The organism is Bacillota bacterium (assembly GCA_029961055.1).
Lineage (GTDB): Bacteria > Bacillota > Sulfobacillia > JAIMAT01 > JAIMAT01 > JAIMAT01.
The window spans coordinates 1-48,847 of sequence record JASBVM010000027.1 but is presented as its reverse complement, the minus strand read 5'-3'; the positions used below and the strand labels follow the sequence as shown (position 1 = coordinate 48,847).

39 protein-coding genes and 1 pseudogene are annotated in these 48,847 nt (G+C 70.8%); 32 read left to right on the top strand and 8 right to left on the bottom strand.

What is annotated here, in order from left to right; translation table 11 throughout:
- The first annotated feature begins 174 nt into the window (after nt 1–174).
- The 3 genes from speE to argS are packed head-to-tail and all read left to right on the top strand — an operon-like array spanning nt 175 to nt 3,654.
- The gene (gene speE / locus QJR14_07920) at nt 175–1,038 is read left to right on the top strand and encodes a polyamine aminopropyltransferase (protein ID MDI3317525.1); all 864 of its coding nucleotides are present in this window, start codon (nt 175–177) and stop codon (nt 1,036–1,038) included.
- Nucleotides 1,035–1,895, top strand: coding sequence for an agmatinase (gene speB, locus QJR14_07915; GenBank protein ID MDI3317524.1), 861 nt, complete (start codon nt 1,035–1,037; stop codon nt 1,893–1,895). Before speE ends, speB begins: the two co-directional genes overlap by 4 nt.
- 43 nt (nt 1,896–1,938) lie before the next feature.
- Complete coding sequence (gene argS / locus QJR14_07910) at nt 1,939–3,654, top strand: arginine--tRNA ligase (protein ID MDI3317523.1); 1,716 nt, start codon at nt 1,939–1,941, stop codon at nt 3,652–3,654.
- Nucleotides 3,655–3,717: 63 nt separating this feature from the next.
- On the opposite strand, the gene QJR14_07905 is transcribed toward argS, so the two are convergent.
- Both QJR14_07905 and QJR14_07900 read right to left on the bottom strand, forming a co-directional pair.
- A complete protein-coding gene (locus QJR14_07905) occupies nt 3,718–4,431 on the bottom strand; it encodes a response regulator transcription factor (GenBank protein ID MDI3317522.1) in 714 nt (237 codons plus the stop codon).
- Nucleotides 4,412–6,745 (bottom strand): DUF4118 domain-containing protein, encoded by a 2,334-nt coding sequence (locus QJR14_07900; GenBank protein ID MDI3317521.1) that lies wholly within the window; start codon nt 6,743–6,745, stop codon nt 4,412–4,414. Before QJR14_07900 ends, QJR14_07905 begins: the two co-directional genes overlap by 20 nt.
- 20 nt (nt 6,746–6,765) lie before the next feature.
- On the opposite strand from QJR14_07900, the gene QJR14_07895 reads away from it, so the two are divergent.
- The 11 genes from QJR14_07895 (at nt 6,766) to gatB (ending at nt 20,483) form a co-directional block, all read left to right on the top strand.
- A complete protein-coding gene (locus QJR14_07895; GenBank protein MDI3317520.1) occupies nt 6,766–8,829 on the top strand; it encodes an energy-coupling factor transporter ATPase in 2,064 nt (687 codons plus the stop codon).
- Nucleotides 8,830–8,968: 139 nt separating this feature from the next.
- Nucleotides 8,969–10,687 (top strand): ABC transporter substrate-binding protein, encoded by a 1,719-nt coding sequence (locus tag QJR14_07890; GenBank protein MDI3317519.1) that lies wholly within the window; start codon nt 8,969–8,971, stop codon nt 10,685–10,687.
- 155 nt (nt 10,688–10,842) lie between these two features.
- Complete coding sequence (locus tag QJR14_07885) at nt 10,843–11,811, top strand: ABC transporter permease (GenBank protein MDI3317518.1); 969 nt, start codon at nt 10,843–10,845, stop codon at nt 11,809–11,811.
- Nucleotides 11,808–12,791 (top strand): ABC transporter permease, encoded by a 984-nt coding sequence (locus QJR14_07880; protein MDI3317517.1) that lies wholly within the window; start codon nt 11,808–11,810, stop codon nt 12,789–12,791. Before QJR14_07885 ends, QJR14_07880 begins: the two co-directional genes overlap by 4 nt.
- On the top strand, nt 12,758–13,864 hold the full coding sequence (locus tag QJR14_07875; protein ID MDI3317516.1) for an ABC transporter ATP-binding protein: 1,107 nt from the start codon (nt 12,758–12,760) through the stop codon (nt 13,862–13,864). The genes QJR14_07880 and QJR14_07875 overlap by 34 nt, the downstream gene beginning before the upstream one ends.
- The gene (locus tag QJR14_07870; GenBank protein MDI3317515.1) at nt 13,861–14,880 is read left to right on the top strand and encodes an ABC transporter ATP-binding protein; all 1,020 of its coding nucleotides are present in this window, start codon (nt 13,861–13,863) and stop codon (nt 14,878–14,880) included. The genes QJR14_07875 and QJR14_07870 overlap by 4 nt, the downstream gene beginning before the upstream one ends.
- A gap of 60 nt (nt 14,881–14,940) precedes the next feature.
- The gene (locus QJR14_07865) at nt 14,941–15,933 is read left to right on the top strand and encodes an ABC transporter ATP-binding protein (GenBank protein ID MDI3317514.1); all 993 of its coding nucleotides are present in this window, start codon (nt 14,941–14,943) and stop codon (nt 15,931–15,933) included.
- A 6-nt stretch (nt 15,934–15,939) separates the two neighbouring features.
- Nucleotides 15,940–17,034 carry a dipeptide ABC transporter ATP-binding protein gene (locus QJR14_07860; protein MDI3317513.1) on the top strand — a complete coding sequence of 365 codons (1,095 nt, stop codon included), beginning with the start codon at nt 15,940–15,942 and terminating at the stop codon, nt 17,032–17,034.
- 145 nt (nt 17,035–17,179) lie between these two features.
- Nucleotides 17,180–17,503: an Asp-tRNA(Asn)/Glu-tRNA(Gln) amidotransferase subunit GatC gene (gene gatC / locus QJR14_07855; GenBank protein MDI3317512.1), complete on the top strand. Its 324-nt coding sequence runs from the start codon at nt 17,180–17,182 to the stop codon at nt 17,501–17,503.
- The gene (gene gatA, locus QJR14_07850) at nt 17,500–18,957 is read left to right on the top strand and encodes an Asp-tRNA(Asn)/Glu-tRNA(Gln) amidotransferase subunit GatA (protein MDI3317511.1); all 1,458 of its coding nucleotides are present in this window, start codon (nt 17,500–17,502) and stop codon (nt 18,955–18,957) included. Before gatC ends, gatA begins: the two co-directional genes overlap by 4 nt.
- A 62-nt stretch (nt 18,958–19,019) precedes the next feature.
- Complete coding sequence (gene gatB / locus QJR14_07845) at nt 19,020–20,483, top strand: Asp-tRNA(Asn)/Glu-tRNA(Gln) amidotransferase subunit GatB (GenBank protein ID MDI3317510.1); 1,464 nt, start codon at nt 19,020–19,022, stop codon at nt 20,481–20,483.
- 73 nt (nt 20,484–20,556) lie between these two features.
- Here gatB and QJR14_07840 read toward each other — a convergent pair whose 3' ends face one another.
- Complete coding sequence (locus QJR14_07840) at nt 20,557–20,856, bottom strand: acylphosphatase (GenBank protein MDI3317509.1); 300 nt, start codon at nt 20,854–20,856, stop codon at nt 20,557–20,559.
- A 45-nt stretch (nt 20,857–20,901) separates the two neighbouring features.
- On the opposite strand from QJR14_07840, the gene rlmD reads away from it, so the two are divergent.
- Complete coding sequence (rlmD, locus tag QJR14_07835) at nt 20,902–22,296, top strand: 23S rRNA (uracil(1939)-C(5))-methyltransferase RlmD (GenBank protein MDI3317508.1); 1,395 nt, start codon at nt 20,902–20,904, stop codon at nt 22,294–22,296.
- A gap of 3 nt (nt 22,297–22,299) precedes the next feature.
- Here rlmD and QJR14_07830 read toward each other — a convergent pair whose 3' ends face one another.
- Complete coding sequence (locus QJR14_07830) at nt 22,300–24,045, bottom strand: stalk domain-containing protein (protein ID MDI3317507.1); 1,746 nt, start codon at nt 24,043–24,045, stop codon at nt 22,300–22,302.
- A 40-nt stretch (nt 24,046–24,085) separates the two neighbouring features.
- On the opposite strand from QJR14_07830, the gene queG reads away from it, so the two are divergent.
- The 13 genes from queG to QJR14_07765 all read left to right on the top strand — a co-directional run bounded on the left by queG (nt 24,086) and on the right by QJR14_07765 (nt 37,123).
- The gene (queG, locus tag QJR14_07825; protein MDI3317506.1) at nt 24,086–25,768 is read left to right on the top strand and encodes a tRNA epoxyqueuosine(34) reductase QueG; all 1,683 of its coding nucleotides are present in this window, start codon (nt 24,086–24,088) and stop codon (nt 25,766–25,768) included.
- A gap of 48 nt (nt 25,769–25,816) precedes the next feature.
- A complete protein-coding gene (gene ndhC / locus QJR14_07820) occupies nt 25,817–26,179 on the top strand; it encodes an NADH-quinone oxidoreductase subunit A (protein ID MDI3317505.1) in 363 nt (120 codons plus the stop codon).
- Nucleotides 26,170–26,997, top strand: a complete 828-nt coding sequence (locus QJR14_07815) for an NADH-quinone oxidoreductase subunit B family protein (protein ID MDI3317504.1) — start codon at nt 26,170–26,172, stop codon at nt 26,995–26,997. The genes ndhC and QJR14_07815 overlap by 10 nt, the downstream gene beginning before the upstream one ends.
- Before the next feature lie 12 nt (nt 26,998–27,009).
- The gene (locus QJR14_07810) at nt 27,010–27,486 is read left to right on the top strand and encodes an NADH-quinone oxidoreductase subunit C (protein ID MDI3317503.1); all 477 of its coding nucleotides are present in this window, start codon (nt 27,010–27,012) and stop codon (nt 27,484–27,486) included.
- A gap of 34 nt (nt 27,487–27,520) precedes the next feature.
- Nucleotides 27,521–28,681, top strand: a complete 1,161-nt coding sequence (locus QJR14_07805) for an NADH-quinone oxidoreductase subunit D (GenBank protein MDI3317502.1) — start codon at nt 27,521–27,523, stop codon at nt 28,679–28,681.
- Entirely contained in the window at nt 28,681–29,646 is a 966-nt protein-coding gene (gene nuoH / locus QJR14_07800) for an NADH-quinone oxidoreductase subunit NuoH (GenBank protein MDI3317501.1), read from the top strand. The genes QJR14_07805 and nuoH overlap by 1 nt, the downstream gene beginning before the upstream one ends.
- A gap of 29 nt (nt 29,647–29,675) precedes the next feature.
- Entirely contained in the window at nt 29,676–30,155 is a 480-nt protein-coding gene (locus tag QJR14_07795) for a 4Fe-4S binding protein (protein MDI3317500.1), read from the top strand.
- The gene (locus tag QJR14_07790; protein ID MDI3317499.1) at nt 30,152–30,685 is read left to right on the top strand and encodes an NADH-quinone oxidoreductase subunit J; all 534 of its coding nucleotides are present in this window, start codon (nt 30,152–30,154) and stop codon (nt 30,683–30,685) included. The genes QJR14_07795 and QJR14_07790 overlap by 4 nt, the downstream gene beginning before the upstream one ends.
- The gene (gene nuoK, locus QJR14_07785; GenBank protein ID MDI3317498.1) at nt 30,682–30,990 is read left to right on the top strand and encodes an NADH-quinone oxidoreductase subunit NuoK; all 309 of its coding nucleotides are present in this window, start codon (nt 30,682–30,684) and stop codon (nt 30,988–30,990) included. Before QJR14_07790 ends, nuoK begins: the two co-directional genes overlap by 4 nt.
- Before the next feature lie 23 nt (nt 30,991–31,013).
- Entirely contained in the window at nt 31,014–32,849 is a 1,836-nt protein-coding gene (gene nuoL / locus QJR14_07780) for an NADH-quinone oxidoreductase subunit L (GenBank protein MDI3317497.1), read from the top strand.
- Nucleotides 32,850–32,852: 3 nt separating this feature from the next.
- A complete protein-coding gene (locus tag QJR14_07775; GenBank protein MDI3317496.1) occupies nt 32,853–34,340 on the top strand; it encodes an NADH-quinone oxidoreductase subunit M in 1,488 nt (495 codons plus the stop codon).
- Between the two features lies 1 nt (nt 34,341).
- Nucleotides 34,342–35,781: an NADH-quinone oxidoreductase subunit N gene (locus QJR14_07770; protein MDI3317495.1), complete on the top strand. Its 1,440-nt coding sequence runs from the start codon at nt 34,342–34,344 to the stop codon at nt 35,779–35,781.
- A 1,132-nt stretch (nt 35,782–36,913) separates the two neighbouring features.
- Nucleotides 36,914–37,123 carry a hypothetical protein gene (locus QJR14_07765; protein MDI3317494.1) on the top strand — a complete coding sequence of 70 codons (210 nt, stop codon included), beginning with the start codon at nt 36,914–36,916 and terminating at the stop codon, nt 37,121–37,123.
- A gap of 267 nt (nt 37,124–37,390) precedes the next feature.
- On the opposite strand, the gene QJR14_07760 is transcribed toward QJR14_07765, so the two are convergent.
- Nucleotides 37,391–38,335 carry a hypothetical protein gene (locus QJR14_07760; protein ID MDI3317493.1) on the bottom strand — a complete coding sequence of 315 codons (945 nt, stop codon included), beginning with the start codon at nt 38,333–38,335 and terminating at the stop codon, nt 37,391–37,393.
- 1,520 nt (nt 38,336–39,855) lie between these two features.
- Here QJR14_07760 and QJR14_07755 point away from each other — a divergent pair.
- Both QJR14_07755 and QJR14_07750 read left to right on the top strand, forming a co-directional pair.
- Nucleotides 39,856–43,020, top strand: coding sequence for an Ig-like domain-containing protein (locus QJR14_07755; protein MDI3317492.1), 3,165 nt, complete (start codon nt 39,856–39,858; stop codon nt 43,018–43,020).
- A gap of 199 nt (nt 43,021–43,219) precedes the next feature.
- The gene (locus QJR14_07750) at nt 43,220–43,945 is read left to right on the top strand and encodes a hypothetical protein (GenBank protein MDI3317491.1); all 726 of its coding nucleotides are present in this window, start codon (nt 43,220–43,222) and stop codon (nt 43,943–43,945) included.
- Nucleotides 43,946–44,176: 231 nt separating this feature from the next.
- On the opposite strand, the pseudogene QJR14_07745 reads toward QJR14_07750, so the two are convergent.
- From QJR14_07745 to QJR14_07735, 3 genes and pseudogenes are all read right to left on the bottom strand, one after another.
- Nucleotides 44,177–44,524: pseudogene (locus tag QJR14_07745) on the bottom strand (transposase).
- A gap of 21 nt (nt 44,525–44,545) precedes the next feature.
- Complete coding sequence (locus QJR14_07740; GenBank protein ID MDI3317490.1) at nt 44,546–44,719, bottom strand: transposase; 174 nt, start codon at nt 44,717–44,719, stop codon at nt 44,546–44,548.
- A gap of 476 nt (nt 44,720–45,195) precedes the next feature.
- Entirely contained in the window at nt 45,196–45,387 is a 192-nt protein-coding gene (locus QJR14_07735) for a hypothetical protein (GenBank protein ID MDI3317489.1), read from the bottom strand.
- A gap of 424 nt (nt 45,388–45,811) precedes the next feature.
- Between QJR14_07735 and fliD the strand changes: the two genes are divergently transcribed.
- Both fliD and QJR14_07725 read left to right on the top strand, forming a co-directional pair.
- Complete coding sequence (gene fliD, locus QJR14_07730) at nt 45,812–46,636, top strand: flagellar filament capping protein FliD (GenBank protein ID MDI3317488.1); 825 nt, start codon at nt 45,812–45,814, stop codon at nt 46,634–46,636.
- 210 nt (nt 46,637–46,846) lie between these two features.
- Nucleotides 46,847–48,028: a peptidoglycan DD-metalloendopeptidase family protein gene (locus QJR14_07725; GenBank protein ID MDI3317487.1), complete on the top strand. Its 1,182-nt coding sequence runs from the start codon at nt 46,847–46,849 to the stop codon at nt 48,026–48,028.
- Nucleotides 48,029–48,847 lie beyond the last annotated feature (819 nt).

The following is a 48,847-nucleotide window of genomic DNA, read 5'->3' as shown; positions in this document are numbered from 1 at the left end:
GGTGCGCCCGTGTGATCGGCCGCGATGCGGAGGATTCCCCTGGGCGACCCGGCGCTCCAGGCTCTGCGGCGGCAACGGCACCGCGTTCGTGCAGCGGTCCCCGATTGGGTCCCCAATCGCCGGGGGAAGCGACCGCAACGTGGCTCAGGGCAAGGGCTTCTGGAGGTGGGTACTGTGAACACCTGGTTCACCGAGGAGCAGACACGCGACATGCGCCTCTCGCTGCGCGTCCGCTCCCTGCTGCACCGCGAGCGGAGCGGCTACCAGGAGATCGCCGTCTACGAGACCGCGGAGGTGGGGAAGCTCCTGGTCCTCGATGACGTGATCATGACGAGCGAGAACGACGAGTTCGGCTACCACGAGATGATCAGCCACGTCGCCCTCTGTACCCACCCGGCGCCGCGGAGGGTCCTGATCGTCGGCGGCGGCGACGGCGGCACCCTGCGCGAGGTGGCCCGCCACCGCGAGGTGGAAGAGATCCACATGGTGGAGATCGACGAGCGGGTGATCGAGGTCTCCCGGCGGTTCCTTCCTGCGATTGCGGCGGCCTTCGACGACCCCCGGCTGAAGGTCCACATCGACGACGGCATCGAGTACGTCCGCTCGGCGGCGGAGAGGGGAGACCGCTACGACGTGATCCTCTGCGACTCCACCGACCCGGTCGGGCCGGCGGTGGGCCTCTTCAGCGCCGACTTCTACCGCGACGCCGCGGCCGCGCTGGGCGAGCAGGGGCTCTTCGCGGCGCAGACGGAGTCGCCCTATTACAACCGCGAGCTCCTGCGCGGGATCCAGCGCGACCTGCGCGAGGCCTTCGGGCGGAGCTGGCTCTATCTCAGCGCGGTGCCCACCTACCCGGGCGGGCTCTGGACCTTCTCCCTGGGATCGAAGGGGCCGGACCCGCTGGGGCCGGAGGTCCACTTCGAGCGGGTGGAGGGGATGCCGCTCCGCTTCTACTCGCCCGAGGTGCACCGGGCGGCCTTCGCCCTTCCTCCCTTTGTGCGGGAGCTGCTGCCGGGGGAGGGGAAGGCGGCACGGTGAAGGGGAGGTTCCGGCGCGGGGGCCGCTTCCTGGGTGCGGTCCCCCTGGAGGAGGCGCGCGCGGTGCTGGTGGGGATGCCGCTCGACGCCACCACCAGCTTCCGCGGCGGGACGCGAGAGGCACCGGCGCGCGTGCGCGAGGTCTCCGACGTACTGGAAGCGTATAGCCTGGAGCTGGACCGGGGGCTTGACCGGCACCCGCTGGCCGACGCCGGCGACGTCGAGCTGGTCCCCGGCAACGTGGCGCTCTCGCTGGAGCGGATCGAGGAGGCGGTGGACGGGCTGCTGGAAGCGGGGAAGCTCCCCCTGGGTGTGGGAGGCGAGCACCTGGCCAGCCTGGGGACCTTCCGGGCGCTGGCACGCCGGTACCCCGAGCTCCACGTGATCCACCTGGACGCCCACGCCGACCTGCGCGACCGCTACGAGGGGGAGGCGCTCTCCCACGCCACGGTGCTCCGGCGGATCGCCGAGGCGCTCCCGCCGGGCCGCGTCCACCAGTTCGGCATCCGCTCGGCCGTGCCCGAGGAGATGGAGTTCGCCCGGGAGCGGACGGAGCTGGTGCCGGTGGAGGTGCTGGAGCCGGTGCGGCGGCTGGTCGGCTCGGGGCGGCTGGCCGGCGCGCCGGTCTTCCTCACCGTGGACATCGACGTCGTCGACCCGGCCTACGCGCCCGGGACGGGGGCGCCGGAGCCGGGCGGGATCGGCTCGCGGGAGCTCCTCCAGGCGCTCTACGCCCTCGCGCCGCTGCAGGTGGTGGCCTTCGACGTGATGGAGATCTCGCCTCCCCGCGACCTCTCGGAGCGGACCTCGATCCTGGGAGCCAAGCTGATCCGCGAGGCGGCGCTGCTCTGGGGTTAGCCGAACCGGAGCCGGCGGAAGCACGGAAGGAAGGGTGCGAACGATGGGTGTGATCGAGCGGACGGTGGAGGACCTGCGCGCACGGCTCGCCCGCGCCTGGCGGGAGGCCGTGGAGGCGGGCGAACTGCCGGAGGGGGAGCTGCCGGAGTTCGTGGTGGAGCGGCCCAGCGAGGCCGGCCACGGGGAGTACACCTCCAACCTGGCCATGGTGCTCGCCCGGACCGCCAGGAAGCCCCCCCGCGCCATCGGCGAGGCGCTGCTCCGCCGCTTCCCCGCGGGTCCGACGCCGGTGCGCCGCGTGGAGGTGGCGGGGCCGGGCTTCCTCAACTTCTACCTCGAGCCGGGCTGGATCCAGCCCGTGGTGGAGGAGGTGCTGGCCGCCGGCGACCGCTTCGGGCAGGCGCCCGCCAGGGCGATCCGGGTCAACATCGAGTTCGTCTCGGCCAACCCCACCGGCCCGCTCAACGTCGTCAACGCGCGCGCCGCCGCCTTCGGCGACTCGCTGGCCGCGGTGATGCAGGCCGCCGGGTACGACGCCTACCGCGAGTTCTACGTCAACGACGCCGGCGGCCAGTTCGAGAAGCTGGGCCTGGCCATGGAGTTCCGTGCCCGCCAGGAGCTGGGCGAGGAGGTGGAGCTGCCCGAGGGAGCCTATCCGGGCGAGTACGTCCGCGACCTGGCCCGCCTCTGGCTGGAGCGGTGGGACGCGCCCGCCGACCCGGCGCGGCGGCTGGAACTCCTCCGCCGGGAGGACCCGGAGCTCCGCGACGCCATGGGCCGCTTCGCCGTGGAGCGGATCGTGGCGGGGCAGAAGAGCGTGCTGGAGCGGTACGGCGTCCGCTTCGACCGCTGGTCGCGGGAGTCGGAGATCCGCGCCCGCGGGCTGGAGGGAGGGCCGGAGTGGGTGGTGCAGGAGCTCCAGCGCCGGGGCGCGGTGGAGGAGCAGGACGGCGCGCTCTGGTTCCACTCCGAGCGCTACGGCGACGAGAAGCCGCGGGTGCTCCGGCGCTCCAACGGCGAGCTGACGTACTTCGTGCCCGACATCGCCTACCACGTGGACAAGTTCCGCCGCGGCTTCGACCGGGTCATCGACATCTGGGGGCAGGACCACCACGGCTACGTGGCGCGGATGCGCGCCGCGCTGGTGGCGCTGGGCTACGAGGCGGACCGCTTCGAGGTGCTGCTCAACCAGATCGTCCGGCTGATCCGCGGCGGCGAGGTCGTCCGCATGTCCAAGCGCCGCGGCGAGTACGTCACCATGGAGGAGCTGCTGGACGAGGTGGGGACCGACGCGGCCCGGTTCTTCTTCCTGATGCGGACGGTCTCGAGCCACATGGACTTCGACCTCGACCTGGCCAAGCTGGAGGGCGAGGCCAACCCCGTCTACTACGTCCAGTACGCCCACGCGCGCATCGCCAGCATCCTGCGGCAGGGACGGGCCGAGGGCCTGACGCCGCCCGGGCCGGGGGAGGTGCCGGCGGCACGCCTGACCGATCCGGCCGAGCTGGAGCTGATGAGGAAGCTGGGCGAGCTCCCGGGTGAGATCCGGCTGGCGGCGGAGGAGCGGGCGCCGCACCGCATCACGGTCTACGTCCGCGAGCTGGCGACGCTCTTCCACTCGTTCTACACGCGCTGCCGCGTCCTCGATCCGGCGGAGCCGGAGCTGACGCGGGCGCGCCTCGGGCTGACCGAGGCGACCCGGATCGTGCTGGCCAGGGCGCTGGGGCTCCTGGGGGTGAGCGCGCCGGAGCGGATGTAGGCGGAGGCCCGGGGCCCGCGCGGTCCCCCCTCCCCCTGGCCGTGGCGGGCGACGGCGGGGAGGTCAGCCCCCATCGACCAGCCGGTAGCCCACGCCCGGCTCGTTCAGGATGCGCCGCGGCCGCTCCGGGTACGGCTCCAGCTTCCGGCGGAGCTGGGCGACGTAGACGCGGAGGTAGTGGGTTTCGCGCTCGTAGCCGGGTCCCCAGACGGCCCGGAGCAGCTGGCGGTGGGTGACCACCTGGCCGGCGTGGAGCGCGAGCAGCTTGAGGAGCTCGTACTCGATGGGCGTCAGGTGGACCGGCCGGCCGGCCACCTCCACCGCCCGGGCCTGCAGGTCGACGACCAGGTCGCCCACCTCCAGGCGTCCCTGGCGCGCGGCGGGGGAGAGGCGGCGCAGCGCCGCCCGGATGCGCGCCAGCAGCTCGCCGCTGGCGAAGGGCTTGGTCAGGTAGTCGTCGGCGCCGGCGTCCAGCGCCTCGATCTTCTCCGCTTCCTGGGTGCGGACGGAGAGGATCAGCACCGGCGCGGGGCACCAGGTGCGCAGGCGCCGGAGCACCTCCACGCCGTCCATGTCCGGCAGCGCCAGGTCCAGAAGGACCAGATCCGGGTGGAGCGCCGACAGGAGCGTCAGCGCCTGGCCTCCGGTGGAGGCGGTGGCCGCCCGGTAGCCGTGCGCCTCCAGGGTGAGGCGGAGCAGGTCGCGGATCGCTTCCTCGTCGTCCACCACCAGGATCAGCGGCCCCGAGCAGGGCTGCTCAGCCGCGGTCGGGTTCACGGGCCGTCGCTCCCCCCTCGCCCGCGGGCTCCCGCGGCGGCAGATCGGCTGGCCCCTTCTCCACGGGGAGGGTGATCCGGATCAGCCCGCCGCCACCCGGGCGGTTGCCCGCCTCGATCTTCCCCCCGTGCGCCTCCACCAGCTGGCGCGCCACCGAGAGCCCCAGGCCGATGCCCCGCTCGTGGTGCGGCTCCTGAAGGCGGTAGAAGCGCTCGAAGATGCGCTCGGTCAGCTCGGCGGGGATGCCCGGGCCTCGGTCGGTGACGCGGATCTCCACCTGGTCGTCCACCTGGCGGGCGTCGATCTCGATCTCGCCGTCCGCCGGCGAGTACTTGGCCGCGTTGTCCAGCACGTTGACCAGCACCTGCTGCATCAGGGCGAAGTCGAGGCGCAGGAGCGGCAGCCCCTCCGCCACCCGGACGCGCACGGGCCGGCCGGCCAGCGCCTCCGACATGTGCGCGAGGGCGGAGCCCACCAGCTCGCCCACGTCCGTCCAGTCCAGGCGGAGGTGGAGGGCGCCGCCCTCCAGGCGCGCCATGCTCAGCAGGTTGCCGATCACCCGGTTCATCCGCTCCGCGCTCCGCTTGATGCCGGCCAGGAGCTGCCGCCGCGCCTCGTCGCCGTAGCGGCCCTCGTCGCTGAGGAGCTCGTCGGAGGCGCTGAGCACCGAGCTGAGCGGGGTGCGCAGCTCGTGCGCGATGGCGTCGAAGAGCGCGGTGTGGAGCCGGGCCGAGGCCTCCAGCGCGCGGGCGGCCTGGGCTTCCTCCGCCAGCTTCTCGCGCTCGATGGCCACCGCCGCCAGCCCGGCGAAGGCCTCCAGCAGCCGGCGCGACTCGGGCATGGCGGCCGGGCCCGGCGAGGCGGGGGCTCCCTGTCGCCGGAACCAGGCAGCGGCGGAGCCGGGGTCGGGGCTCGCCGCCGACTCGGGCGCCGGGCGGGGCGTCAGGGCCATGACGCCGACGGCCCCGTGGCGGGTCAGGAGCGGGACGTAGAGGGCGCTGGCGCCGGAGAGCGTCTCCGTGCCCAGCCCGGCCATCTGCCTGTGCTCGAGAGACCAGCTGGCGACCGCCAGCTCGCGCCCCTCTGGCTGGAAGCCGCTGGGATGGCTGGCGGTGAGGCGGAGGTGCCCGTCGTCGCCCGGTGTGAGGATGGCCACCCAGCTGTCGAAGGTCTCGCCCACCCTGCGCGCGACCACCGCCGTCACCTGCTCCAGGCCGAAGGCGGAGCTGATCTCGCGGCCCAGGCTGTAGAGCATCCGGTTCCGCTCCTCGCGCTGGCGGGCCGCCCGGGCTCGCCAGCGGAGGCGCGAGGCCATGCTCGAGGTGACGGCGGCCACGGCCAGGAAGACCACCAGCGTGAAGACATAGCGCGAGTCGGCCACGGTCAGCCGGCCCACCGGCGCCACGAAGAAGAGGTCGTAGGCGACGACGCCGAGGAGCGCGCCGGCGATGGCAGGCGCCAGGCCCCAGCGCGAGGCGATCAGCAGGACGGGCAGCAGGTAGAGCAGGGCGGCGTTGACCGGGTCGACCCAGGCGCGCGCCGCCTCGACCGCGCCGGTGACGACCGCGGCGCCGAGGAGCGCCGCCGCGTAACCGGCCGCCCGCTCGCCCGGCGACCCCAGGCGGAGGCGGAAGGAGCGGCGTTGGACGGTGGCGGTCGGGGCGGGCGGCCGGACCACATAGACGCCCATCCCTTCGCAGCCCACCAGCACCCGGTCCGTGATCGTGGGACGGAAGAGGCGGACAAGCAGCGGCCGCAGGCTCCTCCCCAGGACCAGGGTGGTGGCGTTCCGGCCGCGGGCGAAGGCGACCAGCTCCTGGGCGGGGTCCTCCCCCTCCAGTCGCACCACCTCGGCGCCCAGGTCCGCCGCCAGCTTCAGCGTCCGGCGCAGCGCCTCCCGCTCCTCGGGGCTCTGCTCGGAGCCCGGGACGTCCACCGTCGCCACGATCCAGTCCGCCCGCAGGGCGCTGGCCAGCTGGCGCCCCGTGCGCACCAGGTAGGGCGAGGAGGGGCTGGAGCTGACGCCGACCACGATCCGCTCGCGGGCCGGCCAGGGGCCGCTGATCATATGGCGGCGCATGTACTCCCGCAGCTCGCGGTCGACCCGGTCGGCGGCGCGGCGCAGCGCCAGCTCGCGCAGGGCGTTCAGGTTGCCGGGCCGGAAGAAGTGGCGGATCGCCTGCTCGGCCTGCTCCGGGACGTAGACCTTCCCTTCGCGCAGCCGCCGCAGGAGGTCTTCGGGCGGCAGGTCGACCAGCTCCACCTGCGCCGCCTCGTCCAGGATCTGGTCGGGCACCGTCTCCCGCACGCGCACGCCCGTGATCGGCCGTCCGGGTGGAGGAGCTCGCCTTCCAGTACCAGGGGGGCGGGGAGATCCTCCGGGGGATCTCCTTCACCCTGGAACCGGGCGACTTCCTGGTCGTCCTGGGGGCCAACGGCGCCGGCAAGTCCACCCTCTGCTACCTGCTGACCGGGATCGTGCCCAACATCTACGCCGGGCGGCGCTCGGGCACGGTGGAGGTGGTGGGCGTCGACCCCTGGGAGTACCGGCTGGCCGAGCTGACCGACCGGGTCGGGCTGGTGATGCAGAACCCCGAGAGCCAGATCTCCATGCCCATCGTGGAGATGGAGATGGGGCTGGCGCTGGCCAACCGGGCGGTGCCGGCGGAGGAGATCCGACGGCGCGTGGAGTGGGCGCTGGAGGTGGTGGACCTGGCCGGCTACCGCCGGCGCCCCACCAAGGCGCTCTCCGGAGGGCAGAAGCAGCGGCTCGTCCTGGGTGCCGCGCTCACCTCGCTGCCGCCGCTCCTCGTCCTGGACGAGCCCACCGCCCAGCTGGACCCGCTGGGCAGCCGCGAGCTGCTCCGGGCCATCAGCAAGCTCCGCCAGGAGCGTCGCGTGACCATCGTCATGACCACCCACAAGACCGAGGAAGTCCTCGGCCTGGCCACCCACGCGCTGGTGCTGGAGGAGGGGAGAGCCGTCGCCTACGGCCCGTATGCCGAGGTGATGCGCCAGGTCGACCTCCTGGAGACGGCCGGCGTGCAGGCCCCGCCGGCCGAGCACGTCGCCTGGCGCGTGCGCCGGCGGGGCGTCGCGCTGCCCCCGGGACCCGCGGAGGAGGCGGTGGTGGAGGCGCTGCGGAGCCGGGCGCGGGCGCCGGTGCCGGTGCCCCGGCGGGAGCGGCCGGCCGCGACGCGTCCGCCCGTGCTGGAGCTGGAGCACGTCACCTTCCGCTACCCCGGCCAGGAGCGCCCCGCCCTCGAGGACGTCTCGCTGCGCGCGGGGGAGGGCGAGTTCGTCGGCGTCGTCGGCCAGAACGGCTCCGGCAAGAGCACGCTCCTCAAGCTCCTCGCCGGCCTGATCCGCCCCCAGGAGGGGAGCTACCGCCTGGCCGGGCGCGAGACCGCGCCGCTCTCGGTGGCCGCGATCGCGCGCCAGCTGGGGCTGGTCCTGCAGGATCCCGACTACCAGCTCTTCAACCCTTCGGTGCTGGAGGAGGTCGCCTTCGGCCTGCGGAACCAGGGCCTGCCCGAGGAGGAGGTGCTGGCGCGGAGCCGGGCGGCGCTGGCCGCCGTCCGCCTGGAGGCGCAGACCGAGCTCTTCCCCTTCCGGATGAGCTTCGGCGACCGCAGGAAGCTGGCCGTGGCCGCCGTCCTGGCGCTGGAGCCGAAGGTGCTGGTGCTCGACGAGCCGACCACCGCCCAGGACTACCGCGGCCGCTACCTGCTGGCCGACCTGGCGGCCGAGCTCAGGGCGCGCCGCGGCCCGCCGGCGCCCCCTCCGGCAGCTGCTCTACGCCTTCGGCATCGAGCTGGTGGGCGAGCGGGCGGCGCGGGAGCTGGCGCGCGCCTTCGGCGAGATCGGCCGTCTCGCCGAGGCGGAGGAAGCGACCCTCGCCGCCGTCCCCGGCATCGGCCCCAAGATCGCGCGGAGCGTCCGCGCCTTCTTCGCGCAGCCGCAGAACCGCGAGATGATCGCGCGGCTGGCCGAGCGGGGCGTGGTGGCCGCGCGGGCCGGCGTGGTGACCGAGCCCGGGGCGGGCGGGCGCCCCGCCGGCGCGGAGGCGCCGCTGGCGGGCAAGAGCTTCGTCCTGACGGGGACGCTGGAGCGGTTCACCCGCCGGGAGGCGCAGGAGCTGATCGAGCGGCTGGGCGGTCGCGTCACCGACTCGGTCAGCCGGAAGACGGACTACGTGGTGGCCGGCCGGGATCCGGGCTCCAAGCTGGCGCGGGCGCAGGAGCTGGGAGTGACCGTCCTGGACGAGGAGGGCTTCGTCCGCCTGACCGGCGCGAGAAGCGGGCGATGAAGAGGCATGGACCCGGCGGAAGGCGCGTCAACTGGAAGGAGTTATTGCCAACGATCGAGAACCCACCGGACGGCGTAAACTTGCCTTAACATTGGGACGAGGCCGACCAGCCTGGGGGAGGTGTTGCACGCGCCCGGAAGCCCAAGGGTCCGGGGACGGTCAGAGCACTCCACGGGTAGCGGCGCGCGAGCGCGCCTCAGGAGTCCGAAGCGCAGAGGAGGGAGTTTCTTGTCGCACTGGCGTGCAAAACCCTGGGCGGGGTTCTTCGCCGTCATCGCCGTCTTCGCACTGGTTCTGTCCGCCTGCGGCGGCGGCGGTGCGAAGACGACGGAGCAGCCGAAGACCACGGCGCCCACCGCCGAGAACAAGCCGGTCAAGGGCGGGACGTTCACCTTTGCGGAAACGTCGGACATCATCACCCTCAACCCCGCGTTCATCAACGACGTCCCGTCGGCTGACGCCGCCTTTTTCATCAACGCGCCTCTCTATGACATGGACAACAAGGGCCAGCCGATCGTCAGCCAGTGGTCGCTGGCAGCCGAGCCCTTCCAGGTGCAGAACGGCGGCACCACCTACATCGTCAAGCTCAAGCCGAACCTGAAGTGGTCGGACGGCCAGCCGCTGACGGCCGACGACGTGGCCTGGAGCGCCAACGTCATCGCCAACAAGGACCTCGGCTCGCCGCTGGTCTCGTACTTCGACCAGGTCAAGCAGGCGAAGGCGCTGGATCCCACCACGGTGGAGTTCGACCTGAAGAAGGTCTACGCGCCCTTCGTGGCCAACGTGCTGATGGGCGCCTGGGTGATGCCCAAGCACCTGCTGGAGAACGTTCCGGTCAAGGACCTGCAGAAGAACCCGTACGGGACGGATCCCGCCAAGACGCTCTCCAGCGGTCCGTGGGTCTGGACCAAGTGGGTCCAGAAGCAGTACCTGGAGTTCGAAGTCAACCCCAACTACTGGGGTCCGCAGCCGAACATCCAGAAGATCGTCTACAAGATCTATGCCGACCAGAACACGGCGGTCCAGGCGCTCCTCAAGGGCGACGTGGACATGTTCAACGGCATACCGGTGCCGAGCCTGCCCGCAGTCGAGAGCAACAAGAACATCACCCTGGTCAACCAGCCCGGCCCGTCGTGGGATTACTTGGGCTTGAACTTCAAGGGCTCCAACTTCCCCCAGTTCGGGAACCAGAGCCCGTTCGCGGGGATCAAGACGCGGCAGGCGATCGCCTACGCCATCAACCGCGACGAGATCATCAAGCAGGTCATCAAGGGATACGCCCAGCCCATCGACTCGCCTTTCCTGCCCACCAACTGGGCGTACAAGGCGGGCGCGGCCGTGACCTACAGCTATGATCCCGAGAAGGCGAAGCAGCTCCTGGCCGAGGACGGCTGGAAGATGGGCCCGGACGGCTACCTCTACAAGAACGGGCACCGCTTCGAGTTCACGCTCCAGTACAACACCGGCAACCTGCGTCGCCAGCAGGTGTCCGCGATCATCCAGCAGGAGCTGAAGGACGTCGGGATCAAGGTCAACATCCAGGCGTTGGACTTCTCCACCTGGATCGACCAGTGGATCAACCCGGGCAAGGGCCAGGCGATCCTGCTCGGCTGGTACGGCGGGCTCGACCCGGACAACGAGCAGATCTTCAGCTCCAAGTACTTCCCGCCCAACGGGCAGAACTGGGGCTGGTACACGGACAAGGAGATCGACGCGCTCTGGGAGCAGGGCAACTCCACCACGGACATCACGCAGCGCAAGGAGATCTACGCCCAGATCGCCCAGAAGATCTCGACGGATCTGCCGTACATCTTCCTGTGGCAGTTGAACATCATCGGCGGATACAACAAGCGCGTGCACTGGCAGCCGGAGGATGCGCCGTTCCAGGCTCTGCCGTACGCCTACTTCTGGCACATCCAGAACTGGTGGGTGTCGCCGCAGTCGTGAGCGGGCCGGCAGACCGAGGGTCGACGCGGTGACGGGAAGGGGCCCGGCCGGGCCCCTTCCCTGGTGTTTCCAATCTTGGAGCCGGGGCAGGAGCGAGTAAACTCGGCTTAACCGGTTCCAGAGGCGTCCACTCGTGCGGAAAGGAGGGGATGGGTGTGGGAGAGTACCTGGTTCGCCGCATCTTACAGAGCCTCTTGGTCCTCTTCCTGGTGTCGGTGGTCAGCTTCGCTCTCATCCACGCCGCACCCGGCGGGCCGACGGCCATCTTCCTGCGGCCGGGCGTCTCGCCGGAGGTGCAGCGGATCCAGGCGCACAACCTCGGCCTGGATCGGCCCGTACCCATCCAGTACCTGAACTGGCTCGGTCTGATGCTGCGGGGCAACTTCGGCTACACGTTCAAGAACCACCTGCCGGTGGCCCAGATCGTCTGGCCGACCCTCGGCAACACCCTGATCCTGATGACCACGTCCTGGGTGCTGGCGCTCCTCATCGCCATCCCCTGGGGGATCTACAGCAGCACGCGGCAGTACGGCCTGGCCGACAACGCCGGCTCGGTGGTGGGATACATCGGCTTCTCCATGCCCGCCTTCTGGTTCGGCATCCTGCTCCAGATGTTCTTCGCCCTCAAGCTGGGCTGGTTTCCGCTTTCGGACATGCACAGCATGGGCCGGAGCGACCTGGGCGATCTCGTCTGGCACATGGTGCTGCCGGTGACGGTGCTGGTCCTGATCAACCTGGCGGGTTACCTCAAGTACTCGCGGGCCAGCATGCTGGAGGTGCTCAACCAGGACTACGTCCGCACGGCGCGGGCCAAGGGTGTCCCCGAGCGGCGGGTGGTCTTCCGGCACGCGCTGCGCAACGCGCTCATCCCCGTGGTCACCGTCCTGGGCCTCGACCTGCCCATCGTGGTGGCCGGCGCGGCCCTGACCGAGGCGGTCTTCAACTGGCCGGGCATGGGCCAGCTCTTCGTCCAGATGGCCTTCGCCCGCGAATACTCGGTGCTCATGGCCATCACCATGATCATCGCGGCCATGGTGGTGCTGGGGAACCTGCTGGCGGACATCCTCTACGCCATCATCGACCCGCGGGTGCAGCTGGGCGCCGGGGGGGCTGAGGCGCGATGAGCCAGGTGCTGCCCACGCCGCCCCAGGAGCTGCCTCCCGTCGCCGAGCCGGGCTTCGAGACCATCCAGCTCTCGGAGAAGCCGGAGTCTCCCTGGCGTTCGGCTGTCCGGCGCTTCCGGCAGAACCCCCTGGCGATGGCGGCGCTCGCCTTCGTCCTGCTGGAAGTGGTCGTGGCCATCCTGGCGCCCTGGATCAGCCCGTACGATCCGGCGAAGCCGGACTTGACCGCCATCATGCAGCCGCCGAGCCTCCAGCACTGGTTCGGCACCGACGACCTGGGACGGGACATCTTCTCCCGGGTGCTCAACGCCGGCCGGGTCTCGCTCCTGATCGGCTTCACCGTGGCGGCCGGCTCGGTCTTCATCGGCTCGCTGCTCGGGGGGATCGCGGGGTACTTCGGCGGCTGGATCGACACGGTGCTGATGCGCTTCGTCGACGTGATGCTCTCCTTCCCCGCGCTCTTCCTGAACATCCTGGTGCTGGCGATCTTCGGGACCAAGTTCCAGTACCTGATCCTGGTCCTGGTCTTCACCAGCTGGATGGGCGTCGCGCGGCTGGTGCGCGGCGAGTTCCTCCAGTTGCGGGAGATGCAGTACGTCGAGGCCGCGCGGGCCATCGGGGTCTCCAGCTGGAAGATCATGTTCAGCCACCTGATCCGGAACGCCGTGGCGCCCATCATCGTCAACGCGACGCTGATGGTGGGCGGCGCCATCCTGTCGGAGTCGGGCCTCTCCTTCCTCGGGCTGGGCGTGCAGCCGCCGCAGACCAGCTGGGGCCAGATGCTGAACGACGCGCAGAACTTCATGCTGACCGAGCCGTGGATGGCGGTCTTCCCCGGTCTCGCCATCTTTCTGACGGTGCTGGCGGTCAACTTCGTGGGCGACGGGATCCGGGACGCCATGGACCCCCGCCAGAAGGCTCGCGTGCCGAAAGGGAGGATCGAAGCATGGCGCGCCCGCTACTCCAAATCGAAGGCCTGACGGTCGGCTTCTTCACCGACCGCGGCTACCTGAAAGTGCTCGACGGCATCTCGCTGGAGGTGAACGAGGGCGAGACGCTCTGCGTGGTGGGCGAGTCCGGCAGCGGCAAGAGCGTCACCGCCCTGAGCGTGATGCGGCTGATCGAGCACGACAACGGAGCCATCCTGGGCGGGCGGATCCTCTTCGGCGGCGAGGACCTGGCGACCAAGAGCCAGGACCAGATGCGCCGCATCCGCGGCAGTGAGATCGCGATGATCTTCCAGGAGCCGATGACCGCCCTCAACCCCGTCTTCACCGTCGGCGACCAGATCGCCGAGGCGGTCATGCTCCACCAGGGGAAGTCGAAGGAGCAGGCGTGGGCGCGGGCGGTGGAGATGCTCCGCCTGGTGGGCATCCCCGAGCCCGAGGTCCGGGTCCAGCAGTACCCGCACGAGTTCTCCGGCGGCATGCGGCAGCGGGCCATGATCGCCATGGCGCTGGCCTGCAACCCGCGGCTCCTGATCGCCGACGAGCCGACCACGGCGCTGGACGTCACCATCCAGGCGCAGATCCTCGACCTGCTCCGCCAGCTGAAGTCCGAGTTCGGGATGTCGATCCTCCTCATCACCCACGACATGGGCATCGCGGCGGAGATGGCCGACCGGGTGGCGGTCATGTACGCCGGCCGGGTGATGGAGACGGGGACGGTCTTCGAGCTCTTCGACGCGCCGAGCCACCCGTACACCCAGGGGCTGCTGGCCTCCATCCCGGGGATGGAGGGGGAGCGGGGCGGCCGGCTCCACACCATCAAAGGAAGCATTCCCAACCTGGCCAACCTGCCGTCGGGCTGCAGGTTCAACCCCCGCTGCCCGTGGGCGGAGGAGCGCTGCCGGCGGGAGGAGCCGCCCCTCCGCCGCATCAACGGACACCAGGTGGCCTGCTGGCGCGCCGAAGAGGTGGCCGCCGCCGGCCAGGGCGCCGGCGCGACCGCCGTCGCTCCCGCGGCCGGCGAGGCCGGGTCGCCGGACGGCGGCGTGACGGCGGGCGGCGCCGGGCTGGGCAGCTCGACGCGGGAAGGGGTGAGCCGGGCATGAGCGCGGGGACCGCCAAGGCGCTCGAAGGCTCGCTGCAGGCGGAGGCCGCCGAGCCGCTCGTTCGCGTCGTCCACCTGAAGAAGTACTTCCCCATCCGCCGCGGCCTCCTGGGCCACGTGGTGGGCCAGGTGCGCGCGGTCGACGACGTGAGCCTGGAGATCCAGGCGGGGGAGACCTTCGGCCTGGTGGGCGAGTCCGGCTGCGGCAAGACCACGCTGGGCCGCGTCATCCTCCGGCTCCAGCCGGCCACGTCCGGCTCCGTCTTCTTCGAGGGCCAGGAGATCCTCCATCTCCCCGCCTCGCGGCTCCGGCCGATGCGCAAGGAGATGCAGGTCATCTTCCAGGACCCCTACGGCTCGCTCAACCCGCGCTTCACCGTCGGCGACATCATCGCCGAGCCCCTGCGCGTCCACCGTTACGGCTCGCCCCAGCAGATCGACGAGCGCGTACGCGAGCTGATGCGCATGGTCGGCCTCGACCCGGCCTGGCGGAACCGCTTCCCGCACGAGTTCTCGGGCGGCCAGCGGCAGCGGGTGGGCATCGCCCGGGCGATCGCGCTCAACCCCAAGTTCATCGTCGCCGACGAGGCCGTCTCGGCGCTGGACGTCTCCGTCCAGTCGCAGATCCTCAACCTGCTCAGCGACCTGCAGGACCAGCTGGGCCTCACCTATCTCTTCATCGCCCACGGCCTCAACGTGGTCCGGCACATCTCCGACCATGTGGGCGTCATGTACCTGGGCCAGCTGGTGGAGGTGGCGGAGACCGGGGAACTCTTCGATCACCCGGCCCACCCGTACACCGCCGCGCTCCTGTCGGCCGTACCCCTGCCCAATCCCCACCGCAGGCGGCAGCGGATGATCCTGCAGGGCGAGGTGCCGTCGCCGGCCCATCCACCCTCGGGTTGCCGGTTCCATCCGCGTTGTCCTTTCGCACAGCCCGTCTGCGCCGAGCAGGCGCCGCAGCTGCGCGAGGTGGCGGCCGGCCATCAGGTGGCCTGCCACTTTCCGCTGAGCTAGACATCCCGGCCGGGTCGGCCGGAGAACCGGGGAGGGCTCTCCGGGAAGGGAGGGAGACCGTTGACGGAGCGACTCCTGCAAGTGGACGACCTGAAGACCATCTTCCGCACCGAGGACGGGGTGGCGCGCGCCGTCGACGGCGTCAGCTTCGACCTGGGGCGGGGCGAGACGCTGGGCATCGTCGGCGAGTCGGGCAGCGGCAAGAGCGTCACGTCGCTCTCCATCATGCGGCTGATCTCCGACCCGCCAGGCCGGATCGCGGGCGGTCGGATCCTCTTCGAGGGCCGCGACCTGCTGCGGCTGAGCGAGCGGGAGATGCGGAAGATCCGGGGCAACGAGATCTCGATGATCTTCCAGGAACCCATGACCTCGCTCAACCCGGTCTTCACCGTCGGCTACCAGATCGAGGAGAGCATCCGGCTCCACCAGAAGGTGGACGCCCGCGAGAGCCGGGCACGGGCGATCGAGATGCTCCGCCGGGTGGGCATCCCCTCCCCGGAGGTGCGCGTGGACCAGTACCCGCACCAGATGTCGGGCGGCATGCGCCAGCGGGTCATGATCGCCATGGCGCTGGCCTGCAACCCCAAGCTCCTCATCGCCGACGAGCCGACCACGGCGCTGGACGTCACCATCCAGGCGCAGATCCTGGAGCTGATCAAGGAGCTGAAGAAAGAGTTCGGGACGGCGGTCCTCCTGATCACCCACGACATGGGCGTGGTCGCCGACATGTGCGACCGGGTGATCGTCATGTACGCCGGCAAGGTGGTGGAGGAGGCGCCGGTGGACGACCTCTTCGAGCGGCCGCTCCACCCCTACACCGAGGGGCTGCTCCACTCCATTCCCAGCATGGAGCGGCGCCGCGAGAAGCTCCACGTGATCGAGGGGAACGTGCCCAACCCGCTGGCGCTCCCCAAGGGGTGCGCCTTCGCCCCGCGCTGCCCGTACGCCGTCGACCGCTGCCGGCAGGAAGAGCCGCCCCTGGAGACGGCGGCGGCGGGCCGCCGGGTCGCCTGCTGGCGGCACGGCGAGATCGAGACCCGGGGGGTGGCCTGAGTGGCGCTGGCTCAGCCGAGGAGCGAGCGGGCGGCCGGCGGGGCGCCGGCCGCCCGCCCCGAGGAGGTCCTCCTGGACGTCCGCGACCTGAAGAAGCACTTCCCCATCACCGGCGGGCTCCTGGGCCGGGTGACCGGCTGGGTGCGGGCGGTGGACGGCGTCAGCTTCCACATCCGCCGCGGCGAGACCATGGGGCTGGTGGGCGAGTCGGGCTGCGGCAAGTCGACCACCGGCCGCCTGGTCCTGCGCCTGATCGAGCCCACCTCCGGCCAGGTCCTCTTCGAGGGGCGCGACATCTACAGGCTCGGCCGGGAGGAGATGCGGAAGCTCCGGCGCGAGATGCAGATCGTCTTCCAGGATCCCTACGGCTCGCTCAACCCGCGCATGACGGTGGGCGACATCGTGGGGGAGCCGCTGGAGATCCACGGCCTCGCCAGGGGTCGCGCCAAGGAGGAGCGGGTGCGGGAGCTGCTGGAGGTGGTGGGCCTCAGCGCCGCCCACGTCCGGCGCTACCCGCACGAGTTCTCCGGCGGTCAGCGGCAGCGGATCGGCGTCGCGCGAGCGCTGGCGCTCAACCCGAAGCTGCTGGTGCTCGACGAGCCGGTCTCGGCGCTGGACGTCTCCGTCCAGTCGCAGGTGATCAACCTGCTGGAGCGGCTCCAGGAAGAGTTCCACCTCACCTACCTGTTCATCGCCCATGACCTGGCCGTGGTCCGGCACATCTCCGAACGGGTGACGGTGATGTACCTGGGCCAGGTGGTGGAGTCGGCGGAGACGGACGAGCTCTACGCCAACCCGCTCCACCCGTACACCCAGGCGCTCCTCTCGGCGGTCCCGCTGCCCAACCCCAAGGTGCAGAAGTACCGGCAGCGGATCGTCCTCCAGGGCGACGTCCCCTCGCCCGCCCACCCGCCCTCGGGCTGCCGCTTCCACACGCGCTGCCCCTTCGCCATGGACGTCTGCCGCGAGGTGGAGCCGCCCATGGTCGAGGTGGCCGCCGGCCACCGCGTGGCCTGCCACCTTCACCCCGGCAGGGCCGCGGGCCAGCCGGAGACGGCGGTGCCGTCGCCGGCGCCGGGGCAGGGCGGGCCGGCCGCCTGACGGGATCGCCGGCGACCGGTCTCCGGCTTCTCCGGCCGGGGAGGGGGCGACTCGCCTCCGCCCCGGCCGTCGTGGTAGAACGAGCTTTGACGGGCGGAAGAGGGCTTCCCGGCACCCTTCCGCCGGAGGGGAGGTTTCCGGCGAGATGGCCATCACCCCCGAGGAGGTGCGCCACGTGGCGCGCCTGGCGCGGATGGCCCTGGACGAGGAGGAGGTCCGGGCGCTGGCGGGGGAGCTGGGCGCGATCCTCTCCTACGTCGCCCAGCTTCAGGAAGTGGACACCTCCGACCTGGCGCCCACCGCCCACGTGCTCGACCAGGTCAACGCGCTGCGGGAGGACGAGCCGCGCCCGGGCCTCGGGCGCGAGCAGCTGCTGGAGCAGGCACCGGACCGGGAGGGCCCCTTCTGGCGGGTGCCCCGGGTGATCGGCGAGGAAGGCGAGAACTCCGGCGGGGAGGCGGAACCGTGATCCCGGCGCTGCGGCCGGTCCACCAGTGGCTCGCCTCGGGCGCGAGCCGCCGGGAGATCGCGGAGTTCTACGTGGAGCGGATGGCGAGGCTGGACGGGCGGGTCCACGCCTTCCTGGCGCAGACGCCGGAGCGGGCGCTGGAGGCGGCGATCCGGGCCGACCGGGAGGGGGGGCGCGGGCCCGGCCCCTGGGCCGGCCTGCCCATCGCGCTGAAGGACAACCTGGTCACCGCCGGGCTCCGCACCACCTGCGCCTCGCGCATGCTGGCGGACTGGGTGCCGCCCTACACGGCGACCGCGGTGGAGCGGCTGGAGGCGGCGGGACTCGGCTGGCTGGGCAAGACCAACATGGACGAGTTCGCCATGGGCTCCTCCACCGAACACTCGGCCTTCGAGCCGACGCGCAACCCGCTGGACCTGGAGCGGGTCCCCGGCGGCTCCAGCGGAGGCTCGGCGGCGGCGGTGGCGGCGGGCATGGCACCCTGGGCGCTGGGCTCGGACACCGGCGGGTCGATCCGCCAACCGGCCGCCTACTGCGGCCTGGTCGGCCTGAAGCCCAGCTACGGGCGGGTCTCGCGCTACGGGCTGGTCGCCTTTGCCAGCTCGCTGGACCAGATCGGGCCGATCACGCGCGACGTCCGCGACGCCGCCGTGCTGCTCGGGCTGATCGCCGGTCACGACCCGCGCGACGCCACCTCGGCCGACCGGCCGGTGCCCGACTACCTGGAGGGGCTGGAGGAGGGCGCCCGGGGGCTCCGCGTCGGCCTGCCGCGGGAGTACTTCGGCGAGGGGATCGCGCCCGCGGTGCGCGAGGCGGTGCTGGGAGCGGCGAGGAAGCTGGAGCGGGAGGGGGCGCGGGTGGAGGAGATGGAGCTTCCTTCCACCCGGTACGCGCTGGCCACCTACTACGTGATCGCGCCGGCGGAGGCCTCGGCCAACCTGGCGCGCTACGACGGCGTCCGCTACGGCTACCGCGCGGCGGGGGCCAAGAGCTACGGCGAGCTGTACGACCGGACGCGGCAGAAGGGTTTCGGGGCGGAGGTGCGGCGGCGGATCATGCTGGGCACCTACGCGCTCAGCGCCGGCTACTACGACCAGTACTACCTGAAGGCGCAGAAGGTGCGGACGCGGATCCGGCAGGAGTTCCGGGAGGCCTTCCAGCGCTACGACCTGCTCCTGACGCCGACGGCGCCCACCGTCGCCTTCCGGCTGGGGGAGGTCTCCGACCCGCTCACGATGTACATGAACGACATCTGCACCATCCCGGCCAACCTGGCGGGGCTGCCGGCGATCTCGCTCCCCTGCGGGAGCGCGGAGGGGCTGCCCGTGGGCGTCCAGCTGATGGCGGCTCCCTTCGAGGAGGCGCTCCTGCTCCGCGCGGCCCGGGCGCTGGAGGCGGCGCTGGGGCTGGAGCCCTGGCCGCCGGCGGCCGAGCTGGAGGAGGTGGCGCCGTGAGCCGCCTGCTGGAGCGGCCCGAGGCCGGGCGGGGAGCGCCCGGGGCGACGGACGCCTACGAGATGGTGATCGGGCTGGAGGTCCACGTCGAGCTCTCCACGCGGACCAAGATGTTCTGCTCCTGCCCCGCCGACTTCGGCGACGAGCCCAACACCCACGTCTGCCCGGTCTGCATGGCGCTGCCGGGCGCGCTCCCGGTCCCCAACCGGCGCGCCGTCGAGTTCGCCATCCGGGCGGCGCGGGCGCTCCACTGCGAGATCGCCCGCGAGACCAAGTTCGACCGGAAGAACTACCACTACCCGGACCTCCCCAAGGGCTACCAGATCTCCCAGTACGACCAGCCGCTGGCGCGGAACGGCTGGCTGACCGTCGACGTGGGCGAGGGTCCGCGGCGGATCCGCATCCGCCGCCTGCACATGGAGGAAGACGCGGGCAAGTCGCTCCACGGCGGCGAGAACGGCGCCGGGGGCGCGGGGGAGACGAAGGGGGAGACGACGCTCCTCGACTTCAACCGCGCCGGCGTGCCGCTGGTGGAGATCGTCTCCGAGCCCGACATCCGCTCGCCCGAGGAGGCCCGCGCCTATCTCGAGATGCTGCGGGCGACCGTCCTCTACACCGGCGTCTCCGACGTCAAGATGGAGGAAGGCTCGCTCCGCTGCGACGCCAACATCTCCATCCGCCCCCGCGGTTCGAAGGAGCTGGGGGTGCTGGTGGAGGTCAAGAACATGAACTCCTTCCGCGCCGTCCAGCGCGCCCTGGCCTACGAGGCCGAGCGGCAGGCGGAGGCGCTGGCGCGGGGCGAGCGGATCGAGCGCGAGACGCGCCACTGGGACGAGAACCGCGGCGTCACCCTGCCCGGCCGCTCCAAGGAGGAAGTGAACGACTACCGCTACTTCCCCGAACCCGACCTGGTGCCGCTGATGATCGACCCCGCCTGGGTGGCGGAGATCGAACGCTCGCTGCCGGAGCTGCCCGAGCAGCGCCTCGCCCGCTACCAGGAGGCCGGCCTGGCCTACAAGGAAGCCTGGACCCTGGTCACCCAGCGGGAGCTGGGCGACTTCCTGGACGCGGCGGTGGCGGCCGGGGCGCCGTTCCGCCAAGCGGCCAACTGGCTCCTGGGCGAGGTGAGCGCCCGCCTGAACGAGACGGGCGAGCCGCTCGCCTCGCTGCGCCTGACGCCCCAGGGGCTGGCCGAGCTGATCGGCCTGGTGGAGGAGGGGACGGTCACCGCCACGCTGGCCAAGCAGGTCTTCGCGCGGATGCTGGAGACCGGCGACGACCCGCGCCAGATCGTGGAGCGCGAGGGTCTGGTCCAGATCCGCGACGAGTCGGCGCTGGAGGCGGTGGCCGACAAGGTGATCGAGGCCAACCCCAAGGTGGTGGCCGACATCCTGGGCGGCAAGGAGAAGGCCGTGGCCGTGCTGGTCGGCCAGGTGATGCGCGAGACGCGGGGCAAGGCCAACGCGGCCAAGGTGAACGAGGTGCTCCGCCGCCGTCTGGAGCGCCTGCGCGAGCGGGAGGAGTAGCTGCCGGAGACGGGAGGGCGGCAGCGGGAGAGGCGGGGCCGCCGCGGTACCCTGCCCGCGGGCGGTCCCGGGCTCAGAAGCGGATGGCGAAACCGGCCTCGCCTCCGACGGGCGGCCGTGAGGAAGTGTCCACCGCGTCCACCCGGGCGCCGGCGGGGCCGCGCTGGCACCAGCGCAGGAACCGCTCCAGGGTCTCGGGATCGGCCTGCGCCTCCAGCTCGACGCTGCCGTCCTCCACGTTCCGGACCCAACCCGTGACCCCCAGCCGCTCCGCCTCGGCCTGGGCGCCGGCACGGAAGCCGACGCCCTGGACGCGGCCGCGGATGTGCAGGTGGACGCGCAGCTGCCGGCTGCCGTCTCGCGCGGTCTCCATGCGGTTCCCCCTCCTTCGCCCTGCGCAGTCTACACTAGGAACGCCATGACCAGGACCATCATGGAGGAGCGGACCGTCGAGGTCGAGTCGCTGGCCGCCGAGGGCGACGCGGTCGCCCACGACGCCGGCGGCCTCACCCTCTTCATCCCCTACGGCGCGCCGGGCGACCGGCTGCGCGTGGGCATCGAGGAGCGCCACGCCCGCTGGGCGAGGGCGCGGATTCTGGAGATGGCCGACCCCTCGCCGCAGCGGGTGGCGCCGCCCTGCCCGGTCTTCGGCCGCTGCGGAGGCTGCACCTGGCAGCACGTCGCCTACGAGGCGCAGCTGGCGGCCAAGCGGCGCCTGGTCCGGGACGCGCTGGAGCGGATCGGACACCTGGGCGGGGTGGAGGTGGAGGCGACGCTTCCTTCGCCGTCTCCCTGGCGCTACCGGAACAAGGCGGCGGTGCCGCTGGGCAGGGGGCCGGAGGGGGAGCTCCAGGCCGGCTTCTACCAGAGGGAGACGCATCGCATCGTTCCCTTCGTCGACTGCGTCGCCGAGCACCCGCTCATCGACCGGGTGGTGGCAAGCTTCCTGGAGGTCGCGCGCGAGCGCGGGCTCGAGGGGTACGACGAGCGCAGCGGGCGCGGGCTCCTCCGCCACCTGGTGGTCCGGGTGGCGCCGCGGGCGGGCCGTGCGCTGGCGGCGGTGGTGGTGGCGGCGGCCGCGTGGCCGGAGGGGGCGGCGGTGGCGGGGGAGCTGATGCGGCGGGTGCCGGAGCTGGAGGGCGTGGTGGCCTCCGCCCACCCGCGCCCGGGGAACGCCGTCTGGGGCGAGCGGGAGTGGACGCTGGCCGGCCGGCCCGAGCTGGAGGAGCCGATGGAGGTCCCCGGCTGGGGCCGGCTCCGCTTCCGCGTCGCCGCCCGCTCGTTCTTCCAGGTGAACGAGGCGCAGGCCGAGCGGCTCTACGCGCTGGCGCTGGACGGGGCCGGCCTCGGGCCCGGCGACCGCGTGGTCGACCTGTACACGGGCGTCGGCACGCTGGCGCTCTTCGCGGCGCTCCGGGCGCGCCGGGTGACGGGGATCGAGGAAGTGGCGGCGGCGGTGGAGGACGCCCGCCAGAACGCGGAGCGGAACGGGCTCGGCCACGTCCGCTTCCTGCGGGGGAAGGCGGAGCGGCTCCTGCCCCGCCTGGTGGCGGGCGGAGAGCCGGTCGACGTCCTCCTTCTCGACCCGCCCAGGAAGGGCGCGGCGCCCGAGGTGCTGGCGGCGATCCGGCGCGCCGCCCCCCGCCGGGTCGTCTACGTCTCCTGCAACCCGGCCACGCTGGCCCGGGACCTGGCGCTGCTCGCCGGGGCGGGGGAGGGCGCCTCCTACCGGGTGGAGCGGGTGGCCCCGGTCGATCTCTTCCCGCAGACCGCCCACGTCGAGGCGGTCGCCTGGCTGGCGCGGAACGCCTAGGACCTAGCGCGAGAGCCGGACCCGGCCCGCCGGGTCCCAGCTCACCCGGAGGCCGGCGGCCTCGGCCGCCTCGCGCAGCGGGACGTAGAGGACGTCCCCCAGCCTCCGCGCGGGCACCGCCATCCAGCGCGAGCCCCCGGAGGAGGCCAACCGGAGGCTCTCCCCGCGCACCTCGATCCAGCGGCCGTCCTGCTCGGCGCGCGCCACCGCGGGCCGGGCGGGGTTCCAGACCACCTTCCATCCCAGGGCCTGGAAGAAATCCCGGAAGGGGACCATCAGGCGCCCGCCCGCCGACCAGCGCGGGATGGGGAGGGGCCGGCCCTGGAGGCTGACCGGCGGACCGCCCGGCTCGGGGGCCGGCGCGCCTGCCGTGGAGAAGCGGGCGCGGACGGCGAAGGGCCGGGCGCCCGTACCGGTGAGGGCGACCCCGTCCACCTGGTAGACGTAACTCCGGTCCGCCTCCAGCGGCTTCCTGGGCAGCAGGACCAGCGTCTGCTCCAGCTCCGTCCGCGCCTCGGAGGTGTCGCCCGGCGTGATCAGCCAGAAGGGGACGGGCCTGCCGTCCTCGTCGGCCAGGCTGGCCGCCCGGACGACGACAGACTCGACGGTGCTGCCGTAGAAGCCGACGGTGATCGGGTAGCCGGTCGGGTAGCGGGCCCCGGGGACCAGGCGGAGCGGGTCCGGCACCTCGCCCGGGTAGAAGGCGGTGGGGACGCCGAACTGGCCGTCGGCGGGGTAGACCACCGGCCCGCCCAGGCCGGCTTCGGGAACCGCCCCCAGCACCATCACCGAGGCGCGCCGGTCCGAGTCGGCCGGGAGCGGCCCGCGGTCGTAGCCGGCCGCCCGCGCGCCGGGGTCGAGCAGCGCGATCCGGTGGTAGATGGAATCCATCCAGGCTGCCAGGGAGCCGGCCGGCGAGCTGGCGCCCGCCTCGATCACCTCCCGGGCGGCGGGCCAGACGGCACCGTAGGTGCGGGCGCGGTCGAGCGGCCCCGCCCCGGTGAAGCCGGGGGCCTCCGGCTCCTCTTCGTGGGCGGTCGCGTCCAGCTGGCCGTCGGGCCGGTTCAGCTCGAGGTAGAGGAGATGGGAACGGGCGGCGGCGGTCAGGGCGGCGTCGGGCGCCACGGGCGGCAGGTCCAGGGCGGCGCGGATCCGGTTGAGCCGCGCCACCTGCTCCAGCGCCGCACCCTCCGGGGCGGGCGGTTCCGGCGGTGCGCCGGTCAGGACCCGGAAGGTCCAGGACTCCTCGGCGTAGTAACCCCGGTAGGCCACGTAGATGGAGGCGTGATGCAACCCCGGCGGCAGCGGCGCCGGTGGCCGGTGGCCCACCCACCCGTCCGGCTGGACCGCCGCGGGCAGGGGCCGGCCGTCCAGCTCCAGCGCGGCCAGCACCTGGTCGGGGCGGAAGCCGGGCTGCGGCACCAGCCGGAGGCCGATCTCCGGGCGGGAGACGGCGATGGTCCCGCTGGGAAGGGGAAGGTAATAGCGGAAGCCGCCCTCGGCCGGCCCGGCGGGCGGCTGCGGGCTCTCCCGCTGGTGGGGCGGCGGGCCCGGCTCGACCGGTCCCGTGCCGGAGACGGGCGACGGTCCCGCCCTGCCCGAGGCCGGCGCGTCCCCGCCCGGCAGGCGGTGGAGCGGCGAGGCGGCGGGGAGGGCGAGCAGGACGACCACCGCGAGGGCGGTGGGCAGGAGCCACCAAAGCCGGCGACGATGGGGGGAGGTGCGGCGCGAGGCGCCTGGAAGCTGCAAGGTGGAACGGTGCGCCTCCTGTCCGCAGGAGATGAGGGCCTTGATCCGTCCAGTCCCCGGTGACATTATCCCGCCCGGCTCGCCGCGGCTCAACGCGGGCGAGCTGCGGAAGAGGCGCCTCCGCCGCGAGGCGCGCCGCCTCGGCCTGCCCCGCCTGGGCGTGGCGGAGGCGGCCGCCTGGCCCGAGGCGCAGCGCCGTCTCCGGCTGCTCCGCCGGCGCGGCATCGACGTCCCCTTCACCCGCGGCGAGCCGGAGGAGCGGAGCGACCCCGCCGCGCTCCTGCCCGGTGCCCGCTCGCTCCTGGTGGCGGCGCTGCCGTACGGGCCCGCCGCCGGCCCTTCCCCGGCCGGGCCTGCGGCCGGAGAGCCCGCCACCCCCTCGGCGCAGTGCGCCACCGGCCGGATCGCCCGCTACGCCGCCGCCGAGGATTACCACCCGCTCCTCCGCCGGCGCCTGGAGGCGCTGGGCCGGTGGCTGGAGGCGGAGGTGCCCGGCGCCCGCTGGCGGGCGAGCGTCGACGGCGGCCTGCTCAGCGAGCGGGCGGCGGCGGTGGCGGCGGGGCTCGGCTGGGTCGGGCGGAACGGCTGCCTGATCACGCCCGAGTTCGGTTCCTGGCTCGTCCTGGGCGTCCTGGTGACGGACGTGGAGCTGCCGCCCGACCCGCCCGCGACCGGCGGTTGCGGGCGCTGCCGGCGCTGCCTGGAAGCCTGCCCCACGCGCGCCCTCCTCGGCGACGGCCTCCTCCGGCCCGACCGCTGTCTCTCCACCTGGACCCAGCGGGCGGCGCCCCTGCCGCCGGAGCTCCGTGCCCCCCTGGGCGACCGGCTCTGGGGCTGCGACACCTGCCAGGAAGTCTGCCCCTACAACCTCCGCCTGCGGAAGGCCGGCCATCCGCGAGGCGAGCCCTGGCCGGCGCGGCCCGAGCGGCTCCCGCTGGCCGAGGTGGCCGCCATGGGCCACGGAGCCTTCCGGCGCCTCTTCGGACGGACGCCCGCCGCCTGGCGCGGGCCGCGCCCGCTGCGGCGGAACGCGCTCCTGGCGCTGGGCAACCTGCCCCGCTCCGCCTGGGGCGCGCGGGAGGAAGCGGCCCTCCGCCGGGGCCTCGCCTCCCCCGACCCCCTGCTGCGCGAGGCGGCCGCCTGGGCGCAGGAGCGGCGCTCCTCCCCGCTGGGGGTGGTCGTCGGCTCGCTCAACCCGAGCAAGGTGGAGGCGGCCCGGGAGGTCTTCGAGCGGCTCTGCCCGGGCGCGCGGGTGGAGGGGATCGCGGTCCCCAGCGGCGTCCGCCCGCAGCCCCTCGGGGAGGAGGAGACGCTCCGCGGTGCCATGGGCCGGGCGCGGGCGGCGCTGGAGGCGGCGCCCTGGGCCGACCTGGGCGTGGGCATGGAGGGGGGCGTCGACCTCGCCGGCGACGGCGCCTGGCTGATCAACTGGTGCGTGGTGGCGGGGCGGGACGGCTCCGTCTCCCGCGCCCGGGGACTGACCATGCCGCTGCCCGAGCGCTTCCTGGAGCCGCTGCGCGCCGGGCGGACCCTGGGCGAACTGATGGCGCGGGAGAGCGGGGACGCGGAGATCAACAGCCACGAGGGCGCCGTCGGCTGGTTCACCCGCGGCCTGGTCGACCGGCGCCACCTCTGGCGGGACACCCTGGCGGCCGCCCTCGCCCGCCGGGTGGACCGGGCGGCCGGAGGCGGCGATGGTGGACACCCCGGGTCGGCTTTATAATAGTGATCGTGTGAACAAAGGGTGGCGGCGTAGAGAGGGGCGACCTTCATGCCGGAACCTGCAAACGTGGACATCTTGTTCTTCTTCCTCGGCGGCATCGCCTTTGCGCTGCTGATGATCTACGCCTCGGTCCTGCTGCGGCGGGATCACCCCGAGACCCGCAAGCGGATGCCCTACGAATCGGGGATCATACCGCGGGGAGACGCCCGGGTTCAATTCAACGTCGCCTATTACGTGATCGCGCTCATGTTCGTCGTCTTCGACGTGGAGACCGTCTTCCTCTACCCCTGGGGCGTCGCCTTCCATCGCGTCGGCCCGGCCTTCGCTCTGGTCGAGGGCCTCGTCTTCATCGCCATGCTGGTGGTCGGCTTGATCTACGCCTGGCGAAAGAAGGTGTTGACATGGGAGTGAACGATCAGGAGCAACCGGGCAAGGCTCAGCCGGGGCAGGTACCGGAGCAGGGGCAGCCCCGGCAGGGGGCGGCTCCGGCGGACGGCTCCCAGCCTTCTCCGGCGACCCCCGCGGCCGAGCCTCCCCGGCCGGCGCCCCGCCAGCGGCCCAGCGGACCGCTCCGGCCGCGGAACGAGAGGCCGGTGGTCCCCACCGGCGAGAGGAAGCCGCCGGCCCGGGTGCAGCTGCTGGACGAGCTGGGCCGCTTCGGCCCCGAGCAGGTGGGCTTCCAGGACGCCGAGATCCTGCCCGGCGTCTGGCGGCACGCGCCCGGGATCCTGACCACCAACCTGCAGACGCTGGTCAACTGGGGACGCCAGAACTCCATGTGGTACATGCTCTTCGCCACCGCCTGCTGCGGCATCGAGCTGATGGCCTTCGGCGCCTCCCGCTTCGACGCCGACCGGCACGGCATGGTCCCCTGGGGCTCGCCGCGCCATGCGGATGTGATGATCATCGCGGGCACCATCACGGAGAAGATGGCCGAGCCCACCGTCCGCCTCTACGAGCAGATGGCCGAGCCCCGCTACGTCATCTCCATGGGCGTCTGCGCCACCAACGGAGGCCCCTTCTGGCAGGGCTACAACGTGGTCGACGGCGTCGACAAGCTGATCCCGGTGGACGTCTACGTCCCCGGCTGCCCGCCGCGGCCCGAGGCGCTCCTCCACGCCATCTACCGGCTCCGCCAGAAGATCGCGCGGGCGGGCCTGGACCGGGCGCGCATCCGGGAGGGCCGGGAGCCGGAGCCGGCGCGCATCCTCACCCCGAGCCGGGGCTAGGGAGGCGGCGAGATGACCCTGGAGGAAGCCAAGCAGGCGATCCTGGAGCGCTTTCCCGACCTGGAGGTGGACGAGGGCTTCCGCGGCGGGCTGGGCCTCCGGCTGTCCGCGGAGCGGCTGCTGGAGGTCGGGCGCTGGCTGCGCGACGAGCCGGCCATCCGCTGCGACCTTTTCCACGGCATGACCGCCGTGGACTGGGAGGACCACTTCGCGGTGGTCTACTGGCTGCAGAGCACCGCGCACCCGGAGATCCGCCTCCAGCTGAAGGTGGATCTGCCCCACGACCAGCCCGAGATCGAGAGCGTCACCGGTCTCTGGCCGGGTGCCAACTGGCATGAGCGGGAGGCATGGGACCTTCTGGGGGTTCGCTTCCGCAACCACCCGGACCTTCGTCGCATCCTGACCTGGGAGGGGTACGAGGGCCACCCGCTCCGCCGTGATTTCGTCGACCGCCGCCCGAAGCGGCCGCGCCGGGTGCGGATCCGCTGAGAACGGGCGACGGCGCCGGGGAAGGGGTGAAGGGATGGCCGAAGGGATGAGCCCCGAGGAGCTGGGAATGGTCGAGCCCATCGAGACCGGCGGCGAGCGCCGGACGATGCAGCTCAACTTCGGGCCGCAGCACCCCAGCACCCACGGGGTCTTCCGGGCGGTGCTCACCCTGGACGGGGAGACCGTGGTCGACGTGGACCCCGTGCTGGGCTACCTGCACCGCAACCACGACTACATCTACCAGCTGATGACCTACCCGCAGATCGTCCCCATGACCGACCGGACGGATTACCTCAGCCCGCTCAACAACGAGCTGGTCTACTCCATGGCGGTGGAGGAGCTGCTGGGGATCGAGGTGCCCGAGCGGGCGCAGTACCTGAGGGTGATCTTCGCCGAGCTGAACCGGATCCTCAGCCACTTCCTGTACATCGGAAGCATCGCGCTCGACCTGGCGGGCTACCAGCCCTTCCTGCTCTCCTGGCGCGAGCGCGAGCTGGGCTACGACCTGATCGAGAAGGCCACCGGCCAGCGCATGTTCCCCAACTACATCCGCATCGGCGGCGTCCACAACGACGTCCCCGAGGGCTGGACCGGCGAGCTCCTCGAGTTCCTGGACTTCATCGAGCGCGAGGCCTGGCCGGAGTACAAGACGCTCTGGATGGAGAACCCGATCTTCAAGGCGCGCTCGGAGGGCGTCGGCGTCCTCCCCGGGGAGGTGGCCATCGCCTACGGGGCCACGGGGCCGGTGGCCCGCGCCTCGGGCGTCCGCCGCGACCTGCGCAAGGACCGGCCCTATCTCGTCTACGACCGCTTCGACTTCGAGATGGTGACGGGCGAGAAGGGCGACACGTACGAGCGCAGCTGGATGCGCATGTACGAGATCCTGGAGAGCATCAAGATCATCCGCCAGGCCGTCCGCGATATGCCGGACGGCCCGATCCTCGGGCAGCTTCCGCGCGGGCCGATGAAGGCCGCCAAGGGGGCGGAGGTCTTCACGGTGGCCGAAGGCCCGCGGGGCGAGCACGGCGTCTACATCGCCAGCGACGGCGGCGTCCACCCGTACCGGATCCACTGGTTCTCGCCGACCTTCACGATGCTGCAGCTTCTGCCCTATTTGGCCAAGGGGCTGAAGGTGGCGGACCTGATCGCCATCCTGGCCAGCCTCGACCCGGTGATGGGGGAGGTGGACCGCTAGTGCCCGTCTGGCTGAGCGACGCGCTCTGGGCGCTGCTGAAGGTGGTGCTGACCCTGGCGTTCGTGGGCCTGAACGCCTACGTCGTGATCTGGGGCGAGCGGAAGGTGGCCGCCCGCTTCCAGCGCCGGGTGGGTCCCGAGGTGGTGGGCGGCCCGGCCGGCATCCTGCAGAGCCTGGCGGACGGCGTCAAGCTGCTGGCCAAGGAGGATATCCGCCCGGCCATGGCCGACGGGCCGGTCTGGTTCTGGGCGCCGGTCCTGGCCATGGTGCCGGGTGTCCTGGTCCTGCTGGTGATCCCGTACGACCCGCACCTCACCCTGGTCCGCATGGACTGGAGCCTGGTGCTGGCCATGGCTGCCAGCGCCTTCACCGCCATCTCCTACTTCATGGCCGGCTGGGGGTCGAACAACAAGTACTCCCTCCTGGGAGCGATGCGCGGGGTGGCGCAGCTGGTCAGCTACGAGATCCCGCTCATCCTCTCCTTCCTGGGCGTGGTGATGATCACCGGCACGCTGGACCTCAGCCGGATCGCCGAGCAGCAGGACCGGCTCTGGCTGGTGATCCCGCAGATCCTGGGTTTCATCGTCTTCTACATCGCCTCGCTGGCCGAGCTGAACCGGGTCCCCTTCGACCTGGTCTCCGGCGAGTCGGAGCTGGTCGCCGGCTACCTGACCGAGTACTCGGGCATCCGCTGGACCCTGTTCCTGTTCGGCGAGTACACCAACCTCTTCGCCAGCTCCGCCCTGGCGGTCACGCTCTTCTTCGGCGGCTGGCACGGGCCGCTTCTGCCCGGCTGGCTCTGGTTCCTGATCAAGACGTACACGCTGGTCTGGGTGGCGATGTGGATCCGTTGGACGCTGCCCAGGGTGCGCATCGACCAGCTGATGGACCTGGGGTGGAAGTTCCTGACGCCGCTGGCCCTGATCAACGTGGCGCTGACCGGGATCTGGCTGGCGGTGCTGTGAGCGGGACCGGTGCGGAAGGAGGGCGAAACGTGAACATCTTCGCGCGCGTCTGGGAGGCGTCCAAGGCGCTGGTGCTGGGCCACGCCACCACGTGGCACGAGTACTTCAAGCCCGAGATCACCGTCCGCTATCCGGAGGAGAAGCCGGAGTACGTCAGCGGGACGCGCGGCATCCCCGCGCTCAAGTGGAACTACGAGAAGGGCGACCTGAACTGCACGGGCTGCGGGCTCTGCGCCCGCGCCTGCCCGATCTCGGTGATCGAGGTGCGCCAGCCGGTGGGACCCGACGGGCGGCACCTGCAGAAGCCCGAGGTCTTCTTCCTCGACTTCTCGCGCTGCATGGTCTGCAACCTCTGCGTCGAGGCCTGTCCCTTCGACGCCCTGGAGATGGCGGACATGGTCGATCTCGCGCAGTACACCCAGGACGACCTGGTCTTCAACAAGGAGCAGCTGGCCAACATCTGGGTGGACTCCCATGCCAGGCGCGTGGCGCTGGGCGAGAAGCTATGAACGGGTCGCTGGTCGCTTTCGTCGTCCTGGCGGCGGTGACGCTCTTCGCAGCCTGGAAGGTGGCCACCACGCCCAACGTCACCCACGCGGCGCTCTTTCTCGCCCTGGCCTTCGTCGGCGTGAGCGGGATCTACCTGCTGCTGGAGGCCAACTTCCTGGCGGCGGTGCAGATCATCATCTACGCCGGGGCCATCCTGACGGTCACCATCTTCGCCATCATGCTCTCGGAGATGCCGGCCATCAGCGGCCGCGACCGGGCCAACCTCTTCGCGCGCCTCACCTCGCGGGCCTGGGGCGTCCTGCCTCTCCTGGTCGCCGGGCTCTTCGCGGCGGTCCTGGTCTGGGCCTATGGCCGCAGCTGGGCCGCCCTGGGCGTCGACCGGCCGGCGGGGGCCGCTCCGGGCGTGGCTGCGCTGGGCGACGGCCTCTTCTCGGTCTACGTCGTCCCGTTCGAGGTGGCCTCCGTCCTCCTCCTGGCCTCCATGATCGGCGCCATCGTCCTCACCGTCAGGAAGGAGGACCGCCCGTGATCCCGCTGGGCTACTACCTGGTCTTCGCCGCGCTCCTCTTCTCCATCGGGCTCTTCGGGGCGATGCGACGGGAGAACGCCATCACCATCCTGATGTCCATCGAGCTGATGCTCAACGCGGTCAACGTCAACCTGGTCGCCTTCTCCCGCTACCTGCCCGGGGTGGGCGTCAGCGGCCAGATCTTCGCGATCTTCGTCATCACCGTCGCCGCCGCGGAGGCGGCCGTGGGCCTGGCCATCATCCTGGTCATCGCCCGGCGGCGGCGCACCGTGGACGTCAACGAGGTGCGGACGCTGCACGACTGAGAGCGAGAGGTGAGGAGCGGGTGGTGCAACACGTCTGGATAATCCCCGCGGTGGTCCTGGTCGCCTTCGCGCTCACCCTCTTCCTGGGTCCGCGACTGAAGGAAGGCGCCTCGACCTTCGGCATCGCCGGCGTCGGGCTGGCCTTCGTCCTCAGCCTGGTCACGCTGGCCGAGGTGCTGGGGGGCGCCACGGCGCACGTCACCTTCCCCTGGCTGACCATCGGCCAGACCACGGTCCCGATGGGCTTCCGCGTCGGGCCGCTGGAAGCGGTCACGCTGGTCATGGTCAGCCTGGTCTCCTGGATGGTGGTCACCTACTCGCGGGGCTACATGCATGGCGACGACCGCTACAACCGGTTCTTCTCCAACATCACGCTCTTCGTCTTCGCCATGCTGGGGCTGGTCATCGCCGACAACTTCCTGGAGTTCGTCTTCTTCTGGGAGCTGATGGGCCTCGAGTCCTACCTGCTGATCGCGCACTGGTTCCGCGACCTGGACAACGCCCGCGCGGGCATGAAGGCCTTCCTGACCACCCGGCTGGGTGACGCGGCGATGTTCGTCGGGATCTGGCTCTACTTCCTGCACACGCACACCTTCCAGTTCGACGCCAGCCTGGCGGGCATCCCCACCGGCACGCTGACGCTGATCGGCCTCCTGCTCTTCGCCGGCGCGGTGGGCAAGTCGGCGCAGGTGCCGCTCCACATCTGGCTGCCCGACGCCATGGCCGGCCCGACGCCGGTCAGCGCCCTGATCCACGCGGCCACCATGGTGGCCGCGGGCGTCTTCCTGGTGGCCCGGGCCTACCCCATCTTCGTGGCCGCGCCCGCCGCCTGGGTGACCGCGGCCATCGTGGGCGGCGTCACCGCGCTGGTGGGCGCCCTCATCGCCACGGTCCAGGAGGACATCAAGAAGACGCTCGCCTACTCGACCATCAGCCAGCTCGGCTACATGATGCTGAGCCTGGGCGTCGGCGGCTACGCGGCGGCCCTCTTCCACCTGATCACGCACGGCTTCTTCAAGGCGCTGCTCTTCCTGGGGTCGGGCAGCGTCATCCACGCCACCGGGACGCAGAACATGCACGAGATGGGCGGCCTCTGGCGGAAGATGAAGGGCACCGCCATCACCTTCATGATCGGCGCGGCGGCGCTCTCCGGCATCCCGCCCTTCGCCGGCTTCTTCTCCAAGGACGAGATCCTGACGCAGGCCTTCGGCTCCGCCTACCCGGTGCTCTTCTGGCTGGCGCTCCTCGCCGCCTTCCTCACCGCCTACTACATGACGCGGGCCGTCGTCCTCACCTTCTTCGGCGCGCCGCGGGTGAAGGAGATCTGGGAGCACGCGCACGAGTCGCCCGCCGTCATGCTGGTGCCGCTCATCGTCCTCGCGGTGCCGGCGACGCTGGCCGGCTTCCTCGGCGCGCCGCAGCTGGGCTCCTGGTTCAGCCACTTCGTCCGGCCGCCGGTGGAGGCGGCGGAGGTGCCGCCGAACGGCCTGGTCAGCCTGATGGCGGTGACGGCGGCGCTCCTCGGCATCCTGGTCGGGCTGGGCGTATACGCCACCGGCGCCGTCGACCGGCGGCAGGCGATCCGCGACCTGAAGCCGCTCTATGTGGCGCTGAAGCAGAAGCTCTACTTCGACCACGTGGCCGCCGGCGTGGTGGGCCTGACCCTCGGCCTCAGCACGGCGGTGGGCGCCTTCGACCGCTGGGTGATCGACGGTCTGGTCAACGGGACCGGCTGGCTGGTCATGACCGTGGGCAACGGCGTCAGGAAGCTGGCCTCGGGCAGCGGCCAGGCCTACGCCATGATCCTGCTGGCGGGTGCGCTCATCGGCCTCCTGGTATTCCAGGTGATGGGAGGGTAAGCCTTGCACGCTCCGATTCTCTCGATCCTCCTCTTGTTGCCGCTGGCCGGCGCTCTCATCACCCTGCTCCTGCCGGGCGACCGGAAGGCGGCGCTCCGCGGCTGGGCGACGGCCGTGACCGGGCTGGAGCTGGTCGCCTTCGCGGTGGCGCTGGCGGGCTTCGACCCGGCCCGCCCGGGCTTCCAGTGGGTGGAACGGGTGCCGTGGGTGCCGTCGCTGGGGATCCAGTACTACCTGGGCGTCGACGGGATCAGCCTGGCCATGGTCGGCCTGACCGCGCTGATCTGGCTGGTGGCGGTGATCGCCTCCTACGGGATCGAGGAGCGGGTGAAGGAGTACTTCGTCCTTCTCCTCCTCCTGGAGGCGGCGGTGATGGGCGTCTTCGAGTCGCTGGACTACGTCCTCTTCTACGTGGCCTGGGAACTGGTCCTGGTGCCGATGTACTTCCTCATCGCCATCTGGGGCGGGCCGCGCCGGGAGTACGCGGCGATGAAGTTCCTCCTCTACACCATGGTCGGCTCGCTCCTGATGCTGGTGGGGATCGTGGCCCTCTACGCCTTCACCGGCTTCCGCACCTTCTCCATCCCGGAGATCGCCCGCCTGGCGCCGGCCATGGTGCCGGCGCAGTGGAAGGACTGGATCTGGCTCCTCCTCTTCGCCGGTTTCGCGGTCAAGGTGCCCATCTGGCCGTTCCACACCTGGCTTCCTGACGCGCACGTGGAGGCGCCGACGCCCATCTCGGTGGTGCTGGCGGCCATCCTGCTGAAGCTGGGGCTCTACGGCTTCCTGCGCATCAGCGATCCGACGCTGCCCGAGGCGGCGCGCCACTTCGCCCTGCTCTTCGGCATCCTGGGCGTGATCAACATCCTCTACGCCGCCTTCGCGGCGCTGGCCCAGAAGGACATGAAGCGCGTGGTCGCCTACTCCAGCATCAGCCACATGGGCTTCGCCGTCCTCGGGATCGCGGCGGGGACGCCGCTCTCGGTCAACGGGGCCGTCTTCGTCATGGTCTCCCACGGGCTGGTGGCGGCCATGCTCTTCCTCATGGTCGGCGTCTTCTACGACCGGACGCACAGCCGCGACATGGACCGCGTCAACGGCATGTACGAGGCGACGCCCGTCGCGGCCACCTTCATGGCCTTCGCCGCCTTCGCCAACCTGGGGCTGCCCTTCCTCTCCGGCTTCGTGGGCGAGTTCTTCACCCTGGCGGGGACCATCGGGGTCTATCCGACCCAGGTCTTCCTGGCGGCGCTGGGCCTGGTGATGGTGGCCGCCTTCAACCTGATGCTGATGCATCGCGTGCTGATGGGTAAGCCGCACGAAGAGCACCGGGGGCTGCCGGACATCAGCAGGCGGGAAGCGGTGAGCATGCTGCCGCTGATGGCCTTCACCCTGCTGCTCGGCGTGCTGCCGGCCACGCTGGTCCACCTGACCAACCCGAGCGCCCTCCAGTTCGTCCGCCTGCTCGCCAGCCTGGGAGGTGGTCTCTAGGATGCCGTCGGCCTTCAACCTCGCCAGCATCCTGCCCGAGCTGATCCTGACCGGCCTGGGCCTGCTGCTCCTGGTGCTGGCCGCCTTCAGCAGCGAGGCGAGCGAGCGGGCGGCCAGCCCCTACCTGACGGTGATCGGCCTCCTGGTCGCCTTCGTCAGCCTGCTCTGGACGCCCGTCGAGGCGCAGCCGGTGCTGGGCGGGATGGTCTACAGCGACCTCTTCACGCTCTTCTTCCGCATGGTGCTGATCGGCGCGCTGATCATCGTCGTCCTGATGAGCACCCCCTACGTGGACAGGAAGGGGATCTCCCCGGGAGCGTTCTACGCGCTCCTGCTCTTCTCCAGCGCCGGTGCGCTCTTCTTCCTCAACGCCGCCGACGTGGTCAGCTTCTACGTGGGCCTGGAGACGCTGACGATCCCCTCCTACCTGCTGGCGGGGATGATGACGCGGGACGCCCGCTCCAACGAGGCGTCGCTCAAGTACTTCCTGAACGGCGCCGTCGCCTCGGCGGTCCTCCTCTTCGGCTTCTCGCTCCTCTACGGCGCCACCGGCACGACGGAGATGACGCTCCTGGCGCGCCGGCTGGCCGAGGCGGGGGCGGACCCGCTGGCGCTCTCGGGCATGTTCCTGGTGCTGGTCGGCCTCGGCTTCAAGATCGCCGCGGTCCCCTTCCACCTCTGGGCGCCCGACGTCTACGAGGGCGCTCCGACGCCGGTGACCGCCTTCCTGTCGGTGGTCTCCAAGGGTGCCGCCTTCGCCGCCATCCTGCGGTTGCTCTTCACGGCGCTGGTGCCGCTCCAGGCCGACTGGCGGGCGGTCTTCGCCGTCCTCTCGGTCCTGGGCATGGTGGTGGGCAACGTCTCGGCGCTGCACCAGCGGAACCTGAAGCGGCTGCTGGCCTACTCCTCCATCGCCCACGCCGGCTACATCATGGCCGGCCTGGCGGCGGGCACCTCGCTCGGCTTCCAGGCGGTCATGTTCTACGTGCTGGTCTACGCGGTGATGAACCTGGGCGCCTTCGCGGTGGTGGTGGCGCTGGGCGACGCCGGCGAGGAAGAGAGCCTCGAGGGGATCCGCGGCCTCCGGCAGCGGAATCCGTGGCTGGCCGTGGCCATGGCGCTCTTCATGCTCTCGCTGATCGGCATCCCCTTCTTCCCGGGCTTCTGGGGGAAGCTCTACCTCTTCCAGGCCACGATCCAGGCCGGCATGGCCTGGCTGGCCATCGCCATCGGGATCAACTCGGCGATCAGCGTCTACTACTACTACGGCGTCATCCACGCCATGTTCGTGCGGGCGCCCGCCGACGGGCACGCCCAGCCGTTCCACCCCTCGTGGGGCGTGGGGCTGGGCGTGGCGGTGACCGCGCTGGCGGTCATCCTGGTCGGCCTCGCGCCCGGCGGCTTCCTCGGCTGGGTGGCGCGCGCCGCCTGGTTCCAGTGAGCCGGGCGGCGTCGCAGCGGGCAGGCGTGTGAGCCGGCGGGGATCGGCCGGGGGGCGGCGGATCCCCGCTTTTTCCTGCGGGATCCGCACCAGGGGTTCAGGCGCCGGAGCCCATGCCGATCATCAGCGCCGTCGGAGCCAGAGGGCTCGCTCTTCCATGAAGCCTTCGGGTCTGCGGCGAAGGGGTCGGGGAAAAGACCCCCCGCCTTCGTGACGGGTGGCGCGAGCGCCTGATCCCGGTCCGAAACCCGAACACCACGGGGATCACCGGGTACTGCCCGGAGCCCCACGACCTTCTGATCTCGAAGTACCCGGCGGGACGGCCGAACGACCTCCCATTCTGCCACGCCGGGGTCCAGGCCGGGCTGAGGAGCGAGGAGGTTCTCATCGACCGTCCCCGCCACACGTCCTGCACCCCCGAGGAGGAACGGCGCGTCCTCGCTGTCACCCGCACCACTTCCGCGCCCGCGGACAGCCCGTGGCCCCGGTGCCGGCCTCGAGCGCGACCCCTGAACGCCGGGGGGCCGTGGAGCGGGGCCGCACCCGCGGGCCCGGCAGCCCCGGCCGGAGCGGGACGCGTGGCCAAGGCCGCCGACCGGTGGTGGAATGTTGGGCGAAAGGCCGGGGGCGGGCGAGCGGCGCCGGCATGGCTTCCGTCCCCGAGCTGGTCCCCGGCAGGGGGGCTGAGAAGCCGGAAGCCCGCCTCCGACCAGGATTTCAGGGGAGAGATGCGATGAACTGTCCCTTCTCGCGAGGGCGGAATGGGTGACGTTGCCAGGGGCGAAAACCGTTGTCCTGAGCGGCTTTGCGGCGTTGACCAGCGCGTAGAGTGGTGCCCAGAATTGGGGACAATCGGAGCCTTCGGTCCCCAATCCGTCCCCAACACTTCTGGGAGACTTTGTCAATTCGACGGCTTGGCTGGCCCCCTATCCCGTCCCCAACATGAACCCGAAGGCGGGGCGAGCCCCTCCACATATCTGCTTCCGGTAGCTGTACCGGATCGGGTGGCTTCGCAGGCGGCAGGTGCGCGCCAGCGGGTTCGCCTACGACCCCGCCGGTCATGGCAGGAACCTGCGCCACGGTCCTGAAAGCGCGCGCATGGCACAGTACAAGGGCGATGGTGAGAGAAGCGGTGGACGAGACGCTCATCGATCGGTGGGTCCGGGCCCGGCAGGCCTTCACGGCGGCTCAGGACATCAGAGACAAGATGCAGGCGGGACGGGCGGCCGAGGCAGCCCTCCGCGCGATGGCCGAGATCGAGCTCCGCATGACCGAGGAGGAGAGACGGGAAGCGTGGCGGAGGTTCGAGGCGTGGTTCCGCCGATACTTGGCGAGCGCTTGACGGCCCGCCGCTCGCCCGCCCGGCAGCGAGGAGGGAGGGCGGGGCTGAACAGGGTGCCCGCGCTGGCCGGGCCGCCGAAGGTGGCCTAGGCTGCCCTCCGCTGTCCATAGGCCAGTACCAGAGCCGCACGGTCAGTTGTAGGCGTGGAGCGTTCGGCCCTTGCCGTCCTCCTCGCGGATCCGCCGTCCGCCCGGAGCCGCGCGGACGACGACGATCCACGGCTCGGGTGAGGCGGATCGAGCGCGGGAGCAGCATCCTACCCTATGGTCACTGGCGTCCATCCAGCGTTTCTTCGCCCGGAGACTCCGCCTCTGCCTGGGTCGCATGCTTCCAGGCGTTCGCAAGGGATCCGAAAAGCCGTACGGCGGAGGCGGCGAGGCTTGGTTGATCCCGCCAAAGCGTCTCGACATTCTCGCATCCGTGACCGAGACACTCGCGGAGCCCGGCCAGTACCTGCTCCCCGGTCAAGCGGCTGGTGAAGCCCTGAGCCGCTTCGAGGGCGCGCAGGGAACCGTACCTTCTCCGCACCTCCGCCTTCACCCGCCGGGAGCGCGGGTGCTCCCAGCGTATCCGGTAGAGCTGGAGGGGGGTCAAGGCGGTGAGATCGGAGGGGAGTCCTCTCAGCCGTCGGTCGACCGGATCAGCCACCCCAGCGGCGCGGCGGGCCGCCGCCAGCGAGCCGAAGAGGTGGTAGACGGCGTAGAAGAGACCGCTATCCGTACGCCGCAACGTTCGAGCGTCCGCCCGCAGACCTTTCCGCTCAAGTTCCCGCAGGGCCTGGACCACGGCCTTCTTCGTCCAGACCCGATCGTGGCTGAGGAACCCGACGAACCGCTGGATGGAACCGAAGCGCCGTTCGATCTGGCGCCCCAGACGACTTGAACGGCCCTGGCCTGCCCACCGGGCGTAGGCCGTCTGCAACTTTGCCCGCTCCGAGCGGGTGAGAGACTGCGCATCCTGCCTGAAACCCCGACCGCGGCGCGTACCAGGGGGAAGCCCTGCGGCTCTACGGGCGGCTTCCAGGCTTCCATGGTAGCGGTACACGGCGGCCAGCAGCGCCCACTGGTGGGCCTTGACGAGCTCACTGGCCGTGACGGCCCTCCCAAATCGGGCGAATTCGCGGAGGGCCACGGTCACCTTCTCCGCACTCCACCTCGAGCCCAGGCCGAGCTCCTTCCGGAGGTTCGCCACCGAGCCGAAGCGCCGGCGCATGGCCAGGCGCAACCCTCGGGGCCTTGGACGAGCGGATCGCCAGAGGGCATAAAGCTCTTCAGGGGGGAGCTCGGTCCAACGGGAGGCCGGGTCCTGGGCTTCGGTGAGCCCGGCGGCCTCTCTGGCTCGCTCAAAGCTGCCGAAGAGCCTGGAGGCTGCCGACGCCAGCGCGCCGTGCCCGGTCCGGCGCAGCTCTGTCCTGGTTACAGGACGACCGGACAGAGCGAACTCGCGCAGCTCCGCCACGACCGTCTCAGGTGTCCACCTGCCGCGAGGCCGCTGACAAGAGGCATGCGAGCCGCCGCCGGCGGACATGTCAAGCGGACCTGGTGCCTCGGGGCCGATTCCTGCGGCCAAGCGCGCGGCCTCGAAGCTGGGGAAGAGCCTCATGGCCGCGGCGGCCAGACCGGAGCGACCTGCGCGGCGGAGCCCGTCCACTGTGACCTGTCCCCCGGAGGCGGCGAACTCGCGGAGTGCAGCCGCCACCTTCTCGGGAGTCCAGTGGACTGCGATGCCAAGGTGGTCGCGCAGGCCTTGGACCGAGCCGAAACGGCGTACGATGGCGGCACGGAGCGTCAGGGGCCGGGGCCTCAGGGTATGCCAAAGCTCATAGAGCTCGGCCGGCGGCATGGTCACGTATGGGCCCTCGCCGCCCCGGGTACGGTCGGAGGCAGGAAAACCGGCCGCCTCACAAATGGCGCGCCAGCTTCCGAAGAGACGGTAGGCGCGCATGTAGAGGCGAGGGGAGGACTTCTGGAGCTCGGAGGCGGTCTTGACGGGCGCGCGCTCGGCCCACCGGCGGAGCTCGGCCGCCACGCCCTCGCGTGTGACCCGAGGGCGGCGAGGCGCGGCCGCCGGGTCCACCCCAGCGGCTTCCAGCGCCTCGTGCCAGCCGCCGAAGTGCCTGCAAGCGGCATGATACAGCCGGAGGTCGTCCCGGACGACGGCTCCGGCACCAAGCCCAAGGCCGGCGGCGTGCCGGGCCCGGATCCGCTCGACGATTCGCTCAGGCGACCAGCGTTCCCGTGCCCCAGCTTTCGGCGACGGCATGGCGACCCCCCTTGCCACCCAGCCCCTCAGGAGTTTGGACGGCCAGCATGCCCGCCCCTCTTGGCCCCGGGGAACCCGCCGGATGGGCGCTGCCCGGCAGCGCCCCCTCTCAGACGACGTCCCCCTCCTTTACAACTGCATTACAGTTGTACCTCTTACCTGGAATGTGAACGGTTTTAGGCTAGAATGGGTCCCGGTGGCAGGGATGCCCAGGGGCATCGGCCTGCGCCGCTGCTCTTTGGCAAGCGGGCTCTGTCAGGCGCCTGGTCCCGGGCGGGACCGGCGCGTGGGCCGTCCGCCGGCCGAAGGGACTCCCCGGCGAAGGGGGTGATCGGCGGGAAGGGGCCAGAGAACGGCAGTGCGGTATGAGCAATGAGTCCCGTCGACCCTCGTTGTTGCTTCCGATTCTGTTCTGTAAGTCTGGCCAGACTGACAGAAGCCCCTCATAGCGTGTGACGAGGAGGAAACGTATGAAGGCACGAAACAAGCGGTACGCCGCGATCCTGTCGGTCGTGACCGTACTGGCGCTCGCGCTGAGCCTCGTGGCCGTGCCGATGCCCACCTTCGCGGCATCGACCGTCAAGCAAAGCGCGTTCTCAGACGTCAAGCCGACGGATCCGTACGCGAACGCGTTCAACGCACTGGCGGCGGTGGGCGTCTACCAGGGCGACCAGAACGGCAACGCCAACCCGACGCAGCAGATCACGCGTGCGGAGTTCGCGGCCGTGGCGGTGCGCTTGGCGGGCAAGGCCGCCGTGGCCGACTCGCTCCAGAATCAGACGCCAGCTTTCAAGGACGCGAACTCGATTCCGAATTGGGCCTGGGGCGCTGTCAACGCGGCGGCGGCGCTGGGGATCATCAAGGGCTATCCTGATGGGACCTTCCGCGCTACCAATAATGTGACCGAGGCCGAGGCCGCGACCATGATCATCCGCGTCCTCGGGAACGATGGGGCTGCACAGACGGGGCTCTGGCCGGCGAACTACATGGCAGTCGCGCAGCAGCTGGGCCTCCTGAACGGCATTACGAACGCGGCGGCAAACGTCCCGGCCACGCGGGCAGACGTGGCTTTCATGGCATACAACGCCCTCGTGACCAACTTGAAATGGGACGCAGCAACGAGCTCGTTCGACAAGGACTATGCGGGCCTCTCGATCTACTACACGAACCCGACAACGGGTGAGCCTAAGCAGCGCGACAAGTCGCAACTCACGACTTACGGCGAATGGCTGGGCGTGATGGCCGAGGATCCCAGCTGGCCGTCCAAGAACCTGAACGTAGCCGGCACGGTCTACCTCGCCACAGCGACCGACGTTAGCGCGGTACAGAACCAGGACGTGTACGTGTTTCGGCCGTTCGGCGCGAGTGCGTACACGACCATAGTGCCTAGCGGGCAAACGTCGGTGGTGAGCGGGACCGTCAGCGGCTTCAGCGCGTCAACTACGACCAGGAATGGTTACATCTCCCTAGGCGGCAAGCTCTATCCGGTTACCAGCGACACGACCTACTCCGTCAACGGCACGCCGGTGACGCAGGATGAGCTGCAGCGTCTGCCGAAGGGCTTTACAAGCGGCGCGTACAGCGCGACGGTGACGCTTGACTCGAACGGGAATGCCGCGAATGTTGCGGTCACGCGCTACAACCTTAGTGGCTTCCTGACGCAGGCGACACCCGCTGCGTCCTCGCCGGATACGCTGGACGAGATTCGGGTTGCGACCTTCGACTCGGCGACACCCGGGACGGGCACCTACGACGTGACGGGCGCGACGCTCCTGCTGGACGGGCAGAGTGCAGCCGTCGCGGACATCCAGAAGGCGTTGAGCGACTTCTCGAGCGCCCACAGCGGTCAGCCGATCTCAGTGAAGATCGAGACGCCTTACAATACGTCGACGCACGCCTTCGACGTGGCTGGACCTTCCACGAGGGGTACGGCCGTGGCGGTCAAGGTCTCCACGAAGACGGTCAGCGGGCAGGTTACCGCGTTCGGGTCCGACAGCAGCGGTACCTACGTGCAGCTCAGCGGTCAGGACAACGCGATCTACATCGCTAACAGCAATCTGGGTTCTAGCGACTTCCGTGTAGGCGCAAACGTGACGGTGCTGCTGGACGCCTCCGGTAACGCGGTGGCGGTGCTTCAAACCTCGGCACAGCAGACCGACTTCTACGCCATCCTGAGCAAGATCAACACCACCTCAAGCAGCTCGGGCGGTACCACGACGACGATCACCGTGACCATGGGCGATGGTTCCGCGGCGACGTACACGCTTCGTAGCGGTGTATCGGTGGACCAGGGCCTTGTGGGTGAGCCTGTGTATGTCACGGTCGGCAGTGACGGCTACGTCAGCTCGGTGGCCAGCTACAATAACGCGTTTGTGCCCGTTAGCGGCACGGTGTCGCAGGTCACGTCGAGCTACGTGCAGCTGCAGGGCCTGAGCCCGTACGTGATCTCGGGCACGCCGCTGATCTTCGACGCTGCGGACACAAGCTTCGCAAACCAGCTGCCGCTGGCCAGCGTAGTGAAGGGGCAGAAGGCGGAGCTCTACCTGAACTCGAAGGGCCAGGTCGGGCTGATCATCCTGAGCACGGTGCAGGTCAGCTCGCTCACGCTGAACAGCGGATCGAGCCTGACTCTGAACCAGGGTAGCACTTACCAGCTCCAGGTGACGGCCACCGTGGGCGGCACGACCCAGGACGTGACGGACATCTCCGGGTATAACTCCAGCAATCCGGTTGTGGCGACGGTTTCTCCCACCGGCCTTGTGACTGCCCAGCAGCCGGGAGTCGCGAGGATCACTGTGAGCTACCGTGGTAGCGTGGCAATGGTCGACGTTACTGTGCCAGGTGTGACCGGACTGGCGGTGGAGGGGCCGGACGGGAATACACACGATGCAACGCACCCGTACCAGATGACAACAGGTGATACTGCGCAGCTGAGCGTCCTGGCCGTGCCGGGCTACGCGGACTTGACTCCATACGCCTCCTACAGCTCGAGTGACGAAAGCGTTGCGACCGTGAACCAGGCGGGCCTTGTCACCGCTGTTGGTGCAGGCACCGCGCAGATCACGGTGAGGTACAACGGGCAGCAAGCAGCGTTCACCGTGAGCGTAAGCGCACCCGTTACGCTGAATTCTATCAGCGTAACGCCGAGCAGCCCGGTGAGTCTAACCACTGGTGCGACGCTACAGTTGAAAGTGACCGCTAACTTGTCGGACAGCACCACGCCAGACGTCACGGATAGCGCCAGCTACTCCTCGAACGACACCAGCGTGGCGACGGTCTCCAACACGGGTCTGGTGACTGCTACGGGTCCTGGCGTGGCGACCATCACCGTGAGCTACGGTGGGAAGCAGCAGACGCTGCAGGTGCAGGTGGATCTGGACAAACTCCAGAGCATCACGGTGCAGCCTAGCTCTGCGACGCTCAGTGCTGGTGCGCAGCTGCAGCTGAAGGTCACGGCAAAGTTCGCCGACAATGTGACGAAGGACGTGACTGGTGTTGCGGCCTACGCCAGCAGCGACAGCAGCGTGGCCACGGTCACGCCCAGTGGGCTTGTGACCGCCAAGGCTACCGGTAACGCGACAATTACCGTGACCTACGGCGGGCAGAACGGTACGGCTGCTATCATTGTGCCGTAGACCGGAGCCAGATGGCGTAACGCCGTAGCGAAATACAAGAGGGTGGGAGCGTGCAGCGCTCCCACCCTCTTGCTATGAGAGAGCAGAGGCGTCTTGTATGGCCAGCGGCGCGGCGCGACGTGCAGCTCCATGTTCAGTAATCTTGTTGCATGAGAGGGACTGGCATGTAAGCGGCGTAGACATGCAGCGGAGGGAAAGGGTGCAGATCGCGGATCTCATGGACGCTGCCTTCCGGCTGGCGGTGGCTGGCCGCATCGAGGCCGCGCGCCCGATGTGGCAGGAAGCGCGCGATTTGGCCTGGTTCCGGCAGGGTGTAGCCGGAGCCGTCGAAGTGGGGCTCCGCTGGGCGGAGGCCGAGGCGCGCTGGGGCGATCTAGAGGAAGCGGAACGGCTCGCGCGGGAGCAGGTGAGGCTCGCGCGGCGGCACGGGCTCCGGAAACTCTCCGTGCGCGCGGAGCTGCTGATGGCGGAGCTCGCTTGGCGGCGTTCCGATCTCGGGAAGGCGCGCTCGCTCTTTGCGGTGGCGCTCGAGCGGGCCCGGAACGCGGAAGAGGGCGGCGCGGAGCTGTGGCTCGACATCGGCCGCGCCTTTGCGGACGTGGGCATGGCGTCGCAGGCGGAGGCGGCCTTTCGCACGGCCGTCGGGTGCGCGTCGACGGGCCGTGAGAGGGCGGCGGCGTGGTCCGGGCTCGCCGCCGCGCTCCGTCGGCAGGGCCGGTGCGGGGAAGCCGTGGAGGCAGGGCGCCGGGCGCTTCGCGTCGCGCACTGGTCGGACGAGCAGGATCTCCTACCGGAGATCCTGAGAGACTTGGCGGTCTACCTCGCGGAAGCGGGGCACGTCCTGGACGCGAGGCGGACTCTGGCGCTCCTCGAGCGAAGCGGAAAGCCGAGCGGTCAGTCACGCCGCGGCGCAAGGGGCGCATGAGCGGTGACCACGGAAAGGCGGGCGAAAGTAGTGAGGAACGTGTACTCAAGGCCGGACCGGCAGGGTGCGGGCAGCGCTCGAGCGCCACGCAGAGGGCTCTCGTCTTCACCCATCAAACGTAATGCGGCCTCTCCGTTTGCACCCCGCGGGTTCGCCGCCTGACCACCGAAGCGGGCGAAGCGGGGATGCCTGGTCCGAGAGGAGGTTCCGTCAATTGGTGTGGAAAAGCTCTCAGGCGGCGGCCTCCTCCCGGGTGACCTCGATGCCGTCCTCGTACCGCACTCCGGCGTAGACCTTGGCCAGGAGCTCCGGCGCGTTCAGCCGGCGGAAGCGCTTCTGGGCCACCATCCGCATCTTCCAGACGACCGCCGTCGCCCGCTCCACCCGTTTGAACCGCTTGGCGGCGTCCGTCCGCAGCCGCAGCGCCGCGAACGGCGACTCCACCACGTTCGTCGTCCGCAGGTGCACCCAGTGCTCCTTGGGATAGCGGTAGAAGGTCACCATCCGCTCCCAGTCCCGGGCCAAACGCTCCGCCGCCTTCGCGTACCCGTGTCGCTGGCACCAGACCTCGAACGCCTTGCGCTTCTTGTCGGCTTCCGGTCAGACGTGGCCCAGCGCGCCCCAGATCCCCAGATGCCCGTCCCCGATCACCAGCCGCGGCGCGTTCCTCCCCCGATCCCGCAGGTCCCGCAGCCCCTGCGACCAGCTCTCCACCGACTCCCGGTAGCCGGGGACGACGGCTGCCACCTTGCGCCGTTCCAAGCGGTGATGCACGAAGCCAGGGCAACTCCGGCCGGGAAGGGCTTAGCATCATAACGTGCAGAACTGAGGGTCCGCCCGGGCAGGCTTGACCATGAGCAGACTGGCGATCGAGGCGCCATCCGGGCGACCGCGCCCGTAGGCAGCGGGCAAAAGCTTAACGCTAGTCGCCCGCGCCCGATACCCCAGCAGGAGAGAGGAACGAGCCACCGGCGGGCGCCGTCCGCCCCGACGAGGCGGTCGAAGCCTCCAGCGACGCCGGCGGCACCGGGCAGGAAGGGCGCGGGCGCGGCCAGCACGACCTGACGACGACGGGCTGGTCGAGGTGATCGCGCCGCTGCGCGAGGCCTGGGGACGACCGGGCACCGGGGGCGTCGAGAGCGCAAGTGCTGCGGATGCCCTTTCACCGGCGGGATGATTGGGGGTCGCTCAAAGCAAGGAAGCGCGAAGAACGGGAAGGGGGCCGGCATCGTGAGCACGACGCCGCCGATTCAGTTCACAGGCCTCAGTTCGGGCATCGACTGGCAGTCGATCATCAACCAACTGATCCAGCTCGACAGCCAGCCGATCACCCAGATGCAGCAGGAACAGAGCGCCCTCCAGGCCGCCAGCACCGCCTGGTCGGCGCTGCAGAGCGAGCTCCAGAGCTTCGCGTCGACCGCCCAGGCGCTCACCCAGAGCACGCTCTACAACGCCGTGACGGCCGGCTCGAGCGACACCTCGGTCCTGACCGTCTCCGGGACGAACGGCGCGACGCCGGGGAGCTATGCCGTCGAGGTGCAGCAGCTTGCGGCAGCCCCTACGATTGCCGGTGGCACTCCCCCGCCAGGTGCTCAGCCGACAGACCCTCTCTCCAGCTTTGGGGTTACGGCTTCGGGTACATTGTCGGTCACGTATACGCCGGCCAATGGCGCAACGCCCACGACGATTCCAATTAAGTATACAGCCAGCACGCTGCTCAGCGACATCGCTGCTGAGATCTCGTCGCAAACGAACGGGACGGTCCAGCTTTTCCTCAACGCCAACGGCGGGTTCGAGCTCGCCAGCTCCGTTACGGGCAGTGGGTCAAGCCTTCGCTTGGAGGACACCGCGACTAGCGGTGGTTTCATGCAGGCGCTCGGGTTCCAGACGCCAAGCGCACAGGGTGCCGACGCCCAGTATGTGGTTCAGGGGCAAAATATGGGTTTCCCCCAGACGAGTCCCACCAACACGGTCGCCCTGAGCGGGGCGCTCAGCGGCCTGACCATGACGCTCACCGGCGTGGGCACGGCCACCATCACGGTTTCGCCCAACCAGCAGCCCTTCACCGACGCCGTCAACGCCTTCGTCAGCGAGTACAACAAGCTGGTCGGGCTGCTCCAGAAGGACACCACGCTCGGGGACCCGAGCACCACGACGGACGACGGGCCGCTGGCCGACGACCTGGCGGCGCAGAACATGGCCTTCCGGCTGCGCCAGATCGTCACCTCGACCGTCGCGGGCGCGACGCCGTACCAGAGCCTGGCGGACGTGGGCATCGGAACGACCGGCACGGACAACCAGCTGGCGGTGACCGATCCGTCCAAGCTGAGCGCCGCGCTCCAGGCGAATCCCCAGGCGGTGCTGGCGCTCTTCACGAACACGGGCGGGACGGGCGTCGTCGACCAGCTGAGCCGCTACGTCGACAGCATGGCCGGGAACGTCGTCAACGGGGTGAGCGGAGTCATCCCTTCCATCGAGCAGTCGCTCAGCGACCAGATCCAGCAGATCTCCGACCAGATCACCGCCTTCCAGAACCGGCTCGACCTCGAGCGGCAGACGCTCACCCAGCAGTTCGTCGCCATGGAGGCGGCGATCAGCCAGTACCAGTCGATCAGCGGGTGGTTGAACAACAACAACACGGGTGGGAGTTCCTCGTCGGGTTCCATCGCAGGATTCGGCATCTCAGGCTGATGGGGGTGCACGGACCGGCGGGGAAGTCGTCGGATTGGCCGGCAGCCTCGTTCCTGCTGCAGACGCAGAGGCGACTCAAAGGCCACCGGGGGAAGTGGCGCTCCCTGGCGGACCCTCCCCCGCCGAGGCGGCCGGGGCGAGCGCTTGTAATCGGCGTGTAACACAGGTCGACAGGAAGTGACAGGGAGGCGGTGGAAAGCCCGTCCTGTCATGGCACGAAGGAAGATTCGCCGCTGGGCGGCCTCCGTGCTCGTCGCCTGGCTGGCGCTGAGCGGACTCCCGCTTCCGGCGAGGGCCGCAGGCATTCCGGACCCCGCCGCCATCCAGCGCCAGATGAACGCGGTACAGGGTCAGCTCCGCGCCAGCCAGGCCAAGGCCACCCAGACCAGGAACCAGCTGGCCGCCACCCGCTCGCAGGCGGCCAGCGCCCAGGCCAAGCTGAACCAGCTGGCCGCGCAGCTCCGGTCGGCGCAGGCGGAGCTGGCGCAGCGCCGCCAGCAGCTCGCCCGGGCCCAGGCCCGGCTCCGCCAGCTGCGGCAGGCGCTCGCCGCCAACCAGGCCCGCCTCGTCAGGCAGGAGCAGGCGCTGGGCGCGGGACTGCGCATGACCTACGAGAACGGGGTGGTCTCCTGGCTGGACGTCCTTCTGGGCGCCCGCGACTTCTACGACTTCGTCACGCGCCTCCATGAGCTGATGCAGATCGTCCAGGCGAACGTCCGCCTGCTCAGGCAGGTGCAGGCCGAGCGCCGCCTGGTCGCCGCCGAGACCGAGGCGCAGCAGCGGCAGGTGGCCCAGGTGGCGAGCCTGACGCAGCAGGTGGCCGCGGCCGAGCAGGTGCTGGCCACCCGCACGGCCCAGCAGCGCGTGGTCTACGCCAGCTACCAGCAGGCGGCCGCCCGCCTGCAGGCGGCCTACGACGAGCAGGAGAAGGAGAGCCAGGCGATCCAGGCGCAGCTGGCGCGGCTCGAGCGCCAGTACGAGGCGGCCCGGGGAGTCAACGCGCACACCGGGCTCACTTGGCCGCTCACTTCCTTCGTCGTCACGCGTCCCTTCGGCCGGAACTACGACCCGATCCTGCACCAGGTGCAGATGCACACGGGCATCGACCTGGCGGCGCCGGAGGGGACGCCGGTCCACGCGGCGGGCGCGGGCGTCGTCTTCTTCACCGGCTGGATGAACGGCTACGGCAACACCGTCATCCTCGTCCACGGCAACGGTCTCTCCACCCTCTACGCCCACCTCTCGGCCATCCTGGTCCACCAGGGCGACGCGGTCGAGGCGGGCCAGGTGATCGGCCGCGTCGGCGAGACCGGCTGGGCGACCGGGCCGCACCTCCATTTCGAGGTGCGCGTGGACGGCGTGCCGCAGGACCCGACGAAATACGTTGGTTAGACGGGGTTCGACAGGAGCGACAAGCTTCCGAGGTAGGCAGGTAGGTGAACCGAAAGCTCCGTGCGACGGGCGGCAATTCGCTGGGAGTGGCTGGGACGGACGCCACACCAGCGAGCCGGGGAGTGGGTGTCCACAGTCGCACCCAGCGTGCTGGTCGATCGGCGTAGCTATGTCCAAGCGGATGTTTCGGCCCTTTGAAGAGTCGGCGCCGTCGGGAAGCGGCGAGCGTGCTTGGGCGCCCGGTTCGTACACGACTGCTCGGACCAGCCAGATCGCTCCGAGCGGCCGGTCGTCGCCACTGGCTGCCCCGGCGGTAGGTCTTATCGCGTGACGCGTCCACAGGCGTTTTCCGGTTCCGGTCCGCTCCCGGCGACGGCGCCCACAAAGGCCGCAAGACTTCGCGCTGCGTTCTCGTCGCAGTCCAGCCCGGACCCCCACCGCTTGCAGCGCCAGACCCGCTCGCGGAGGCCTCGTTCCATCATTACCGCGCGGCAGCACGCGCGGCGCTCCGGACTCGGGGAGAAGGGGTGGCCTCCACGAGTTTCGGGTCCCACCCGGTGCACCGGCATTCCTGCTGCCGCCTCGCCCGCGCACGCACGTGGAACGCTCGTGGACGCTCTCGCTGCCCTTGACCCGCCCGATCACCGTGCCGGACCGGCGGAGCGGAAGCACCCCGCCCTATCCGGGTCGGCACGGGTGACCGGCCGGGAGCCATGGAGACCGCTTGGCTCAAGAACCCGACTGGTTGGCGTTGCCCTGCGGCCGCGCGGGCAGCCCGGGCAGCCCGGTTCGGTTCACGAAGCCCGCGATGCCCTGTTC

Excerpts from the sequence above, each read along its gene's own strand:
- argS (MDI3317523.1), top strand. The coding sequence starts at position 1,939 with ATGGGTGTGATCGAGCGGACGGTGGAGGACCTGCGCGCACGGCTCGCC.
- QJR14_07880 (MDI3317517.1), top strand. The coding sequence starts at position 11,808 with ATGAGCCAGGTGCTGCCCACGCCGCCCCAGGAGCTGCCTCCCGTCGCC.
- QJR14_07875 (MDI3317516.1), top strand. The coding sequence starts at position 12,758 with ATGGCGCGCCCGCTACTCCAAATCGAAGGCCTGACGGTCGGCTTCTTC.
- QJR14_07870 (MDI3317515.1), top strand. The coding sequence starts at position 13,861 with ATGAGCGCGGGGACCGCCAAGGCGCTCGAAGGCTCGCTGCAGGCGGAG.
- gatC (MDI3317512.1), top strand. The coding sequence starts at position 17,180 with ATGGCCATCACCCCCGAGGAGGTGCGCCACGTGGCGCGCCTGGCGCGG.
- gatB (MDI3317510.1), top strand. The coding sequence starts at position 19,020 with ATGGTGATCGGGCTGGAGGTCCACGTCGAGCTCTCCACGCGGACCAAG.
- QJR14_07840 (MDI3317509.1), bottom strand. The coding sequence starts at position 20,856 with ATGGAGACCGCGCGAGACGGCAGCCGGCAGCTGCGCGTCCACCTGCAC.
- rlmD (MDI3317508.1), top strand. The coding sequence starts at position 20,902 with ATGACCAGGACCATCATGGAGGAGCGGACCGTCGAGGTCGAGTCGCTG.
- ndhC (MDI3317505.1), top strand. The coding sequence starts at position 25,817 with ATGCCGGAACCTGCAAACGTGGACATCTTGTTCTTCTTCCTCGGCGGC.
- QJR14_07815 (MDI3317504.1), top strand. The coding sequence starts at position 26,170 with ATGGGAGTGAACGATCAGGAGCAACCGGGCAAGGCTCAGCCGGGGCAG.
- QJR14_07810 (MDI3317503.1), top strand. The coding sequence starts at position 27,010 with ATGACCCTGGAGGAAGCCAAGCAGGCGATCCTGGAGCGCTTTCCCGAC.
- QJR14_07805 (MDI3317502.1), top strand. The coding sequence starts at position 27,521 with ATGGCCGAAGGGATGAGCCCCGAGGAGCTGGGAATGGTCGAGCCCATC.
- QJR14_07790 (MDI3317499.1), top strand. The coding sequence starts at position 30,152 with ATGAACGGGTCGCTGGTCGCTTTCGTCGTCCTGGCGGCGGTGACGCTC.
- QJR14_07770 (MDI3317495.1), top strand. The coding sequence starts at position 34,342 with ATGCCGTCGGCCTTCAACCTCGCCAGCATCCTGCCCGAGCTGATCCTG.
- QJR14_07760 (MDI3317493.1), bottom strand. The coding sequence starts at position 38,335 with ATGCGCCGGCGCTTCGGCTCGGTGGCGAACCTCCGGAAGGAGCTCGGC.
- QJR14_07755 (MDI3317492.1), top strand. The coding sequence starts at position 39,856 with ATGAAGGCACGAAACAAGCGGTACGCCGCGATCCTGTCGGTCGTGACC.
- fliD (MDI3317488.1), top strand. The coding sequence starts at position 45,812 with ATGCAGGCGCTCGGGTTCCAGACGCCAAGCGCACAGGGTGCCGACGCC.
- QJR14_07725 (MDI3317487.1), top strand. The coding sequence starts at position 46,847 with ATGGCACGAAGGAAGATTCGCCGCTGGGCGGCCTCCGTGCTCGTCGCC.